At 52.6% G+C, this 57,671-nt stretch carries 51 protein-coding genes and 1 pseudogene (2 of these 52 only partly in view); 40 read left to right on the top strand and 12 right to left on the bottom strand.

Annotated features, from left to right (window positions below):
* Nucleotides 1-998, bottom strand: partial view of a zinc-binding dehydrogenase gene (locus KI215_RS14665; protein WP_212773428.1) — the 5' portion only. Its footprint begins 13 nt before the window's first position; only the first 998 of its 1,011 coding nucleotides appear in the window; it begins with the start codon at nucleotides 996-998; the stop codon falls past the left edge of the window.
* Between the two features lie 363 nt (nucleotides 999-1,361).
* The gene (locus KI215_RS14660) at nucleotides 1,362-1,808 is read right to left on the bottom strand and encodes an ATP-binding protein (protein ID WP_212773427.1); all 447 of its coding nucleotides are present in this window, start codon (nucleotides 1,806-1,808) and stop codon (nucleotides 1,362-1,364) included.
* Between the two features lie 364 nt (nucleotides 1,809-2,172).
* Between KI215_RS14660 and KI215_RS14655 the strand changes: the two genes are divergently transcribed.
* A complete protein-coding gene (locus KI215_RS14655; protein WP_212773426.1) occupies nucleotides 2,173-2,544 on the top strand; it encodes a PaaI family thioesterase in 372 nt (123 codons plus the stop codon).
* Nucleotides 2,545-2,583: 39 nt separating this feature from the next.
* Nucleotides 2,584-2,816 (top strand): annotated as a pseudogene (locus KI215_RS16400) (hypothetical protein); the annotation flags it as partial.
* Between the two features lie 32 nt (nucleotides 2,817-2,848).
* Here the strand turns inward: KI215_RS16400 and KI215_RS14650 are convergent.
* Both KI215_RS14650 and KI215_RS14645 read right to left on the bottom strand, forming a co-directional pair.
* Nucleotides 2,849-3,487 carry an SDR family oxidoreductase gene (locus tag KI215_RS14650; RefSeq protein WP_212773425.1) on the bottom strand — a complete coding sequence of 213 codons (639 nt, stop codon included), beginning with the start codon at nucleotides 3,485-3,487 and terminating at the stop codon, nucleotides 2,849-2,851.
* 283 nt (nucleotides 3,488-3,770) lie between these two features.
* Nucleotides 3,771-4,724 (bottom strand): LLM class oxidoreductase, encoded by a 954-nt coding sequence (locus KI215_RS14645; RefSeq protein WP_212773424.1) that lies wholly within the window; start codon nucleotides 4,722-4,724, stop codon nucleotides 3,771-3,773.
* 181 nt (nucleotides 4,725-4,905) lie between these two features.
* On the opposite strand from KI215_RS14645, the gene KI215_RS14640 reads away from it, so the two are divergent.
* From KI215_RS14640 to KI215_RS14560, 17 genes are all read left to right on the top strand, one after another.
* Nucleotides 4,906-5,187, top strand: coding sequence for a hypothetical protein (locus tag KI215_RS14640; RefSeq protein WP_212773423.1), 282 nt, complete (start codon nucleotides 4,906-4,908; stop codon nucleotides 5,185-5,187).
* Nucleotides 5,188-5,367: 180 nt separating this feature from the next.
* A complete protein-coding gene (locus KI215_RS14635; protein WP_212773422.1) occupies nucleotides 5,368-6,624 on the top strand; it encodes an argininosuccinate synthase in 1,257 nt (418 codons plus the stop codon).
* Nucleotides 6,575-7,978 carry an argininosuccinate lyase gene (gene argH, locus KI215_RS14630; protein WP_212773421.1) on the top strand — a complete coding sequence of 468 codons (1,404 nt, stop codon included), beginning with the start codon at nucleotides 6,575-6,577 and terminating at the stop codon, nucleotides 7,976-7,978. The genes KI215_RS14635 and argH overlap by 50 nt, the downstream gene beginning before the upstream one ends.
* Nucleotides 7,979-8,303: 325 nt before the next feature.
* Nucleotides 8,304-8,990, top strand: a complete 687-nt coding sequence (ftsE, locus tag KI215_RS14625; protein ID WP_212773420.1) for a cell division ATP-binding protein FtsE — start codon at nucleotides 8,304-8,306, stop codon at nucleotides 8,988-8,990.
* The gene (gene ftsX, locus KI215_RS14620; RefSeq protein ID WP_212773419.1) at nucleotides 8,980-9,876 is read left to right on the top strand and encodes a permease-like cell division protein FtsX; all 897 of its coding nucleotides are present in this window, start codon (nucleotides 8,980-8,982) and stop codon (nucleotides 9,874-9,876) included. The genes ftsE and ftsX overlap by 11 nt, the downstream gene beginning before the upstream one ends.
* A 31-nt stretch (nucleotides 9,877-9,907) precedes the next feature.
* Entirely contained in the window at nucleotides 9,908-11,068 is a 1,161-nt protein-coding gene (locus tag KI215_RS14615; protein WP_212773418.1) for a murein hydrolase activator EnvC family protein, read from the top strand.
* Between the two features lie 42 nt (nucleotides 11,069-11,110).
* A complete protein-coding gene (locus tag KI215_RS14610; protein ID WP_212773417.1) occupies nucleotides 11,111-12,172 on the top strand; it encodes a murein hydrolase activator EnvC family protein in 1,062 nt (353 codons plus the stop codon).
* 226 nt (nucleotides 12,173-12,398) lie between these two features.
* Entirely contained in the window at nucleotides 12,399-13,463 is a 1,065-nt protein-coding gene (locus tag KI215_RS14605) for a murein hydrolase activator EnvC family protein (protein ID WP_212773416.1), read from the top strand.
* Between the two features lie 480 nt (nucleotides 13,464-13,943).
* On the top strand, nucleotides 13,944-15,416 hold the full coding sequence (locus KI215_RS14600; RefSeq protein WP_212773415.1) for a S41 family peptidase: 1,473 nt from the start codon (nucleotides 13,944-13,946) through the stop codon (nucleotides 15,414-15,416).
* Nucleotides 15,417-15,511: 95 nt separating this feature from the next.
* The gene (locus tag KI215_RS14595) at nucleotides 15,512-16,672 is read left to right on the top strand and encodes a PDZ domain-containing protein (RefSeq protein ID WP_212773414.1); all 1,161 of its coding nucleotides are present in this window, start codon (nucleotides 15,512-15,514) and stop codon (nucleotides 16,670-16,672) included.
* 665 nt (nucleotides 16,673-17,337) lie between these two features.
* Nucleotides 17,338-19,320, top strand: coding sequence for an excinuclease ABC subunit UvrB (uvrB, locus tag KI215_RS14590; protein ID WP_212773413.1), 1,983 nt, complete (start codon nucleotides 17,338-17,340; stop codon nucleotides 19,318-19,320).
* Between the two features lie 4 nt (nucleotides 19,321-19,324).
* A complete protein-coding gene (uvrA, locus tag KI215_RS14585) occupies nucleotides 19,325-22,204 on the top strand; it encodes an excinuclease ABC subunit UvrA (RefSeq protein WP_212773412.1) in 2,880 nt (959 codons plus the stop codon).
* A gap of 87 nt (nucleotides 22,205-22,291) precedes the next feature.
* Entirely contained in the window at nucleotides 22,292-23,005 is a 714-nt protein-coding gene (treR, locus tag KI215_RS14580; protein WP_212773411.1) for a trehalose operon repressor, read from the top strand.
* Nucleotides 23,006-23,111: 106 nt separating this feature from the next.
* Nucleotides 23,112-24,524 carry a PTS system trehalose-specific EIIBC component gene (treP, locus tag KI215_RS14575; RefSeq protein WP_212773410.1) on the top strand — a complete coding sequence of 471 codons (1,413 nt, stop codon included), beginning with the start codon at nucleotides 23,112-23,114 and terminating at the stop codon, nucleotides 24,522-24,524.
* Nucleotides 24,525-24,547: 23 nt separating this feature from the next.
* Nucleotides 24,548-26,230 carry an alpha,alpha-phosphotrehalase gene (gene treC / locus KI215_RS14570; protein ID WP_212773409.1) on the top strand — a complete coding sequence of 561 codons (1,683 nt, stop codon included), beginning with the start codon at nucleotides 24,548-24,550 and terminating at the stop codon, nucleotides 26,228-26,230.
* A gap of 119 nt (nucleotides 26,231-26,349) precedes the next feature.
* The gene (locus KI215_RS14565) at nucleotides 26,350-26,622 is read left to right on the top strand and encodes a hypothetical protein (RefSeq protein ID WP_212773408.1); all 273 of its coding nucleotides are present in this window, start codon (nucleotides 26,350-26,352) and stop codon (nucleotides 26,620-26,622) included.
* An 81-nt stretch (nucleotides 26,623-26,703) separates the two neighbouring features.
* Nucleotides 26,704-27,096 carry a DUF302 domain-containing protein gene (locus tag KI215_RS14560; protein ID WP_212773407.1) on the top strand — a complete coding sequence of 131 codons (393 nt, stop codon included), beginning with the start codon at nucleotides 26,704-26,706 and terminating at the stop codon, nucleotides 27,094-27,096.
* A gap of 48 nt (nucleotides 27,097-27,144) precedes the next feature.
* Here KI215_RS14560 and gnd read toward each other — a convergent pair whose 3' ends face one another.
* Genes gnd through KI215_RS14545 form a run of 3 tightly spaced genes read right to left on the bottom strand, consistent with a single transcriptional unit; the run spans nucleotide 27,145 to nucleotide 30,933 of the window.
* On the bottom strand, nucleotides 27,145-28,044 hold the full coding sequence (gnd, locus tag KI215_RS14555) for a phosphogluconate dehydrogenase (NAD(+)-dependent, decarboxylating) (protein WP_212773406.1): 900 nt from the start codon (nucleotides 28,042-28,044) through the stop codon (nucleotides 27,145-27,147).
* 21 nt (nucleotides 28,045-28,065) lie between these two features.
* A complete protein-coding gene (locus tag KI215_RS14550) occupies nucleotides 28,066-29,397 on the bottom strand; it encodes a GntP family permease (RefSeq protein ID WP_212773405.1) in 1,332 nt (443 codons plus the stop codon).
* A gap of 12 nt (nucleotides 29,398-29,409) precedes the next feature.
* Nucleotides 29,410-30,933, bottom strand: coding sequence for a gluconokinase (locus KI215_RS14545; RefSeq protein WP_212773404.1), 1,524 nt, complete (start codon nucleotides 30,931-30,933; stop codon nucleotides 29,410-29,412).
* Between the two features lie 446 nt (nucleotides 30,934-31,379).
* On the opposite strand from KI215_RS14545, the gene KI215_RS14540 reads away from it, so the two are divergent.
* The 8 genes from KI215_RS14540 (at nucleotide 31,380) to KI215_RS14505 (ending at nucleotide 38,957) form a co-directional block, all read left to right on the top strand.
* Nucleotides 31,380-31,727 carry a phage holin family protein gene (locus KI215_RS14540; RefSeq protein WP_212773403.1) on the top strand — a complete coding sequence of 116 codons (348 nt, stop codon included), beginning with the start codon at nucleotides 31,380-31,382 and terminating at the stop codon, nucleotides 31,725-31,727.
* On the top strand, nucleotides 31,724-32,713 hold the full coding sequence (locus KI215_RS14535; RefSeq protein ID WP_212773402.1) for a PucR family transcriptional regulator: 990 nt from the start codon (nucleotides 31,724-31,726) through the stop codon (nucleotides 32,711-32,713). Before KI215_RS14540 ends, KI215_RS14535 begins: the two co-directional genes overlap by 4 nt.
* A 119-nt stretch (nucleotides 32,714-32,832) precedes the next feature.
* Complete coding sequence (locus KI215_RS14530; RefSeq protein WP_212773401.1) at nucleotides 32,833-33,942, top strand: ABC transporter ATP-binding protein; 1,110 nt, start codon at nucleotides 32,833-32,835, stop codon at nucleotides 33,940-33,942.
* Between the two features lie 247 nt (nucleotides 33,943-34,189).
* Nucleotides 34,190-35,125 carry an HPr(Ser) kinase/phosphatase gene (gene hprK, locus KI215_RS14525; RefSeq protein ID WP_212773400.1) on the top strand — a complete coding sequence of 312 codons (936 nt, stop codon included), beginning with the start codon at nucleotides 34,190-34,192 and terminating at the stop codon, nucleotides 35,123-35,125.
* Nucleotides 35,126-35,206: 81 nt separating this feature from the next.
* Nucleotides 35,207-36,238 carry an acyltransferase gene (locus KI215_RS14520; protein ID WP_212773399.1) on the top strand — a complete coding sequence of 344 codons (1,032 nt, stop codon included), beginning with the start codon at nucleotides 35,207-35,209 and terminating at the stop codon, nucleotides 36,236-36,238.
* A 225-nt stretch (nucleotides 36,239-36,463) separates the two neighbouring features.
* Nucleotides 36,464-37,489 (top strand): prolipoprotein diacylglyceryl transferase, encoded by a 1,026-nt coding sequence (lgt, locus tag KI215_RS14515; protein WP_246512134.1) that lies wholly within the window; start codon nucleotides 36,464-36,466, stop codon nucleotides 37,487-37,489.
* Between the two features lie 118 nt (nucleotides 37,490-37,607).
* Nucleotides 37,608-38,270, top strand: a complete 663-nt coding sequence (ppaX, locus tag KI215_RS14510; RefSeq protein WP_212773398.1) for a pyrophosphatase PpaX — start codon at nucleotides 37,608-37,610, stop codon at nucleotides 38,268-38,270.
* A 165-nt stretch (nucleotides 38,271-38,435) separates the two neighbouring features.
* A complete protein-coding gene (locus KI215_RS14505; protein ID WP_212773397.1) occupies nucleotides 38,436-38,957 on the top strand; it encodes an acyltransferase in 522 nt (173 codons plus the stop codon).
* Here KI215_RS14505 and KI215_RS14500 read toward each other — a convergent pair.
* A complete protein-coding gene (locus KI215_RS14500) occupies nucleotides 38,954-39,208 on the bottom strand; it encodes a macro domain-containing protein (RefSeq protein WP_212773396.1) in 255 nt (84 codons plus the stop codon). The two genes, KI215_RS14505 and KI215_RS14500, sit on opposite strands and share 4 nt — an antisense overlap.
* 239 nt (nucleotides 39,209-39,447) lie before the next feature.
* On the opposite strand from KI215_RS14500, the gene KI215_RS14495 reads away from it, so the two are divergent.
* Nucleotides 39,448-40,077: a TetR/AcrR family transcriptional regulator gene (locus tag KI215_RS14495; protein ID WP_212773395.1), complete on the top strand. Its 630-nt coding sequence runs from the start codon at nucleotides 39,448-39,450 to the stop codon at nucleotides 40,075-40,077.
* A gap of 249 nt (nucleotides 40,078-40,326) precedes the next feature.
* Nucleotides 40,327-43,845, top strand: coding sequence for an efflux RND transporter permease subunit (locus tag KI215_RS14490; RefSeq protein ID WP_212773394.1), 3,519 nt, complete (start codon nucleotides 40,327-40,329; stop codon nucleotides 43,843-43,845).
* A 522-nt stretch (nucleotides 43,846-44,367) separates the two neighbouring features.
* Here the strand turns inward: KI215_RS14490 and KI215_RS14485 are convergent.
* The 3 genes from KI215_RS14485 to KI215_RS14475 all read right to left on the bottom strand — a co-directional run bounded on the left by KI215_RS14485 (nucleotide 44,368) and on the right by KI215_RS14475 (nucleotide 46,927).
* Entirely contained in the window at nucleotides 44,368-44,712 is a 345-nt protein-coding gene (locus KI215_RS14485; RefSeq protein ID WP_212773393.1) for a hypothetical protein, read from the bottom strand.
* A 769-nt stretch (nucleotides 44,713-45,481) separates the two neighbouring features.
* Nucleotides 45,482-46,564 (bottom strand): quinone-dependent dihydroorotate dehydrogenase, encoded by a 1,083-nt coding sequence (locus KI215_RS14480; RefSeq protein ID WP_212773392.1) that lies wholly within the window; start codon nucleotides 46,562-46,564, stop codon nucleotides 45,482-45,484.
* 216 nt (nucleotides 46,565-46,780) lie between these two features.
* A complete protein-coding gene (locus tag KI215_RS14475) occupies nucleotides 46,781-46,927 on the bottom strand; it encodes a hypothetical protein (protein WP_212773391.1) in 147 nt (48 codons plus the stop codon).
* A gap of 180 nt (nucleotides 46,928-47,107) precedes the next feature.
* Here KI215_RS14475 and KI215_RS14470 point away from each other — a divergent pair, with 180 nt between their 5' ends.
* The 9 genes from KI215_RS14470 to hisIE all read left to right on the top strand — a co-directional run bounded on the left by KI215_RS14470 (nucleotide 47,108) and on the right by hisIE (nucleotide 54,305).
* Nucleotides 47,108-47,668, top strand: a complete 561-nt coding sequence (locus tag KI215_RS14470; RefSeq protein WP_212773390.1) for a non-canonical purine NTP pyrophosphatase — start codon at nucleotides 47,108-47,110, stop codon at nucleotides 47,666-47,668.
* Between the two features lie 183 nt (nucleotides 47,669-47,851).
* Nucleotides 47,852-49,030 carry an ATP phosphoribosyltransferase regulatory subunit gene (gene hisZ / locus KI215_RS14465; RefSeq protein WP_212773389.1) on the top strand — a complete coding sequence of 393 codons (1,179 nt, stop codon included), beginning with the start codon at nucleotides 47,852-47,854 and terminating at the stop codon, nucleotides 49,028-49,030.
* Complete coding sequence (gene hisG, locus KI215_RS14460) at nucleotides 49,027-49,671, top strand: ATP phosphoribosyltransferase (RefSeq protein WP_212773388.1); 645 nt, start codon at nucleotides 49,027-49,029, stop codon at nucleotides 49,669-49,671. The genes hisZ and hisG overlap by 4 nt, the downstream gene beginning before the upstream one ends.
* Nucleotides 49,668-50,960 carry a histidinol dehydrogenase gene (gene hisD / locus KI215_RS14455; protein ID WP_212773387.1) on the top strand — a complete coding sequence of 431 codons (1,293 nt, stop codon included), beginning with the start codon at nucleotides 49,668-49,670 and terminating at the stop codon, nucleotides 50,958-50,960. Before hisG ends, hisD begins: the two co-directional genes overlap by 4 nt.
* Entirely contained in the window at nucleotides 50,953-51,543 is a 591-nt protein-coding gene (gene hisB, locus KI215_RS14450; RefSeq protein WP_212773386.1) for an imidazoleglycerol-phosphate dehydratase HisB, read from the top strand. Before hisD ends, hisB begins: the two co-directional genes overlap by 8 nt.
* A 2-nt stretch (nucleotides 51,544-51,545) precedes the next feature.
* A complete protein-coding gene (gene hisH, locus KI215_RS14445; protein WP_212773385.1) occupies nucleotides 51,546-52,166 on the top strand; it encodes an imidazole glycerol phosphate synthase subunit HisH in 621 nt (206 codons plus the stop codon).
* Nucleotides 52,163-52,909 carry a 1-(5-phosphoribosyl)-5-[(5-phosphoribosylamino)methylideneamino]imidazole-4-carboxamide isomerase gene (hisA, locus tag KI215_RS14440; protein ID WP_212773384.1) on the top strand — a complete coding sequence of 249 codons (747 nt, stop codon included), beginning with the start codon at nucleotides 52,163-52,165 and terminating at the stop codon, nucleotides 52,907-52,909. Before hisH ends, hisA begins: the two co-directional genes overlap by 4 nt.
* Nucleotides 52,906-53,682, top strand: a complete 777-nt coding sequence (gene hisF / locus KI215_RS14435) for an imidazole glycerol phosphate synthase subunit HisF (protein WP_212773383.1) — start codon at nucleotides 52,906-52,908, stop codon at nucleotides 53,680-53,682. The genes hisA and hisF overlap by 4 nt, the downstream gene beginning before the upstream one ends.
* Nucleotides 53,661-54,305: a bifunctional phosphoribosyl-AMP cyclohydrolase/phosphoribosyl-ATP diphosphatase HisIE gene (hisIE, locus tag KI215_RS14430; RefSeq protein WP_212773382.1), complete on the top strand. Its 645-nt coding sequence runs from the start codon at nucleotides 53,661-53,663 to the stop codon at nucleotides 54,303-54,305. The genes hisF and hisIE overlap by 22 nt, the downstream gene beginning before the upstream one ends.
* Before the next feature lie 309 nt (nucleotides 54,306-54,614).
* Here the strand turns inward: hisIE and KI215_RS14425 are convergent, their stop codons facing one another.
* Nucleotides 54,615-55,340 (bottom strand): TrmH family RNA methyltransferase, encoded by a 726-nt coding sequence (locus KI215_RS14425; protein WP_212775222.1) that lies wholly within the window; start codon nucleotides 55,338-55,340, stop codon nucleotides 54,615-54,617.
* A gap of 360 nt (nucleotides 55,341-55,700) precedes the next feature.
* Here KI215_RS14425 and KI215_RS14420 point away from each other — a divergent pair, with 360 nt between their 5' ends.
* Together KI215_RS14420 and KI215_RS14415 are read left to right on the top strand one after the other, a co-directional pair.
* Nucleotides 55,701-56,651, top strand: coding sequence for a ribose-phosphate diphosphokinase (locus KI215_RS14420; protein WP_212773381.1), 951 nt, complete (start codon nucleotides 55,701-55,703; stop codon nucleotides 56,649-56,651).
* An 89-nt stretch (nucleotides 56,652-56,740) separates the two neighbouring features.
* A protein-coding gene (locus KI215_RS14415) for a tetratricopeptide repeat protein (protein ID WP_212773380.1) crosses the window boundary here: on the top strand, nucleotides 56,741-57,671 show its 5' portion. 803 nt of this gene lie beyond the right edge of the window; the window shows 931 of its 1,734 coding nt (coding positions 1-931); it begins with the start codon at nucleotides 56,741-56,743; the stop codon falls past the right edge of the window.

Below are 57,671 nucleotides of genomic sequence, written 5' to 3'. Positions count from 1 at the left end.
TCCAGCAGGATTTTCCCGAACTGATCTCCCGCTTGCATCCGCTTCACTGCTTCGCTCGCCTGCTCTAACGGGAACGACCGATCGATCACCGGCCGGATTTCGTGCTTTTGGAAGAATGATAGCATCTGTTCGAACTCCTCAGCGTTCCCCATGGTGCTGCCGAGGATATCCAGTTGCTTCAAGAAGATGAGCGGCATAACCAGATTGGGGACCGGTCCTCGGGTCGCTCCGAAGGTGACGATACGTCCTCCCGGCTTCGTAATCCGGATGAGTTGGGAAAAGGTATCCCCACCGACGCTGTCTACGCACAGATCGGCCTGTCCCTCCATGCGCGCTTGCAGTTCCTTCACCCACTTCTCCGAGTTGACATTCACCCCGCCGGTTGCTCCCAGTTGAAGAGCACGTTCGATTTTTTCGTCGCTACGCGAGGAAACAAACACCCGAGCTCCGGCAGCTACAGCGATTTGGAGCAAAAAGGTGGCGACGCCGCCGCCGATTCCCGGAATGAAAACCGTCTCCCCCGGCTGAAGCCGCCCGCGGGTGATGAGCGCCCGGTAAGCAGTAAGCGCTGCCAGCGGAAGAGCTGCAGCCTCTTCCCAAGTGAGGTATTCCGGTTTCGGATACACGTTCTCCGCAGGCACTTTTACCAGCTGTGCATAGGTTCCGTCAGTGGGAACGCCCAAAATTTGAAAATCCGGCCCCTGAACCCTCGGGTTGTCCCCCCAGTTCAAGGTGGGATTAATCACCACTTCGCTGCCGACGGCGACGTTGTCTACTCCTTCACCGACGGCAGCGACGATCCCCGCCCCATCGGAACCGGGGATTGCCGGGAGTCGAATTCCGGGATATTGGTTGATCGTAATGAAATAATCCCTGCGATTGAGTGCCGCGGCCTTCAGACGGACGACCACCTCGCCCCGACCGGGAGTCGGATCTGGTACCTCCTCGTATCGCAGCTGTTCCGGACCGCCGAATTCTCTAAGTACGATTGCTTTCATCTTTCCTCCCTCATTTCTCTATACGATTTTACGTGTAATTAGAGCGTGTATGGTGAATAGTGTCCAAATGCTTTCCCAGTTCGCTCCACCTGCGCCCTCAATGAAGTGGGTCATGGCCGCTCTGACCCGGAGCGCAGGACGCGGGCAAAGTACGCTTCGCTTACAGGGAGTTGCCCGCGATTTCATTCCTACCCTTTCCGGGTCTTGGCTCGGTTGGGCTTGGTCAGTCGCTCACCTGGGAAATCATTTGCTCCCACACGAGTTACACGCCCTAGGGAAACACTTGTCCCATCTCTGTATTATCCCATTGCTTTCGCTATTTCTCATCCAGGTTCCTCCCGCCGGTCATTTTTACTGGGTTTTTCAGTCTAATTGATGAGGATTCACCTCAACAATTTTCGACCATCCTTCATTGTAAGTGGGATATTCCATTTTTGCCGCCATTTGATCAATCACGTATTCCGGGACGACTCTTTCACGTTCCCGATTTCGTCTTTTGCACTGCTCAACAGGAGTATTGATGATATGTATTTCTTTTTCATAATCTCGAAACATATCGATCACCCGAAGTCTTCTGCGGGCTTCAAGATGGGTTGAATCAATCACAACATCATAACCACGCTCTAAATATTCCTTTGCTCTACTATAAAGGGTATCGAACACTAACTCATTATTTCCCTGATACTGCACATCATCGAATAACTCCTTTCTGATCGCATCACTGGACAATACCGCACAGTGATCGAATTGGTTGGCATAAGTACTTTTGCCGGAGCCGGGAAGGCCCATCAGTACGATTAATTTAGACATGTTATCCCTCCCGATCAGGATTCAGCGTTATCATTCCCACAATTATCACGGTTGAATACCTGACAAACCGCTTATAATGGCTCTCCTCGATCAGATCAGTTACATAACATCTGTGTACGCTTCCCGTCAGATGGTATTTTTTCTAAAGACCGGGGAGTCGGTGTTCAAGCTGATGGGCGGCATGGGGACATCATCGGTTTTGGCGTTGTTGGCAGCTTGTCTACTCTTCTCATACAGTATGACATATGTACTGTGGGGGAGAAGGGATTGGGTGTAAGAGTCAACACTGAGGCGCAGAAGTTACCACAATATTAATATTTTTGTATATAATAAGACGTAAAACAGGGTGAAAGAAGGCAAAGTCATGTTCATCAAACAACCATTTGATGAATTCTTAGGTTTACAGTACAAAAGAGTAAATGAGGATCAAATAAACGTTTATTTACCTTTACAACCTTTGTTTTTGAACAGTTTAGGTGTTGTTCATGGTGGGATTATCTCTTCACTTGCCGATGTTGCGATGTGTAATGTTCCAGAAGTGGATGATCGTGGTATTCAAACAGTAGTGACAGTCGATCTGAAAGTCTCTTTTTTGCGTCCTGCTAAAGGAGAATTTTTGCTGGCTGATGCGCGTGTGATCAAAAAAGGAAAGAGTCTGATCCATTCTGAGTGCCTGATATATGATGATCAAAATACATTAGTTGCAAAAGCTGACGGGATTTTATATGTGATATAAGAACACCTTCAAGCTATTGGTAGCGGTATCCGTTTCTAATGCAAACAGCGCGGATACACCATCCACGCTGATCTGCATGGTGCGATTAACATCGCCAAAGCAATTTCAGGGTTAGCATAATACCACGGGCACTTCCGTTGGTCGTAGGTGTGCTACCCATCTGGGTACGTGCTAACCGGGTGGGATGGGCTGATGACACAGCCCTAGCTTTGGGCCCGAAACAGAAATGGACTGAGGGCGTTAACCACTCAACAATCCAACGGCGACCATAGGAGTGCCTGTGGTACTTTAGCCATGTGGAGTGTCAAAGAGATCGTAATGCCTCTGCAATCGGCGTCTCCCCAGTTTGCAAATCAAACGACCGCCGGTAAGTATGTTCGTTCTCCAGCGCTTCCACAATCGTTCTAGCCACGTCGCCCCGGGGAATTTCTCCACTTTCTTCGATATGTTCGGCGATCCGGACCGTTCCTTTGGGCGGATCATTTGTCAAGTAACCCGGCCGGATGATGGTGTAGTTCAGCTTGCTGGCACGCAGGCGGTCGTCCGCTACACCTTTGGCAACGAAATAGTGCCGGATTCGCTCTGGGCCGGCATCAGGCCGGTCCGCATATATGCTGCTCACCATGATGAACCGTTCCACACCGAATGCTTCTGCTTTTTCAATCGTTTTGATCGCCCCCAGCTTGTCGACCAATTCCGTCTTGTCCGGGCCGGTATGCGAACCGGAACCTGCCGTGAACACGACGGCTGAGCACCCCTTTATTGCATGGTCAATCTCTTTCTCCAAGTCGGCCACCACGATTTCGTCAGCGCCCAATCGTTTCAACTCGGACGCTTGTTCTTCGTTTCGAATCATGGCCCGCACTTGGTGCTCGGTCCCGGCAAACAGTTGCACTAACTGCCTGCCGATTTTACCGTTGGCACCTACGATCACGATTTTCATATCCATCCCTCCCTTGGTATACCTGTGAGATTTCCGCTGCAGCGTCCACATTGGCTCCGATGAAGCCCAGAGGCCAGTTATCTTGACTCATCTCGCACATACCCAATGATAAATACTGTCCAATTGGAAACCCGGAGCGCAGGACGCGGGCAAAGTACGGTTGACTTAGAGGAAGTTGTCCGCGATATCATGCCTGCGCTTTCCGGGTCTTCGTTCAATCAGGGCTTGGTTAGTCGCTCACCTGTGAAAGCATTTCCTCCCCTGACGGATTACCAGACTCGCCCTAGTTGCCATTGGTTATAGCAGGAAATAACGGCAGAACCTCTTCGCCTAACTCCTCGATCACTTCGGATGCGGGACGTTGCCCGTACTTTAAATTGATCATCACATGGTTCACACCGGCATTTCTCAAGCTTTCGAGAAATTGGATAAGAAAATTTCTTCCTGTTCGAAATCCCAAATGGATCGGTGTCGGATCCTCATCCGGATCCTCGGTTAAATCAACATAAAGGGACTGGCTGAACGGTTTGAAACGATCAGTGTGCGAACGCCAATGTTGGATCAGTTCCGTTTGAAAAGTCAAGTTGCGGGGGTAGTACATCCAACCATCGGCGTTTTTTGCGATCCACTCAATAGACTGCCCGCTATGACCGGTCACTAACACCGGTATATCATATAAATCAGGTTTGGGTATTAGATCGCCATCTGACATATGAACCCTCAATGTATCGATGACAGGAAAATTCTCTTTCCAAACAGTTTTGATGACCGACAGCGCTTCCCGAAACAATTCCCCTCTTTGGTCAAAATCAACGGCAAAACTCGGGAATTCAATTGGCCGATCCCCCGTTGCTACACCAAGAACCAATCGACCCCCGGAGATTTTGTCGACGGAAGCCGCGGCTTTTGCCACATGCAAAGGATGACGCAAGGTTAAAATTATGCTTCCGGTGACAAGCGCAATCTTTTCCGTATTTGCCGCAATATATCCGAGAAAAACCCATGGGTCGTAAATTTGGCCTACATCCCCAAAGTTGGGATCATGAAGCGGAACATCTCGGACAACTAACGAAGCGAAATTCAATTGTTCCGCTCTCTTTGCAAGCTTGACTTGTTCTTCGATGTTCATCAAAGGAATACTTCCGGTATAGGCTTCTATTGGAAAAAACAAACCCAGCGTCAAATGATTTTCTTTAAACAATCGCTTGTAACCTAGGTGCTGACTGAATGGATCCATATCCTGATTCCTCTTTCATGTGTGATGGCGAATTACTTTATGGGGTCTTTAATAAGCTTATACCCCGTTTGGAACCATCTTAACACCCGCTGCTTTAGTGTTGTGAAAACCGGGCAACACGAGTTGTACATAATCCGAACATAGAATGCGCATTCTTGTTACCCAAAAGGAGGAATCAAAAGTGAAAGTCACGAGTTATCGCAGTCATAGCGGCAACCTGGGAGCAAACGAGGATGGTGGGTCCTACATCGAAGTGTATCCCGAAACGAAACAAGAAGCCCTGATATTAGGGATCCCGGTAGGAGAAAAGATAAGGATTTATGAAAGGATCAGCCAAGGCGTATCCTCGGAAGGTGGACTCAATCCTGAGTTTCTGCGTTTCAAAGAAATGGTGGAAGAGAATTTTGGAGAAGACGTTTGGAAATGGGCAAGAAGGGTTCATGTCAAAGGAACTCCAAAGTGAAAGAGGGAACAAAGTTGTCTTATCTATCCCATCAACGCGTGGGCAATTTCCAAGGAATATGAGATGGGCTAAAGACAACACATCTGACATTTGCTTGACACTCGAAAAAAACATGGACTTTTATCGGTATGTATGTATAATAATACACTAAGATGAATTTTTATAAGGGAGAGGTCAAACATGGCAAAGGAAAAGGTGATCCTGGCATATTCCGGGGGTTTAGATACATCGGTCGCCATCAAATGGTTGCAGGAGCATTACGGCTATGATGTCGTGGCCGTCGCCCTGGATGTGGGCGAGGGCAAGGATTTGGACTTTGTCAAAGCCAAAGCGTTAAAAGTGGGCGCAGTGAAATCGCTGGTCGTCGATGCACGGCAGTGGTTTGCTGAAAAATATCTGGCGCCGGCCCTAAAAGCCAATGCGATGTATGAAGGAAAATATCCGTTGGTGTCCGCGCTTTCCCGTCCGCTCATCTCGGAAGTGCTGGTGCAAGTGGCGGAAAAGGAAGGAGCTGTCGCCGTGGCCCATGGTTGCACCGGGAAAGGCAATGACCAGGTACGGTTCGAGGTGTCCGTCGCCGCACTGAATCCCGAGCTGAAAGTAATCGCACCGGTTCGGGAATGGGCGATGTCCCGGGATGAAGAGATCGCATACGCAAAAAAACACGGTATTCCGATTCCGGTCGATTTGGATAATCCCTACAGCATCGATCAGAATTTGTGGGGAAGAAGTTGTGAGTGTGGCATTTTGGAAAATCCGTGGGCAGAGCCGCCGGAGGAAGCGTATGAATGGACAGCATCTCTGGCCGATACCCCCGATCAGCCTGATGAAGTGGAGATCACTTTTGAAAAAGGGATTCCTGTTGCATTGAACGGGAAAGTGATGCCGCTTCATGAGTTGATTGCCGCTTTGAATCAGATTGCCGGCAAACATGGTGTCGGCCGGATCGATCATGTGGAAAACCGTTTGGTCGGCATCAAATCGCGTGAGGTGTACGAGTGTCCGGGAGCTCTTACGCTGATCACGGCCCACCGTGAGCTGGAGTTTCTGACGCAGCCCCGGGAGATTGCACAGTTCAAGCCGATCGTGGAACAACAATGGGGCAAATTGACCTATGAAGGTTTGTGGTTCTCCCCGCTCAAAAAAGCGCTGGACGCCTTTATCGACGTGACGCAGGAAACCGTCAGCGGCACGGTGCGCGTCAAGCTTTTTAAAGGGCATGCCGTAGTCACCGGCCGGAAGTCGGATCAGTCGCTGTACAATGAAAAGCTGGCCACCTACACGCCGGAGGACACCTTCGATCATCAGGCGGCCGTCGGTTTCATCCGTCTGTGGGGATTGCCGACGCAAGTATTCGCCACCGTCAACCCGAAGAAGGAGGATGACCATGAAGCTCTGGGGCGGGCGATTTACCAAGCCGACCAACCAGTTGGTTGAGGAATACACTGCATCCATCGGGTTTGATCAACGGCTGGCTGAAGAAGATATCCGGGGGAGCATGGCCCATGTGCGTATGTTGGGTGCATGCGGCATTTTGACGGAAGAGGAGACGAAGACCATCCTCTCCGGGCTGGAAACGATCCGTGAGCGAATCCGCCGTGGGGAAGTGTCGTTTTCAGTCGAGAATGAAGACATCCACATGAATATCGAGAAGCTACTGATCGAGGAAATCGGTCCTGTCGGCGGCAAACTGCATACAGGTCGCAGCCGCAATGATCAGGTAGCGTTGGATATGCACCTGTACGTTCGTCATCAAACAGTTGAACTGGTCCGATTGCTTGTCGGTGTACAGGAAGCGCTCATCGCTCAGGCGGAAGCGCACGTGGATACCATCTTGCCGGGCTACACCCACCTGCAGCGTGCCCAGCCGGTACGGCTGGCCCATCACCTTTTGGCCTACGTTTCCATGTTTCAGCGTGACATCGAGCGGTTAATAGACAGTTACAAGCGGGTCAACATATCACCGTTGGGTGCCGGTGCGATCGCGGGGACGACCTTTCCGATCGACCGACGTATGGTAGCCGAGGAGCTGGGCTTCGATGGGATCTACGACAACAGCATGGACGCCGTAAGCGATCGGGACTATCTGGTGGAGTTTCTCTCCATCGCTTCGCTGATCATGGTCCATTTGTCCCGTCTGTCCGAAGAGTTGATCCTGTGGTCCAGCGAAGAGTTCGGTTACATCGAGTTGGACGATGCCTTCTGTACGGGCAGCAGCATGATGCCGCAGAAAAAAAATCCGGATGTCCCCGAGCTGGTTCGGGGGAAAACAGGGCGCGTGATCGGTCATCTGGTGGCGCTCCTCACTGTATTGAAGGCTCTGCCGCTCACCTATAACAAGGATATGCAGGAGGACAAGGAAGGCGTGTTCGATACGGTGGACACGCTGACCGGGGCGCTCGCGCTGATGGCAACGATGCTTTCCAGCATGAAAGTGAATGTGGAGAAAATGCGGGAAAATGCACAAAGCGGGTTTGCCAACGCCACAGATCTGGCTGATTACCTGGTGAAGAAAGGCTTGCCGTTCCGCGAAGCGCATGAAGTAGTCGGGCGTTTGGTACTGTATTGTCTGGAACAAGGCAAGACGTTGACGGATTGTGAATTGGCGGAATTCCAGGCTGTCTCCCCGTTGATTGAGGCTGACGTCTATGAAGCACTTCAACTGGAACGGGTGGTGGACGCGCGAAATATTCCCGGCGGTACGGGGCGTCAAGCCGTTTTGGACGCAATTGGAAATAAAAAATCGAAAATCGATGAAACCCATACGTGGTTAAATCACGTTATTAAATAACGGGTTTTCTATCAATCCGAAATAGAAACCCCTGCCTGACGGCAGTCAGGTTGTTGACAAGATACGGACACATTTGTCCGCGCAAGAGGGAGCGAAGGTCGAAAATGGACCCGTTTCCCATAGTCAACAGTCCGCTGCGGGAAGGTAGTCGGGTTTCTTTCGTGTTTGCTTTTGTCGATTTAACGAACGACCAAGAAAGGCGGCTGGGATTGCGGGATAAAGATGCTATACTATAATAGATAAGAGATTGGATGCGAGTGAAAGACGGGATATTCGCTACATAGTTTGCATAGAAAACCAGGTACACGAGGCTTGAGGTGATATTGTGATCGAGATGCATGATGTTTGGAAAAGATACCCGAACGGTGTTGAGGCATTGCGGGGAATTGATGTCAAGATTGAGCAGGGAGAGTTCGTCTACGTCGTCGGACCGAGTGGTGCAGGTAAGAGTACCTTTATCAAGCTCATGTACCGGGAAGAGAAGCCGTCTAGCGGTGTCATCCTGATCAACGGCGTCAATGTCAAGCGCGTTCGCGATTGGAAAATTCCGTATTTGCGTCGCAATATCGGTGTGGTATTCCAAGACTACAAATTGTTGCCCAACATGACGGCGTATGAAAACGTCGCTTTCGCTATGGAGGCGATTGAAGCGCCGAGACGGCAGATTCGTCGGCGTGTGGAGGAAGTCTTGGAGCTGGTTGGTTTAGAGGATCGGATGCACGCCCTCCCGTCCCAGTTGTCTGGTGGAGAACAGCAACGTGTCTCCATCGCACGGGCGATCGTAAACAATCCCAGTTTCCTGATTGCGGACGAGCCTACGGGGAACCTGGATCCCGAAACCTCGTGGGACATTATGTATTTGCTGCAGGAGATCAACAATCGTGGAACGACCATCGTGATGGCGACGCACAACAAAGAGATTGTGAACACGATGCGCCAGCGCGTTATCGCCATCGAACAAGGCGTCATTGTAAGGGACGAGTTGCAGGGGGAATACGGTTATGAAGATTAGTACGATGTTCCGCCACGCTCGTGAGGCGGTCAAAAGTTTACGCAGGAACTCGTGGATGACGTTCGCCGCGGTCAGTGCGGTGGCGGTCACCTTGCTCATTTTTGGATTCTTTCTCGTGTTTGCCTTCAACGTTAGCTATTGGGCCAGCGAGCTGGACAAGCAGATGGGTGTAACAGCGTTCGTCTCGCAGACGGCCACTACGTATGACGTGGATGCGTTGAAAAAACAGATTTCGCAGATGCCGGAAGTGAAAAGCGTAGAATTCGTCCCTAAATCCGCGGGACTGGAACAGATGAAAAAGCAATGGGGGAAAGATTCCTCATTCCTGGAAGGATTGGAAGGAAACCAAAACCCGTTACCGGACATGTTCCGCATTGTGCCCAAAAACCCGCAAAAAATCGGGGAATTAGAGGCCAAGGTCAAACAGCTCAACCAAATCGATGATGCTGACTCCGGCGACGGGGTCTCCGACAGACTGCTCAATCTTTCCTATTACGTACGCATCGTCGTATTTGTCTTTGGGACCGGTTTGGCTGTTCTGGCTGCGTTCCTGATCTCCAATACCATCAAGCTGACCATCTTTGCCCGTCGTCGTGAAATTGAGATCATGCGGTTGGTGGGAGCGAGTAACTGGTTTATTCGATGGCCGTTTTTCATCGAAGGAGCCCTGATCGGGATTTTGGGATCGATTGTGCCGGTGGCGATCGTGTTGGTGGTGTATAACGCGTTCCTCCGCATTATGGATGCCGGTCAGGGGTACAACTTCTTCAAAGCATTGGACATGTGGCCTCTGTCCCTGTATGTTGCATTGTTGACCATGGTGTTGGGTGTAGTGATCGGGGTCTGGGGAAGTATCATGTCGATTCGTCGCTTCCTGAAAGTCTGATCATGTAAAAAACGAGTTGGAGGGGAATGGTGTGAAGCGCTTCTTTGTGTTGGCGGTAAGCCTTTGTCTGGCCTTGGGAGCCGTCTTGCCGCCTGCCGGCGCTTCGGCCCAATCGGGGCAGAGCGATATTGATCGGAAAAAGGAAGCCATCAAAGAACGGGACAAGCAGATTCAGCAAATCGAAAAAGAGAAAAAGGTAAAATCTCAGGATTTGCAGTCACTGATGAAGCAAATCGACGAGATGAAGCAACGGCTGGCAGCGTTGAATGATCAGGTATACCAAACCGAACAGCAGTTGCAACAGTCAAAGGCGCGTCTGTCGTTTTTGGAAAAGCAACTGGAGGAGCGGCAGGTCCTGTTTCGGAATCGCGTACGCCAGTTGTATATGCAGGGCAACATGTTTTACTTCGAAGCGCTGATCAAATCCGACTCGTTCGCACAATTCCTCTCCCGGCTTTATTGGGTACGCGAAGTAGTTAAGGCCGACCGGCAATTGATTACGGGTTTTCAGAAAGACCGGCAAGAAGTTGCACGTCAAAAATCCCTCATCGAGCAGCAGCTGCAACAGAAGAAACAGCAGATGGCCGAAGCAGAGGGTTTGCATAAACAACTGATCGCCGAATACCGTCGGAACGAAGCGCAATTGGCCAAGTTGGAGCAACAGCAATCTCAGTTGGAAGAACTGAACGAGCAGGACACCAAGCAGGTTCAGCAATGGATCGCGCAAAGGGAACGCGAGTTGGAAAAGCGCGCGTCCCGCGGTGAAAAAGGCGTTCAGACCCCACCCACCTATCAAGGCGGGAAATTTTACTGGCCTGTGGACGGTGGTCGCTTGACCTCCAAATTCGGCCTTCGTTACCATCCGATCAAGCATCGGTGGCGTCTTCATGCGGGCATCGACATTGCCGATCGTCTGGGATCACCGATTCACGCTGCCGCTGACGGCGTGGTGATGGAATCCCGTCCCGCTAGCGGTTATGGTTGGATCGTGGTCATCTATCACGGCAACAACTTGGCCACGTTGTATGCGCATGTGTATCCGCAGGATGTGCGGGTCAGCGTGGGACAGCACGTATCGCGGGGCCAGGTGATTGCAGCGGTTGGCAATAATGGGGTGTCAACTGGACCCCACCTGCACTTTGAAGTGCATAAAAACGGGGAACCGGTCGATCCCCTGCCTTATTTCCGATGATCCGTCGAAAACTGGAAGAACACGACATGGGGAGAGGGTTGGATGAAGCGCACGTTGCTTGTAATGGCACTGGCTGTCAGCTTGGTTTTCAGCGGACTGACGGTCAGTGGTGTGCACGCGGAGAGCAAATTGGACCAAACCAAAAAGGAATTACAGGATATCCGGAACCGGAAGTCGCAGAAAGAAGCTGATCTGGAAAAGGTGAAGAAACAGCTGGATGACAGCAAACAAAAAATGAATGAGCTGGAGAAAAAATTGGACGAACAAAACAAAAAAGTGGAGAAAGCGAAAAAAGATCTCCAGCAAGCGGAAAAAGACCTCAACATGCATGCGGCCATCTTCAAACAACGAGTCCGCGAGATTTACATCAAAGGCGACATGGGATACATGGAGGCACTGTTTTCAGCTGACTCGTTCAGCGAATTTCTGGCCCGTTTTGAGACGATCCGCCTCATCGTTAAACAGGATCGCACTCTGTTGAATCATTATTTCGAGGCCAGGGAGAAAAAAGAGAAAGATCAGCAAACGTTGTTGGCAGAGCAAAACAAATTGAAAGAGGAAAAAGCCAAGGCGGATGAAGAATATCAAAAAATTGCCGCCTTGGTGAAACAGCACGAAGATGCTTTGAGCAAGCTGGAGAACGATGAAGAAATCAAGCAGGAAGAGCTGGACAAGATCAGGGCGGAATTGGCCTACAGTCGCGGGGTGTATAGTGGTGGAAAATTGTTGAAACCGTGTAATGGGCCGATGACGTCCCCATACGGTTGGCGGATCAATCCGGTGACGGGAGAAGCCAAAATGCATGAAGGTGTGGACTTCGGCTGCCCGATGGGATCGCCCATCTATGCAGCGGCCAGTGGGAAAGTGATCGAAAACCGTCCATCCAACGGATACGGGTGGATTGTCGTGATCGACCACGGCGGTTTGGCCACCCTGTATGCTCACATGTACGGCAACACAGTCACTGTTAATGTGGGCGAACGCGTGGCTCGTGGTCAAAAAATCGCGGAAGTGGGCAACAACGGACGTTCCACCGGCCCGCACCTCCACTTCGAAGTACACAAAAACGGCCAGCCAGTAGATCCGGCGCCGTATTTAAGGTAATCATTCTCTTTTCTCAAATCCAGCAACAAGTCGACCCACCCAATTGGCCCAATCAAACGCGGGATGGATGCAGGGGATTACGAACGGGACATCCGTCCTGATTCGGGAACGGGTCGACTTTTTTTATATAGAAATTGGTGAAAACAGGTGATCAAACGAGATACTGGGTAAGGCAGCCACGGTTTCCGTTGACACCTGAAAGAAAACAATATGGAGAGAGGATTGGATGAAGCGTACGTTGCTTGTAATGGTACTGACGGTCAGCTTGGTTTTCAGCGGACTGATGATCAACGGGGTGCACGCGGAGAGCAAAGCGGACAAAACCAAGCAGGATTTGCAGAACATTCGCAACCAGAAGTCGCAAAAAGAAGCCGATCTGAAAAAGGTGAAGGAACAGCTGGATGACAGAAAACAAAAACTGAATGAGCTGGAGAAAAAATTAGATGAACAGAACAAAAAAGTGGAGAAAGCGAAAAAAGATCTCCAGCAAGCAGAAAAAGACCTCAACATGCATGCGGCTCTTTTCAAACAGCGAGTCCGCGAGATTTACGTCAAAGGCGACATGGGATATATGAAGGCGCTGTTTTCAGCTGGCTCATTCAGCGAATTCCTGATCCGTTTTGAGACGATTCGCCTGATCGTCAAACAGGATCGTGCCGTGTTGAATCATTATTTCGCGGCCAAGGAGAAAAAAGAGAAAGATCAGCAAACGTTGTTGGCAGAGCAAAACAAATTGAAAGAGGAAAAAGCCAAGGCAGACGAAGAATATCAAAAACTTGTCGCCTTGGTGAAACAGCACGAAGATGCTTTGAGCAAGCTGGAAAACGAAGAAGAGATCAAACAGGAAGAGTTGGACAAGATCAACGAAGAACTGGCTTACAGCAGTGGGGTATGGAGTGGCGGGAAATTGTCATTCCCGTGCAATGGGCCGATCACGTCTTCATTCGGTTATCGGCGCCACCCAGTGACGGGGGAACTAAGAATGCATGAAGGCGTGGACATTGGTTGCCCGATGGGGGCACCCATTCGTGCCGCGGCCAGCGGAATAGTGAGCAAAAGCGGTCCGTCCAACGGATACGGGTGGATTGTCGTCATTGACCACGGTGGATTAACCACCCTGTATGCTCATATGTACGGCAACACGGTCACGGTCAATGTGGGCGATCACGTGGCTCGCGGTCAAAAAATTGCGGAAGTGGGCAACAACGGTACTGGCACTGGCCCGCACTGTCACTTCGAAGTACGGAAAAACGGACGTTTGCAGGATCCGAAGTATTATTTATTGAGATAGCCCCTCTATTCGATTCCAGAACAAGTCGACCCATCCGATTGGTCCATCGCAAAATCGTGGATCATTCACCGATCCGGGAGCGGGTCGACTTTTTCATAATCCGATCCATCCTGCGATGATCCCGTGATCAGAGTGGCCTTTTTCCGGAACACGACTTTTGCAGGAGTGAGCGGGAAAAAGGCCGCTCGCGGACGAGGAAAACAGCACAACCGGGAGAGAGGGAGAATCGCAAAACCCGGTCCTATACTTTCAACATTAAGGATGCGCGGGGATGAATCCGGCGACACGTTGCGTTATAATAAATGGATGAACAAACCAATCTCGAAAAAAGCTGTACAGTCCCACGGACTGGTCAGCCTTTCTTTTTTCGATATGCCTGTTGGAATTCCAGACTATTCCCGGCCTGTCTATCATATATTATCTTCGACCTGCGATCGGGGATGAGTGGAGAATGAACAGGCTGACAAAGGTGGTGTCGACATGCAGTTTCGCGCACGGACGGTGGCGCTGATGGTGATCGTTTCCATCGTCCTCAGCAGTGTCACGACAGCCGCGGTGGTCAAAGACGGCGGCATTTTGGATCGGTTGGCAGGAACGCCGGCCTTGTGGTTGGACGGTGATTTGGCCGCGGCAGTACAAGGCGATGATGAGGGATTTGAAAAATTAAAAACGGCCTATGCCGTGATCAAGTCCCAATATGTAAGGGGAGCAAACGACAAAAAGCTGATTGACGGTGCCATCCAAGGGATGGTGGATTCGCTCGGAGACCCCTATTCCGTCTATATGGACCCGTCCACGGCCAAACAGTTTGAGTCCAATCTGGAATCGTCATTCCAGGGGATCGGTGCGGAAGTCACCATGAAAAACGGCAAGGTGACGATCGTCTCCCCGTTTAAGGATTCGCCGGCGGAAAAAGCGGGATTGCGACCCAATGACCAAGTGATCAAGGTGAATGGTGTCAGCTTGGAAGGAATGTCCCTGAATGAAGCGGTGATGAAAATTCGCGGCCCCAAGGGGACCATCGCCAAGCTGGAAGTGATTCGTCCCGGTTACAGCGGCGTATTGCACATCAACGTCAAGCGGGACAACATTCCCATCAAGACGGTTGAATCTAAAATGATGCCGGAACAGATTGGCTACATCCAGATAACGCAGTTTTCCAACGACACGGCGAAAGATTTCGGTAATCAGCTGAAACAGTTGGAAAGCAAGGGGATGAAAGGGCTGGTTATCGATGTGCGCGGCAATCCGGGCGGATTGTTGCCATCGGTACTCGATATAGCTGATCAGTTGGTACCTGGCGGGAAAAATGTGCTGATCACGCAGGATAAAGCCGGGAACAAAGTCGTTTATAAATCGAAGTTGCAAGGGAAAAAATCGTACCCGATCAGCGTCATGATCGATAAGGGCAGTGCCAGCGCGTCGGAGATTCTGGCTGCCGCATTGAAGGAATCCGCCGGAGCGCAAGTGGTGGGCGAGAAGTCGTTCGGCAAGGGAACGGTGCAGACAGTGAAGGACTTTGGCGATGGCAGCAACCTGAAGCTGACCGTAGCCAAATGGCTGACACCCAGCGGCACCTGGATCGACCAGCACGGCGGAACCGGGGGAATCCAACCGACGCTTCCGGTGAAGTCTCCGGAATATGAACAGGCAACTCCACCGTCGCCCGGACAGACGCTGAAGCGGGACATGAATTCTCCGGCGGTACGCAATCTGCAGATGGTGTTGGACGGTTTGGGATTCAATCCGGGTCGGAAAGACGGTTATTTTGATCAGAAAACGGAATTGGCCGTCAAATCCTTCCAAAAAATAAAAGGCTTGCCGATGACCGGAGTAGTCGATGACAAAACCGCTGCCAAAATACAAGATGCATTTATTGCGATGTTGCGCGATCCGGCCAATGACGTGCAATTGCAAGTGGCCATCGAAGCAATCAAGAAAAAGATCCGCTAAATAAAAAAAGGAAAATCAAACCGCTTGTCGAAGATCAACCCCACGACGAGGTTCGCCGTGGGGTTTTGATTGTAAATTGCCCAGGAGGGATCGGCTTGACTTCATGGTTGGCTTTTCCATTGTCGTCACCGAACACATGGAAAGCCTTGTTGGTTCATCCGTTGTGGTGGACGGCTTTGGTGTGCATGTTGATGCAATTTGTGTTTAAAGGCTTGCGGGAATGGCGAAAATACGGTCGGCGTCTGGATCCACCCACGCCATTGTTGTTACGCACGTTTTTTTGGGGAGCGGTGGGCGGAGGAGTGTGTTCGGTTTTCGCTTCATTTTGGCAGTGGGAAGTCCGTCCCATGGAGTTGTGGTGGATCTGGGGATGGACGGTGGTGCTAGGGTTGTTCCGGCTGCGTTGGGCATGTGCAGCTTATGGAGGCGGATTGTTGGCCTTATTCGCTCTTCTAGCGTCACATGTGTCGGCTGAGCAAGTGCCGCCGGAATGGCTGGACGCATGGCGAAGATTGTCCATGGTCTCCGTGACGGACTGGTTATACTTGATCGGTTTGCTGCATGTGCTGGAGTGGTTGTTAATCCGGTTGGACGGATTGACCGGATTTATTCCGGAAACGGTCCGGCACCGGGACGGGTACATCGTCGGTGGATTCCGACTGCAAAAACTGTGGGCGGTTCCGCTCGTAGTTCCGACTGCGGGCGGATGGTTGCCGTTGCCTTTGTTGCTGGGCTTCTCTCGTCTCAACCTGTCAATGATCCATCAGCAGCAAAAACGACGGGCATCCACCTTTGCTCTGCTGTATGCATTGATATTGGCAGGTTTGACCTGGGTGTCCACATGGTGGACCCCATTGATATGGGCGGCTGCCATTTTTGCCGTGGTCGGCCATGAGGCCGTCTATCTGGTTGGGAAATGGCGGGAAAAAAGGAGAGAACCAAGGTTTGCCTCCCATTTTCGCGGGCTGTCGGTGTTGGCCGTGTTGCCGGATACGCCGGCGTCTCAGATGGGCATTCGTCCCGGTGAACGGATTACCCGGATGAATGGCGTTCACATTCGGACGGTGGACGATATCCGTTTGGCGATGCAAAAGTCGCCCGCTTATTGCAAGCTGGAAGTGGTGGATGAATTGGGGGAAACGAGACTGGTGCAGCGAGCGATATACGAGGGGGACCCATCAGATCTCGGTGTGATCCCCTCCCCAGGCCCGATCAATCGGATCTCCTCACCCGTTTCGGAGGCGGTTTCTCCCTAGCGTGTGTTTGATGAATACAGTCCAGCCAGCAAAGTGGTAACCATCACGGGTGCGCCCGTTTTCCCTCGCTCGCAGCTCAAAGGTTGCTTGTGGGAAAACGGCCACCCTCTTTTTGGGTAGCGGGTCCGAATATCCTCTGGATGTGGCTAGAGAGCGAAGACGGGAAATCGGAGCCTGCGGACTTTGTCAACAACCTGTCGCTCCCGTTTTGGGAGCGTTCTTTTGTTGGCAGTGGTGAAGAGGCAGGGACATAGGGGGACATACATGCCATCGAAGGGCGAAAATGATTCTCTTGGACGGGCGAATCTGGGTGTGAGGTTACGGAGAGGAGAGCGAAAGACGGCTTGTTTGCACATCAGGCCTGACGTGATGGTTTGAAAATGGTGGGTTTGCGGCAACGATAAGGGAAGACGGGTTTGTATACAGATCTTTATCAATCGGATGAAAGTTTGTCTAGTTATTTCATCAGGGAACCATGTTCCCGGATGAGTGACGATCTAAGCTCAACCGAGCATCGATCCGGAAATCCGAGGATCAAATCGCTGACAATCTCCGCTAAAGATGTGTGAGATTTGCCAGACATGTCCTAGAACGGATGTTCCCTTATCTGTTTTTTATTATGATATAATAAAAAGGATGAAGAAGCGGAGCCGAGGTGATGGGCCTTGGAACGGTTGTTTCAATTGGTGTCCGAATACGAGCCGCGCGGCGATCAGCCGAAAGCGATCGAACAGCTGACACAAGGCGTTCTGTCAGGGAAAAAGTTTCAGACCTTGTTGGGAGCTACAGGAACGGGGAAAACGTTCACGATTGCACACACGATCGCCCGGGTGAACAAACCGACGCTGGTGATTGCACCCAACAAAACGCTGGCCGCCCAGCTGTGCGGGGAGCTGAAGGAGTTTTTCCCGCACAATGCGGTGGAGTATTTTGTCAGTTATTATGATTATTATCAGCCGGAAGCCTATGTGCCGCAAACGGACACATATATCGAGAAAGACGCGTCCATTAACGACGAGATCGACAAATTGCGCCACTCGGCCACGAGTGCATTGTTGGAGCGGCGGGACGTCATTATCGTGGCCAGTGTTTCCTGCATTTATGGCTTGGGTTCACCGGATGAGTACCGTGAACAGGTTCTGTCTCTGCGCGTCGGGATGGAGCGGGATCGGAATGAGGTCCTGCGAAAACTGGTGGATATCCAGTATCAGCGCAACGACATCAATTTCGTTCGCGGTACTTTCCGCGTACGGGGCGACGTGTTGGAGATCTTCCCCGTTTCACGGAGCGAGCAGGCAGTTCGGGTCGAATTTTTCGGTGACGAGATCGACCGAATTCGCGAGATCGACGTTGTCACGGGCGAAATTATCGGGGATCGCGAACATGTGGCCATCTTCCCCGCATCCCACTATGTAACGCGGGAAGAAGTCATGCGTCGTGCGCTCCGCGATATTGAACAGGAGCTGCAGGAGCGGTTGGCCGAATTGCGCGATCAGGGCAAATTGCTGGAAGCCCAGCGGCTCGAACAGCGTACCCGCTACGATATGGAGATGATGCGGGAGATGGGATTCTGTTCGGGCATCGAAAACTATTCCCGTCATCTGGTGGGCAAAAAAGCGGGTGAACCGCCGTATACGCTGTTGGACTATTTCCCCGATGATTATCTGATGGTCATCGACGAATCACACGTGACCGTGCCCCAGATCCGCGGGATGTACAATGGGGACATGTCGCGCAAAGAGGTATTGGTGGAGCACGGTTTTCGCCTTCCCTCGGCCAAGGATAACCGGCCCCTCAAATTTGAGGAGTTTGAGGAACGGATCAATCAAGTGATCTTCGTTTCGGCCACCCCGGGCCCATACGAGCTGGAAAAAGCACCAGACGTCGTGGAGCAGATTATTCGTCCCACCGGACTGGTCGACCCCAAAGTGCATGTGCGGCCGATTGAGGGGCAGATCGACGATCTGATCGGTGAAATCCACAAGCGGATCGAACGGGACGAGCGGGTGCTGGTCACCACACTGACCAAAAAGATGGCCGAAGATTTGACGGACTATCTGAAAGACGTCGGGATCAAGGTGCGCTATTTGCATTCGGACATCAAAACGATCGAGCGGATGCAGATTTTGCGCGACTTACGGTTGGGTGAATTCGACGTCTTGGTGGGGATCAACCTGCTCCGGGAAGGATTGGACCTGCCCGAGGTGTCTTTGGTGGCTATCCTGGATGCGGACAAGGAAGGTTTCCTGCGTGCAGAGCGCTCCCTGATCCAGACGATTGGCCGTGCAGCACGCAATGCCAACGGCGAAGTCATCATGTACGCAGACACGATCACCGAATCGATGCGTAAGGCGATCGACGAGACGGAGCGCCGTCGCCGTATTCAGATCGCATACAACGAGAAGCACGGCATTACACCGCAGACCGTGCGCAAAAAAGTGCGCGATGTGATTGAAGCCACCAAGGTGGCTGAAGATGGACCCACATACGAAACGCCCAACCGGGCTGGGAAAATGACCAAGAAAGAGCGTCAACGATTGATCGCCCAGCTGGAGAAAGAGATGAAAGCGGCAGCCAAGGAGTTGGAGTTTGAGCGGGCGGCGGAGCTTCGGGATATGATCATCGAACTGAAAGCGGAGGGAGCATAAACACATGGCACAGGATCACATCGTGGTTCGCGGCGCGCGTGTGCACAACCTGAAAAATATCGACGTCACCATTCCGCGGGACAAGTTCGTCGTGTTGACGGGATTGAGCGGATCGGGCAAATCTTCGCTCGCCTTCGACACCATCTATGCGGAGGGACAACGCCGTTACGTGGAATCCCTCTCCGCCTATGCCCGCCAGTTTCTCGGCCAGATGGATAAACCCGACGTCGACGCCATCGAAGGTTTGTCTCCTGCTATTTCCATCGACCAGAAAACGACCAGCCGCAACCCGCGTTCAACGGTGGGGACGGTGACGGAGATTTACGATTACCTTCGCCTGTTGTTTGCTCGTATCGGTCGGCCCACCTGTCCCGAACACGGAATCGAGATCTCTTCGCAGACGGTACAGCAAATGGTGGACCGGATTATGGAGCTGCCTGAGCGGACGCGGATTCAGGTTTTGGCCCCGATGGTGAAGGGACGTAAAGGGGAACATGTCAAACTGTTGCAGGACATCAGCAAACAGGGGTTTGTCCGGGTGCGGATCGACGGGGAGATCCGGGACTTGTCCGAAGAGATCAAACTGGAAAAGAACAAAAAACACTCCATCGAAGTCGTAGTAGACCGTCTCGTCGTCAAACCGGGTATCGAGACCCGGTTGACCGACTCGATCGAAACGGCGCTGGGTCTGACGGACGGCCAGGTATTGATCGATGTCGTGGATGGGGAGGAACTGTTGTTCAGCCAGAACCTGGCTTGTCCGGAGTGCGGATTCAGCATCGACGAACTTTCGCCCCGGATGTTCTCGTTCAACAGCCCGTTCGGTGCGTGTCCGACCTGCGACGGCTTGGGAAGCCGGATGGAAATTGATCCTGATCTGGTGGTGCCGGACCCGGAGAAAACGATTCGGGAAGGGGCGCTGGAGCCGTGGGCCCACTCGTCCAGCAATTATTACGAACAACTGTTGGAAGCGGTCTGTGACCATTTCGGAATCGACATGGATCGACCATTTGCCGAACTTTCGCAGGAAGAGCGGGATCTCTTGTTGTACGGCACGAAAGAGCGGATTCCGTTCCGTTACACCAATGATCTGGGGCATCGACGCGAAACTCAGGTGCGATTCGAAGGTGTGGTCAACAACCTGCAACGGCGTTACCACGAGACCAGTTCCGATTCGGTTCGCGAAATGATCGAAAACTATATGAGCACCAAGGCATGTCCCACTTGCAAAGGAGCCCGTTTGCGCAAAGAAAGCCTGCATGTCTTTGTCGGCGGGAAAAACATCGACTATGTGACGCGGTTATCCATACGCGACGCTCTTTCGTTCTTCGACAACCTGGAACTGGATAAAAAAGAGCAACAGATCGCCCGTCAAGTGTTGAAGGAAATCCGGGAACGGCTCGGCTTTCTGGTCAACGTGGGGCTGGATTACCTCACCTTGCACCGTTCGGCGGGCACGCTTTCCGGTGGGGAAGCCCAGCGCATCCGTTTGGCCACCCAGATCGGTTCTTCGTTGATGGGGGTCCTCTACATTTTGGACGAGCCGAGCATCGGACTGCACCAACGGGACAACAACCGTTTGATCGAGACGTTGGAGAGGATGCGCGATCTGGGCAATACGCTGATCGTCGTGGAGCACGATGAAGATACGATGCTGGCTGCCGATTACATTATTGACATCGGCCCGGGTGCCGGTGCACATGGGGGACGTGTCGTGGCAGCAGGCACACCGGAAGAGGTGATGCGCCATCCCGAGTCGCTCACAGGGCAATATTTGAGCGGGCGCAAATTCATCCCGCTGCCCGAAGAACGGCGCAAACCCAACGGCAAGTGGCTGGAGGTACGCGGTGCCAGAGAGAACAACCTGAAAAACATCGACGTCCGAATCCCGCTCGGGGTATTTACCTGTGTGACAGGCGTCTCCGGTTCCGGTAAAAGTACGCTGGTCAATGAAGTGCTGCACAAAGCGTTGGCCCGTCAATTGAACAAGGCCAAAGTGATTCCCGGCGCCCACGACGAAATCGTCGGGATGGAGCATTTGGACAAAGTGATCGATATCGACCAGTCTCCGATCGGGCGTACGCCGCGTTCCAATCCGGCCACCTACACCGGCGTGTTCGACGATATCCGTGAAGTGTTTGCGTCGACGCCGGAGGCCAAAGTACGCGGTTACAAGAAAGGGCGTTTCAGCTTCAACGTCAAGGGAGGACGTTGTGAAGCCTGCCGGGGGGACGGGATCATCAAGATCGAGATGCACTTTTTGCCGGACGTCTATGTACCGTGTGAGGAGTGCAAAGGCAAACGGTACAACCGCGATACGTTGGAGATCAAATACAAAGGAAAGAACGTCGCCGATGTGCTGGAGATGACCGTGGAGGAAGCGCTGGAGTTCTTCCAAAACATCCCGCGCATCAAGCGCAAGCTTCAAACCTTGTACGATGTCGGTTTGGGATATATGAAACTGGGTCAACCGGCAACAACGCTCTCCGGCGGAGAAGCCCAGCGCGTCAAGCTGGCTTCTGAGTTGTACAAACGGAGCAATGGCCGAACGCTGTATATCCTGGATGAACCGACCACCGGTTTGCATATCGATGATATCGCTCGTCTGCTCCAAGTATTGCAACGGTTGGTGGACAACGGGGACACAGTGCTGGTGATCGAACACAATCTGGACGTGATCAAGACAGCCGATTACATCATCGACCTCGGACCGGAAGGAGGATCCGGGGGAGGCACCATCGTCGCTGCGGGTACTCCCGAAGAAGTGGTGGAAGTCGAGGCTTCCCACACTGGACGTTACCTGAAGCCCATCTTGGAACGGGATCGTCAACGGATGGAACAGTGGATGAAGGAATTGGAGCGCAAGGTCTCCGCATCATCTTGAGATCTCAAAGGGAAGACTTTGTCAAAAATCTGAGCCGCCGGAAGGCGGCGCTTTTTGTACGGGCACACCCGGAAAAGGGGGGAGAAAATGAACAGGAGATATATCCAGATATACGAAGATATCAAGGGGAAAATATTAGAGCATCATTATCTTCCCGGCGATAAGCTGCCGTCTGAAAATGATTTGTGCCGCCATTATGGAGTCAGTAGAGGAACCATTCGAAGAGCGTTGGATTTATTGGCTGAAGAGGGAATGATTCACAGTCTGCACGGAAAAGGCGTATTTGTGTTAGAAAACAAACCGATCACCTTTTCGGTGGGCGGACTTGTCAGTTTCAAGGAAGCCAGTGAATACAGCGGGCAAACTTTTATCACCCATGTTCCCAAGTTGGAAAGCGTGATCATCAACCCTCCTCTACACAAAAAAACCCAGCTGCCGCTCGGGAAAGAGGCGTATCATCTGTATCGCGTTCGACAGTTGGATGGGGAAAACATCATTTTGGACATCAACTATTTTTTAAAGGATGTCGTGACCGATCTGACAAAGGAGATCGCGGAAAACTCCATCTACGAGTATATGGAACAAACGTTGCAACTCAAAATCGGTTTTGCCCGAAGAGTGATCCGAGTTGAGCCGGCTACTTCGAAAGACAAGGAATATCTGGACCTTCAGCCGAACAGTCCCTTTGTCGTGGTAGTGAAGAATTTTGTCCATTTATATGATGGAACCCAGTTTGAGTATACCGAATCCCGACACCGACCCGACCGATTTGTTTTTACGGATTTTGCTCGTCGCCGATAAGGCGACTTTTTTTTGAACTTGTATAGACAAGTATTGACGAAACTTGTATATACAAGTTATCATAATGTCGAAAAATGTAAGCGGTTACAGCTGAGGGGGGAACAACATGGATGCGATGAAGCATTCGGTGGAACGGATCGTCCAAGCTGTTGGGGGTAAGGACAATATCGTCACCGCTTCCCATTGTGTCACGCGGTTGAGACTGGTCTTGAAAGACGAAGGGAAAGTCGACAAAAATGCGCTGGAACGTGTGGATGTGGTCAAAGGTTCCTTTTCCGCCAACGGACAGTTTCAGATTGTCATCGGTTCTGGCGTTGAGAAAGCATACGGATATTTACTTGAAATCACGGGCTTGCAACATGCCACCAAGGAAGAGGTCAAAAGCGAAGCGGAGAAGAAACTGAATCCTCTTCAGCGACTCATCAAAATATTGGGAGATATCTTCATTCCGCTTCTGCCGGCGATTGTGAGTGCGGGTCTGTTGATGGGGATTAACAATATATTGACGGGAAAGGGCATTTTCTATCCCAATCAGGCCTTGATCGACGTCCATCCGGAATGGAAGGATTTAGCCGGCATCATCAATTTGATCGCCAACACCGCGTTTGTCTTTTTGCCGGGGCTGATCGGTTGGTCTGCCGTCAAACGTTTTGGGGGCAGTGAGCTACTGGGCATTGTACTGGGATTGATGTTGATCCACCCAGACTTGATGAATGCCTGGAGTTACGCCGAAGCTGTCTCAAAAGGAACCGTTCCATACTGGCACGTATTTGGTTTGAGCATCCAGAAAATAGGATACCAAGGTCAAGTCTTGCCGGTACTTGTATCCGCTTTCGTGTTGACCAAGATTGAATTGTATCTGAGAAAACGGGTACCGGAAGGTTTTCAACTGCTGTTGGTGGCACCTATCGCGCTTTTGGTCACCGGATTTCTGTCTTTCATTGTGATTGGGCCCGTCACATTTGCTATTGGGAAAGAGATTACATCTGCATTTGTTTGGGTCTTCCATCAATTGCCGTTGATCGGGGGGCTTATTTATGGTGCATTCTACGCACCTTTGGTCGTCACCGGCATGCACCATACATTCCTGGCCGTGGATTTGCAGCTGATCGCAAACACGGGCGGTACCTTCCTGTGGCCGATTCTGGCGCTGTCCAATATCTCACAAGGGTCGGCAGCGTTGGCCATGATGTTTGTGTCCAAAGATGAAAAGGTCAAGGGGATGTCTTTGGTCTCCACGATCTCCGCTTATCTCGGCATCACAGAGCCGGCGATGTTCGGGATCAACATCCGCTACCGTTATCCTTTTTATTGCGGCATGATCGGGTCCGCCATCGCAGCAGTGGTGATCACGTCTCAACATGTCAAAGCTTCTTCAATCGGCGTGGGAGGTCTTCCTGGGTTCCTGTCCATTTTCCCGCAGTATTGGGGCGTGTTCTTCGTCGGAATGGCCATTGCCTTGGTCGTGCCTTTCGTATTGACGACCGTATGGGGAAAATCGAAAAAGAAATCCGCATAACCACATCAAAAAGGTGATAGAAAATGACGCAACCTTGGTGGAAAAAAGCAGTCGTGTACCAAATCTACCCGAAGAGCTTCAAGGATACGACCGGGAACGGTGTGGGCGATCTGCAGGGGGTCATCGAAAAACTCGACTATCTGAAAACATTGGGAGTCGACGTGATCTGGTTGACGCCCATCTATGAATCCCCGCAAAGGGATAACGGTTATGACATCAGCGATTATTACCGGATCAATCCGGAATACGGCACGATGGAGACCTTCGAAAGACTCCTGGAACAGGCGCATGAAAAAGGGATCAAAGTGATTATGGACATCGTGGTGAACCATACCTCCACCGAACATCCATGGTTTCGGGAAGCGGCCAAGTCACGGGAAAATCCCTATCGAGACTTCTACATTTGGAAAGACGGGGTGAACGGAGGACCACCAAACAATTGGCAGTCCAAGTTTGGCGGGAGCGCATGGCAGTATGATGAACGAACGGGGCAGTATTATCTGCATCTGTTTGATGTGACGCAAGCTGACTTGAACTGGGAGAACCCGGAACTTCGCGAGCGCATCTACGAAATGATGCGATTCTGGCTTGACAAGGGCGTGGATGGATTTCGATTGGATGTGATCAACCTCATATCGAAGGACCAGCGTTTTCCCGATGATACGCTGGAAACCCCATTGCATGACGGGCGCCGGTTTTATACGGACGGCCCCCGTATACACGAGTTTTTGAAGGAAATGAACCGACGGGTGTTTGCCAGGAACCCGGACCTATTGACAGTGGGAGAGATGTCCTCGACGACAATTGAAAACTGTATTAAGTACACCCATCCGGATGAAAAGGAACTGAACATGGTTTTCAGTTTCCATCATCTCAAGGTAGACTATCCGAACGGGGAAAAATGGGTCGCCGCCGATTTTGACTTTCTCCGGTTAAAAAAGATTTTGAGCGATTGGCAATATGGAATGCAGCGGGGTGGGGGTTGGAATGCCCTGTTTTGGTGCAATCATGATCAACCGAGAGTGGTCTCCCGATTTGGAGATGACCGGAAGTACCATAAGGAATCGGCCAAAATGCTGGCGACCGCCATCCATCTGTTGCAGGGGACTCCGTTTATCTATCAGGGTGAAGAGATCGGCATGACCAATCCCTACTTTGAGAATATCGAGGATTATCGGGATGTCGAATCCATCAATGCTTATCATCTGCTGCGGGCGCAAGGAAAGGACGAGAAAACCGTGATGGCCGCCTTGAAGCAAAAATCACGGGACAATGCGCGTACGCCCATGCAATGGAGCAATGAAGAGAATGCAGGCTTTACGAGCGGCACTCCGTGGATTGGTCTTGCGCCCAACTATCAGGAAATCAATGTGGAACAAGCTTTAAAAGACCCGGATTCGATTTTTTATCACTATCAAAAACTGATCCGGTTACGCAAACAATACGATGTGATCGCCTATGGGGATTACGAATGGATTTTGGAGGACCATCCCCACATCTATGCATATCTTCGTCGCTATCGTCAGGAAACGCTGTTGGTGATCAACAACTTTTACGGGGTGGAAACGACTTTTCGTTTACCTGAGAACCTCAACCTTGGTGGGCGACATCGCATATTGATCTCCAATTATCCGGATGCGGCAAACCAGTTTCATCATCTGAGATTACGTCCATATGAATCCGTGGCTTTTTATATTGAAGGGTAATGTTTTCCATGCCCGTACCGTGATGACAAAGGTACGGGCGATTTTATGGGCGTATCTTCCCTAATTCCTATTAATGTGATAGGATTAATTGTATATAAAAGCGCAAGGAGGTCGAAAGCATGTACATCACCTTGCGGGAACGCCTGTTTCTGGGGAAATTCGTCGCATCACTACAACGGACGGCCATGAACGGAGAACAGCGACTCAATCTCTCCATTCTCAATAAATTGGTGAATCCCCATCTGTCTTTTGACCAAAAAGAATACGGGTATTTGATCAAAAAATTGTCGGACCGCTTTGAAGAGGCGTGCGATTGCAGAAACGAACATGAAATCAATCTTGTACAAAGTCTGATTGCGAAATTGGAAAACAGCATGAAAGCATACATTTGATCAAAACCGCAGTCGGCCAACCCTCCTTTTAGGTAAAATGGTGAGTGGAAGGTCAGTTGCTTGGAAGAGGAGGGGTTAGAAATGTTCCACTATACTGTAGAGACAGAAAAAACGGTGGATGAGGCTGTTCGTGCGGTGGAAGAAGCTTGTGCCAAGCGAAAATTCGGTGTGTTGTGGCAATTGGACATCCCGACTAAGCTGTTGGAAAAAGGAATTCGTTTTGATCAATCGTATCGCGTGTTGGAAGTGTACAACCCGGATATAGCCAAAAAAGTATTGACACGTAACCAGCAGGCTGGCCACTTTCTACCTTGCAAGATCGTGGTATATACGGATGGGGATACGGGCAAGACACAAATCGGCCTGAGTCGACCGACTGCATTGTTTGCATTGACGGAGGACGAACATTTGCTGAGCATCGCCAAAGAAGTGGAATCGGCACTGATCCGTGCGCTTGATGAGGCCAAGGCTTGATCACGGATAAAGTGACCCCCGCCAAGTGCGGGGGTCGGATGTTTCTCGTCACTTTTTCTCCACTGCGTGTCCGCCAAATTCGTTGCGCAAAGCGGCGACGACTTTTCCGTGGAAGGTGTCGTCTTCCAAAGACCGGTAGCGCATGAACAGCGACATCGCGATGACCGGGGCACTGGCTTGGACATCCAAAGCCGTCTGCACCGTCCACAATCCCTCGCCGGAAGAATGCATGACGCCGCGAATGCCTTCCAGTCGGGGATCCTTGGCGAAAGCGTTTCGGGTCAACTCCATCAACCAACCCCGGATGACGGAACCGTTCGACCATACGCGGGCCACTTCTTCATAATCAAAGTCGAACTCGGATTTGTCCAAAATCTCGAAGCCCTCGGCGATTGCCTGCATCATGCCGTACTCGATTCCGTTGTGCACCATTTTGAGAAAATGGCCACTGCCGGTACGTCCCGCGTACAGATAACCGTTTTCCACGGCGAGGTCACGGAACAATGGCTCCAAATGTTGCTCAAACGTCTCCTTGTCGCCGCCAATCATGAAACAGGCGCCATGACGTGCTCCTTCCATTCCGCCGGACGTGCCGACGTCGAAAAAGCGGAGTCCCCGGTCGCCGAGGCGCTCTGCCCGGGAGATGGAATCACGGTAGTGGGAGTTGCCGCCGTCAATGATGATGTCGCCTTCCTCCAGCACGGGAACCACAGATTCCAACACTTGATCCACGATGTCCCCTGCAGGAACCATCAACCACACGACACGTGGGCGCGACAGTTTCCGGGCCAATGCTTCCATACTTTCAGCGGGGATGGCGCCCTTTTCCGCCAGGGTTTGTACAGGTTCAGGGTTGACGTCGTGGACGACCACCTCGTGGCCATGGTCCAATGCGTTCAGGACGAGGTTCATCCCCATTTTGCCGAGACCGATCATGCCGAACTTCATTTTCTTCATCTCCTTCAACTGTTACACTAACCCATTTAACAACAAAATCAACGGCAAGGCAACGAGGGACAGCAGGGTTTCCGCCGCGGTCCAGGTCCAAAACGTCTCTTTGAGGCTCATGCCAAAATATTCCTTAATCATCCAGAACCCAGAGTCATTCACATGAGATAGAATGATCGAACCTGCCCCCGTGGCCAACACAAGCAATTCGGGGGATGTTCCCGGCACGGCTTGGGCAATGGGAGCGACAATCCCGGCTGCCGTCAGCATCGAAACGGTGGCCGAACCGGTTGCCACACGGATTGCCGCGGCGATGACCCAAGCGAGCAAAATGGTTGATAAATGGGATTTTGCCGCCAATTGGCCCACGGCTTCACCAACCCCGGAGTCGATCAGCACCTTGTTGAACGCACCACCTCCGCCGATCACCAACAGGATGGAGGCGGTGGGAGCCAAGCAATCGTTTGCCCAGCGCTGAATCGTCTCGCGGTTCGTTCCCTGCAGGGTTCCCAAGCTGAAGAAGGCGTACAGGGTGGCGATCAGCAAGGAAACGATGGGATCGCCGACAAACGACAACACGGAAGAGAGCACCCCGTTTTTCGGCAGGAAAATTTCTGCCAAAGTGGCGACCAACATCAGAATGACAGGCAATAAAATGGTAAACAGGGTATTGGCGAAACCAGGCAGATTTCTTTCCCTTCGGCGAACGGACAATGAAGCGGCCATTTTTTCGGGAACAGACTTATGAATGCGTTTTCCAATCCATTGTCCGTAAAGTGGACCGGCGACAGCAGCAGCGGGCAAGCCAACCAGGAGGGCATAGAGAATGGTTTTGCCCACATCGGCGTGATAGATGTCTACCGCTGCCATGGCGGCCGGGTGGGGCGGAACCAAACCGTGCACCACGGACAACCCCGCCACCAGCGGAATACCGATCATGACCAAGGAAATGCCCGTTTCAGCGGCAATGGTAAATACCAGCGGAATGAGCAGGACAAATCCCACCTGAAAAAAGACGGGGATTCCCACGAGAAATGCCACCGTCATCATCGCCCAATGTACGCGGCGGCGTCCGAACCGGCGAATCAGCGTATTGGCGATTTGCTCCGCTCCGCCCGATTCGGCCATCATTTTTCCCAACATGGTGCCCAGCGCCAGCACGGTGGCGATGAAGCCAAGGGTATTTCCCATTCCTTCTTTGAGAGATTTGATAATGTCTGGGAGCGGCATACCGGCGACAAGCCCGAGACCGATGGCGGTGATGATCAGGCTGACGAACGGGTGCCATTTTACCCAGGTGATGAGTATGAGCAATACAACGATGGACAGTGCGGCCATCAGCAACAAGCTCATCCGGATCTCCTCCTATCGTTGCCATTGAGATAATGTTTGAAAAGACGGTCGCAAACGACGGTAGGTTTCTTCAAACAACGGAAACCATTGGTGGTACAGTCGTACCCGTTCCGGATCCGGGTACATGCGCCGCGTGATGCTTATCCACTCATTTACACGGGACAAATCGTCCATCTCCCGGATGGCCAATAAAGCCAATACGGCTGCTCCCATAGCCGAAGCTTCCTTGTTTTCCGGCACTTCGACAGTGGCATTCAATATATCTGCTGTCAGTTGCAACCAAAAAGGGGATCGGACGAACCCGCCTGAAGCCCGGATCGTCTCCGCTTGTGTGCCGCTCACGTCACGCACGGCATCAGTGATGGCCCGCAAGGTGAACGTCACACCTTCCAATGCCGCCCGTGCCAGATGGGCGGTTTGGTGATGCAAACGCAAGCCCACCCAAGCTCCGCGGGCATCAGGGTCCCAATAGGGAGCGCGTTCGCCGGTCAGAAAAGGGAGAAAGAGCAATCCGTCTGCGCCGGGTGGAGCCGATTCGGCAAGGGACATCAGGCGGTCGACAGAGAGTGGAGCCGAGTCGGACGCACCCTTGAAAGCGGATTCAGACAACCAGCGCAATATGTCTCCACCGCTGTTGGTGGCTCCGCCGATCACCCACCGGTCGTTAGTCAAGGCATAACAAAACGTGCGAGCGTTTTCATCGGTCGCTGGAGAGAAAGCCGCCGTTCGAACCGCACCGCTCGTTCCCACAGTGACAGCCAATTGTCCAGGTTGAATCGCTCCGACACCGACATTGGCCAAAACGCCGTCACTGGCACCGATGACGAACGGGGTGTCGGGGGAGAGACCCATCCGTTGCGCGCAATCTCGTTGCAATCCCGTAAAGACCTCCGTCGGAGGAACGACGGGTGACAGGCGCTCCGGTGTGATGCCGATGAAGTGCAGGATGTCCGGATCCCAGTCACGGGCGGACAGATTGTACAGCCCCGTAGCGGAAGCGAGAGAGGCATCTACGGTCCACCGTCCGAACATCCGATACCATATGTACTCCTTGATCGAGACGAATTTGGAAGCACGTTGAAATAAGTCAGGATCTCGTTCCTTCATCCACAACAACTTGACCAGTGGGGACATCGGATGAACGGGCGTGCCTGACCGGCGGTAACATTCTCGACCAAACGACAGGGTTCGCAACTGCTCCGCTTGCTCCGCCCCGCGGTTGTCTGCCCAGATCCATGCACGGGTGAGTGGGTTTCCGTCCGCATCCACGGCGATTAAAGCGTGCATCGCCGCGCTGAATCCGACGGCGGTCACATCTGACGGGGAGATACCGGCCGTATCGACAGCCGTTCTCACACTGTTCACGACGGCTTGCACGATCTCATCGGGGTCTTGTTCCACCCAACCTGGTTGTGGTTGAATCAGTGGATAGCCCGTGGTACCTAGTCCCAAAACGTTTCCGTAAAAGTCGAAAACAACAGCCTTGGTGCTGGTTGTACCAATGTCTACACCGATGACGACGGGTGGAGAAGTCATAACAAACCTCCTGTGGGTAGTTTGAGTCTGGTATGAATGAGTAGATTGGCCTGGTTAAATTCAATGTTAAAATTGTTACCGTTATCAAAAGGATAATGGAAACGCTATCATATTGGCAATACCCTTTCTTTCGAATCTTAGGTAAAGACAGTTATAATTTTAATATTATGAAATTATGCATAAATCTATCGGGTCACTCGTGTTCCGATATCAGATTCCCACTCCCCTTCAGGATTTGCAAGGAAGCAAAAACGTCCGTTTCGAAACGGGCCACGGGCGTGGGCAAAAATCACTATCGACCAAACTTCCAGTCCACGTTTTCCCTTATGGTCTTTCCTCAAGGGATTCAACAATGGATTGTGCCGGGAATAAGATAAAAAGACGTGTCCCGTTGATCCGCGGAAGGGTAGAATATATACGGATTGAAATCAAAAGGAGGATTGCGCGTGGGCTGGATTGTCAAATGGTTGATCAACGGTTTGGCCGTTTTTTTGGCTGCGATGTGGGTACCCGGAATTGAGGTGAAAGGATATGGTACGGCATTGCTCGTCGCACTGGTGCTGGGTATTGTGAACGCGTTGATCCGTCCGATTCTGGTGATCTTAACGTTGCCGCTCAATATCATGACTTTGGGATTGTTTACGTTCATCATCAACGGATTTCTGTTTTGGTTGGTGGGGCATTTCATCCAAGGGTTTTACGTGACAAGCTTTCTCGGTGCAATTTTGGGCGCGATCTTCGTCAGCTTGGTCTCTTGGGTGTTGAACATCATCTGGAAAGGGATCGCTCGATGAACCAAAAGTGGGCGTCATGGGCACTTCGCCTCCGGCAGATGCTGGGGGCGGAGGTTCACATCGTGCGCACGGGGAAAGACCGAAACTCCCAATATGTATACATCCCCATTCCCGGCCACGAAAGGTGGTCGCTGGAGGTCGCCGCTCCGTTAACAGAACGTGAGCGTTTACTGATCGCCGCGTTGTTGACGGAATGGGCTCACGAAAATGCACCGTCCGCCAAAAGGGAAGGATTTGCGGAACGAGTCGCACAGTGGTTGCACGACGCACAACGTGACCCGGATACGCCCGTGCCGACTGAGCTGTTGGAGCGGGACTGGGAGGGACGAGTTCCCTTGTTGGTCGTGCATACGAAGGCGGCTTTCTCCCTGACGGAGCTGGCTGTTCTCGAATCCTATTTTGAACAGCAGGCTTGGCTGGTACCGATACGGGAGGGAGAGTTACTGGTACTGATACCGGTTTCTCTCATCCAGTCGGAAGAGGAAAACACATTGACCGAGGAGTTGTACCGGGCCGGAGAAGGATTGGTTGAGGTGGCTGCAGCCGAGATCGGAGAGACGGTGACGGTTGTGATCCATCCGCCGTTATTCCATCCCGATCAATTGCCGGTTGCGGTGAAGGAGCTCCGAACGGCTTGGCGGCTGGGGCGGCGATTCCACCCCCAACGGACGGTGATTGCCACCTGGAATGCTCGGATGGAGCGGTTATTGATGGAAATCCCGGATGATGTCGTCCGACAGTGGCTGATGCAATCTCCAACACCGTTTTGGGAGGACGGGGAGCTCAGGGAGACATTGACGGCATTGTTTCGTCACAACTTGAATCTGAGCGAGACAGCCCGAGCACTGTATGTACACCGGAACACGCTGCTCTACCGGTTGGAGAGATTGAAGCAGGAAACTGGGTTGGATGCCCGACGTTTCGAAGATGCGGTATATATGTATACAGTCTTGTTGTTGACGGCGACAGAAGCGCATGAGGAGTAATCCTTTCGGCGGATTGTTCAAACAATAGCGACGAATTTTGTGCGGTTTGACCATGGCCTGTGATCGGTTCCTTTCATTACAATCTAATTAAGACAGCGCTTTCAACGGAGGGGACGAACATGGCACAGGTCCGGTTGAATCATGTGTATAAACGGTTTGGCGATGTGACGGTCGTAAAGGATTTCCATCTGGACATTCAGGACAAAGAATTTTTGGTATTGGTCGGTCCATCCGGTTGCGGAAAATCGACTACATTGCGGATGATCGCCGGCTTGGAGGAAATTTCTGAAGGAGAGCTGTACATAGGGGATCGTTTGGTCAACGATGTGCCACCCAAGGATCGGGATATTGCGATGGTTTTCCAAAGCTACGCCTTGTATCCGCACATGAACGTCTATCAAAACATGGCGTTCGGATTGAAACTGCGCAAGTTCAAAAAAGAAGAGATCGACAAGCGGGTACGAGAGGCGGCACGGATTCTGGACATCGAACATTTGCTTGACCGAAAGCCCAAGGCACTCTCCGGCGGTCAGCGCCAGCGGGTGGCGTTGGGACGGGCCATCGTTCGGGAACCGCAGGTATTCCTGATGGATGAGCCGTTATCCAACCTGGATGCCAAATTGCGTGTGCAGATGCGCACGGAAATCAGCAAACTGCATCAGCGTTTGGAAACCACCGTCATTTATGTCACCCACGATCAAACAGAGGCGATGACGATGGGCGACCGGATCGTTGTCATGAAGGACGGTGTGATCCAGCAAGCGGCTACGCCCTCGGAAATCTACAGCAACCCCGCCAACATGTTTGTCGCGGGATTCATCGGATCGCCGGCGATGAACTTCATTGATGGGGCGTTGTTCGAAGAAGCCGGAGACGTTTATTTCCGCAGTCAAGGATTGCAGGTGAAAGTACCACAGGGCAAAGCCAAGCTGTTGCGTGAAAAGGGATATGTCGGCAAAGAAGTGGTGTTCGGCATCCGTCCGGAAAACATTCATGATGAGCCGCTGTTTGTGGAGTCTTCCCCGGACAGTACCTTCCGGGCCAAAGTGGAAGTGGCCGAGAACATGGGGGCGGAAATGTACCTCTATCTGAGCGGCATCGCTGACAAGTGGGTCACCGCCCGCGTCAACCCGCGAACGAACTTTACACCGGGAGCCGAAGTGGAACTGGCCTTTGACATGAACAAAATGCACATCTTTGACAAAGACACAGAGCAGACAGTGTTGTAATCTGACGGCGTAAAGTGTTCCAAAAAACGAACAATGCACCCGCCTGTTCTAAAAGAAGTTTTTCTCGAAGCGATTTTCCACAAGTGTATAAGCCGTTTCCCAATCAAAATGGGAAGCGGCTTGTTGTTTCGTCCGGTGGCATCCACATCGGGAACGTGCTACACTGTTGACAAAACGTACGTGTCGGGAAATGGATAAATCATCCCGGCCGCTTTTGTTCGTGGAATGTGGAAAAGAGGGGAAAGTCATGGGCAAAACGATTACGGTGAAAGAGTTGGTCCAGCAATTCAATTTGGAGGTCATCTGCGGTTGGGAGGGGTTGGAGCGCACGCTGACGGTGAGCGATTTATACCGACCCGGAATGGAATTGGCCGGTTTTTTCACGTATTATCCCGCTGAGCGGTTGATGCTGTTGGGGAAGACCGAATTGACGTTCATCAACGGCCTCACCGAGGAAGAACGGAAGGATCGGTTGTGGCGCTTGTGCCACGAATCGACTCCATGCTTTTGTATCACCCGGGATATGAGTGCCCCCAAAGAATTAGTGGAGGCGGCTAAAGAGAAAAGAATCCCGGTGTTGCGCACATCCATGGCTACCACCAAATTTGGAAGCAAAGTGACCAACTATCTGGAGAAGCGTCTGGCACCCACCACCACCGTCCACGGCGTATTGGTCGACGTGTATGGGGTGGGTGTCCTGATCATGGGCAACAGTGGGATCGGTAAAAGCGAAACCGCATTGGAGCTGGTCAAACGGGGGCACCGGCTGGTGGCCGACGATGCGGTGGAAATCATGCAGACTGAAGAGGATGAGTTGGTCGGTCATGCGCCGGAACTGATTCGCCACCTGCTGGAAATCCGCGGGTTGGGCATCATCAACGTGATGACGTTGTTCGGAGCGGGGGCGGTCAGGGAATACAAGAAGATCTCCCTCGCGATAAAGCTGGAAAACTGGCAGGAAAACCGGCAATATGACCGTCTCGGGCTGGATGAAGAGCGAATCCGCATCATCGACACCGAGCTTCCGCAGCTGACCGTACCGGTCCGACCAGGGCGTAACTTGGCGGTGATCGTCGAAGTGGCCGCAATGAATTTTCGGTTGAAACGGATGGGATACAACGCCGCCCAACAATTTGCGCAAAAATTGGGTCAAGCGATTGAAGACGCCGATGAATTGGATTAGACGTTTCATCATCCCTGTATAGGGTAAAAAGACCCTGAGAGACAGGCGCCCGGAATTTCGGTGGATGGGGGTTTTCACACCATGGAAACACGAATCCGGGAAGCGGATTTCATCAAAGGGGTTGCCATCCTCGGGGTCATTTTGATTCATGTGACTGCATTCAGTTTGCGGGATACGGTGCCGACTACCGACGGCGGTATCTACCTGGCGATCAACCAGATCAGCAGGTTTAGCGTACCCGTTTTCTTCATCCTGTCGGGATTGTTTTTGTTTCACCGGTATTATGGCTCCGGATTTTCGATGGCACGATTTATGAAAAAGCGCGCCCGTTTCATTCTGGTTCCCTATCTAATCTGGTCCGTATTTTATGTTGCGTACGCATGGACATTCCATCCGGAGACGGCGCCGCATACAGTGGAGGATTTCGTGATGGCGCTGTTGACGGGACGCGCTTACTACCACCTCTATTTCGTGTTTGTGATGGTGCAGTTTTACCTGATTCTGCCCGTCCTGTTCTGGGGCTTTCGCCGGTTCGGCGGTCTCACCATGGTGGCTTTGGCATTGATGGTGTATGCACTGTCGGAGGCGATGACATGGTGGGACGGCGCCGGTCGTCCAGAGTGGAGCGAGGAGTACACGGAAAACGCGATTTCGTTGTTTCCGACGTGGCTCTTTTACTTTTGTCTGGGCGGGTGGTTGGGCCAAAGGGTGGATCGGCTGAAGCGGATGATCGATCGATTGTCGACGACGGGCGTCTCTCTCATCTTTGGATCAATGGTCATCCTGACGTTGGCCGAGAGCTTTTTTCGCGGGCGATTCGGCTTTTACAACTTCACCGTCTCGATTTATTCCATCGCTTCATTAATCTTGTGGTTTCAGTTGGGGGAACGGTGGAAACGGTCTTGGATCGCACTACTGGGCCGGTACTCCTACGGGTTGTATCTCGTCCACCCATTTTTGCTCAACCTGTTGAGCCGCTTGACGCCGCATTTGTTTCCGGAAGCTTCCTGGCAGGAGTTTACGTTTATGCTGGTGGCGGTGACGGGACTGTCTTGGACGATGGTGTGGGTGATCAGCCGGATGCCGTACGGCGAGTTGCTGAAAGGGAAGTGAAAGTGTAAGCCTGTTCGGAATGCATGCCCACTCGACTCCGTTTTCCTGTCGCGCAACATTTCCCGGAGGAGCGACTGATCAAGCCTTGCCGAGCTCCGATTCGGAAAGAGTAGGAATTCATTCGAAGCCGACTCATCAGATACAGTTGTCAGCATTCTCAGCCCACTCGGTGGGCGCTTTTTTTTACCACCCTTTCATTTTCATTTGTCGTAGAAGTACGATAAAATGGTAAAAGCAAACATGACGGATGACGAGACGATCATTGTATCGTCAACGAGATCCAACCGAAAAACAGATACGTTACTGAGAAGGGAGCGCGACACACACATGCACTTGGCCATGGTCATCGATCCGGTCGCCTTTTCCCTCGGCCCTTTGCAAGTCCACTGGTACGGTATCATTATGGGCACAGCTGCCCTGATCGGACTGTGGTTGGCCATTCGGGAGGGGAGACGGCACGGATTGGACAGCGAACTGTTCCTGGATATGATGATCTGGGTGATACCTTCCGCGATCGTCGGTGCGCGTCTGTATTACGTGCTGTTTGAATGGGAGTATTACTCCCTGCACCCCGCTGACATCATCGCCGTGTGGAAAGGCGGGTTGGCCATTCATGGCGGATTGATCGGTGCATTGATCGCCGGTTATTTCTTCGTGAAAAAAAAGGCGGTTCGCTATCTCCATCTTGCCGATATCGTGGCACCCAGCATCATTTTGGGACAAGCGATCGGCAGGTGGGGCAATTTCATCAACCAGGAGGCGCACGGCTCGCCGGTCAGTCTCGCATTTTTGCAGAGCCTGCACTTGCCTGACTGGATCATCCAGCAGATGAACATTCAAGGCGTCTATTATCATCCGACATTTTTATATGAATCGATCTGGGATTTCGTCGGTTTTCTTCTGCTATTCTTGCTTCAGAGATGGAATCCGCGGCGCGGCGAAGTCTTTTTCAGCTATCTGATTTGGTATTCGATGGGCCGTTTCTTCATCGAGGGACTGCGTACGGACAGCCTGACGTTCAATGGACCGGACTGGCTGGCTCACCTGCTCAATGTGCTTTGGTCCCCGATGACGGTGAAGTTCACACCGGGAATGATGATGGACGGCAACATCCGCATCGCTCAGTTGGTCAGCGTTACGTTGATGGTGGTCGGTGTCCTGCTGATCGTCGTTCGGCGGATGCGGGGGAATACGGAACAGTATCTTTCGAAGACGGAGATCAGCGACGCATCCGTCAGCCGGGCAGAGTGATTTGCGATTCATGCCACGGAGAAATCGATCAGGTATACGGCTGATCCGCAATGTTTTTGATTACAGTCTCACTCGCTCCAGGCGGAGCGAGTCTTTTTTACAAAGGGGGATGAACCGGGTGTCCAAACAGTATACCGTCATGTTGTTCGACCTGGATGGCACGTTGATCGACACACACGAGCTGATTCTCGCTTCGTTTATGCACACGTTGGAACGGCATTGCCCGGGGAAATACACCCGTGAAGACGTAATCCGGTACATGGGGGAGCCGCTTCTCGATCAGATGCGTCGATTTGACCCGGATCAAGCCGAGGTGATGGTACAGACCTATCGAGAACACAATATCCAACACCACGACGAGTATGCGAGTGCATTTCCCGGTGTGGTGGAGGTACTGCATCGTCTGGCTGAAGCAGGTGTGAAAATGGGAGTCGTCACCAACAAACAGCGCAAGACGGCAGAGATGGGATTGCGGTTGCTGGGTGTGGAAAAACTGATGCAAACCATGATTTGTTTTGGTGAGACAGAGAAGGCAAAGCCGCACCCCGACCCTGTACTGACGGCGATGAAACGACTTCACGGAAAGCCGGATCAAACATTGATGGTCGGAGACAGTAAATACGACCTGATGGCGGGTAAACGAGCCGGAGTGGCTTCTGCACTGGTGGGTTGGAGTAAGCATGATCCGGTGGAATTGAAGGCATTGGAACCGGATTACGTGCTGGATTCGCCGGAGGATTTGTTGGATTTGGCCGGGCTTGGTTCGAAGGGTACATCCTGATCTTGATTTCTTTGAGGGCGCAGGTGGAGCGAACCGGAAAAGCAATTGAACAGTAGTCACACCAGACACACCCTGCGGGTGCTGGTGGAAATGGCACACTCTCTGATCGAAGCGAAAGCGGGAGAGAGTGGCTTTATATAGGACTTGGGCAAAAGGGGGGCGAATATGCGGCGTACGGAACGTTTCCCCGTCGAGGGTAGCAATGCTTTGTGGCAGCTATACCGGACGGTTTCCTTTTGGAAGGTATTGCGCAATGTGGTCATCGGGGAATTGAACCGATACAATCCGCACCTGGGTTTCAAAAACTGGGTATACCGAACGTTCTTGGGGATACGAATCGGTGACAAAACCGCCTTGGCACTCAAAGTGGTGGTGGATGTCCTGTTTCCTGAGCGGATTCGTATCGGCAACAACACGATCATCGGCTACAACACGACCCTGTTGACACATGAATATCTGGTAGAGGAGTATCGGATCGGCGATGTAGAGATCGGTAATCATGTGATGATCGGCGCCAACACCACCATCCTGCCGGGGGTGCGGATCGGAGATCGGGCGGTGGTCGGTGCCGGCTCGGTCGTAACGAAGGATGTGCCGGCGGGAGCGTTTGTCGCGGGCAATCCAGCGCGTTTCATCCGCTGGCGGGAGGAGGAGCCTTCCCTGAGCAATCCGCCCGGCACCTGTTAAACATGGGGTTCGTATACATCAACATCGACATCGAAGTTCATGATCCATTTTCCTCGTTCAAAAACCGGGTACACCGAACCCGGTTTTATTTTGCCGGCTTGACAAGCCAAAACATACACAGCGAAATTGGCCGGATACGACTCTTTGAATGCGAAGGCCAATCCTTTTCCCATCGTGCCGACACAGTTGACGGGATTCACCAATGCTTCCACATCCGCTTCCAATATATTTCCTCTTACATATCGAATCATACTATTCTCATCTCCATCGGGTACACCTGCCAATATCGAGAATCATATTCCATACAACGTCGTCTTATGCGCATGTGTTTCGCATTTCCGGGGTTGCTGAGTGGATCAGCAACCTCTCTTTTCGTTTATCGTCCTAAGGTGACACAAAATACTCATAGTTGTTTTAATTGACTCACTGGTATAAACGGAAATAAAATGAAATTGACATAAGTGTCAGTCTAAAAGAAAGAGGTGAAGCCATGTCGCCGCGAAGACCCGAGCAAAACGCGGCCATACGGGAAAGACGTATTCAGCAGATACTGGAGGCCGCGTTGAAAGTATATCGCGCACGGGGATACCACGGAGCCGAGATTGGGGAGATTGCCCGCGTGGCAGGCCTGGGACGCGGACTGATCTATTATTACTTCCGTAACAAGAGGGATTTGTTTTTGACACTCATCCGTCGTACGTTGGAGGCATGGCAGGAGCGTGCGAAGGATATTTTGGACGCCGATTTGTCTGTTGTCGAACGTCTGGCGCGATATTTGAAGGAGATGTGTGTACTGGCGCTGCAACATCCGGAAATCACCTATTTCCATACCACCATCTCTCGCAATCTGCGTGTCATCTTTCCAAATGAAGCAGAAGAAGTGATGTCTCTTTACGAGCAATACATGTTTGTTTCCTTTCGCCACTTGATCGAAGAGGGGGTTCGCAGGGGGGAACTGCGCGATGTGGACCCTCGGGTGGCGGAGCGGATGTTTTTCAGTGTATTGTTCGGCGCACTTGATAACGAAAACATGATTACACCGGAGCATATTGATCCGTTAATGGAAATTACGTTGTTTGGTCTGGTGAAAACTGATGGGAGAACAACCGTATTTGGATGACATAAGAGGGAGTGTCCGGTAAATCCGTGAGGGAGAGGTGAGTGAAGACCTAAGCCCGGCCGACCGAAGACCCGGAAAGCGCAGGATTGGAACGCGGGAAACTTCCTCTAGTGCAGTGTACTTTGCCGGCGTCTGCGCTCCGGATCGGAGCGGCCATGACCAGCTTCCCTGCAGGACGCAGGTGGAGCGATCCGGGAAAGCAATTGGGCAGTATTCACCAGACACGCTTTAGTTAAAGGAGGAGCATGTGTGGGCGTATTGACGCGGTTCTCCCTGCGAAACACGGCTGCCGTGCTGATCCTGGTCCTGCTGGTCACCTTCGGCGGACTGTATACGGCAACCCAGCTGAAAATGGAAGCGATGCCCGACATCACGTTCCCGGTCATTGTGGTGATCACGCCGTATCCGGGAGCATCGCCACAGGATGTGGACCAAAAGGTGACACAGCCGATCGAGCAATCGTTGCAGGGAATTGCCGGAGCCAAGAAGATCAGTTCGGTGTCGGCTGACAGCACGTCGGTTGTGGTCGTGGAGTATGATTTCGACACGGATCTGGACAAGGCCAAGCAGGAGATACAGGAAGCGGTTGACCGTGTCTCCCTGCCGGACGGCGCGATGAAACCGTCGTTCAGCCGGTTCGGATTCAATACATTTCCGTTCATGATCCTAGGGGTGACAAGCCAAACCAAAGACCCGGAAGAACTGGAAAAATGGGTGAAGGAAACGGCTGAGCCCATCCTGAAAACAGCTGATGGCGTGGGTCAGGTGCAGATCAAGGGACAGGGCCCCAAAGCCGTGTATGTTCGCTTGAAACAGGATCGGCTGAAAAAGTACAATCTGACGGCGCAACAGGTTCAGCAAGCGCTCCAGGCGAGCAACGTTTCCATCCCGGTGGGCGAATTGCCGTCCGGGCGGTTGGATTTGCCAATACGGGTGGATCAGAAGATCACGTCCGTTGATCAATTGAAAAATTTACGCCTCACCATCCAACCCAATCCACAGGAAGGAATGGAGGATGCCTTCAACCAGATCGGCCAAAGCATGCAGGGATTGGGTCAGGCTGTCGGCGGCCTGGGCCAGTCAGTTGGTCAACTGGGCCAGGGATTGGGTGAAGTGGGCCAAGGTGTGGGGCTGTTGCAGGCTCAAGTGCGTATCTTACAATCAGCACAACAATTGCAGGCCCAGCTGTTGGGGGATCAAATCGCACTCAACGCCGCGGAAATGCGGCTTAAGCAAAACCCGCAGGATCAGGAAGCAGCTGCACAGGTGGCGCAGTTGAAACCGAAAGTGGCTGCCGAGATACAAGCGTTGAAACAGCTCAATGCACAGCTGAGCCAACTACAAAAGCAGATGCCGCAACCCAAGGGGGCACCCGCAGGCGGAGCCCCGCGCGAAATGGGTGAACAACCGAAGACAGGCGGTAAACCGAAGATCAAGGAAACACAAATTCAGACGGTGAAACTGTCCGAAATCGCTGATATCAGCGAATCGCAACAGGACAGCACCATGATTACGCGCATGAATGGGAAGCCGTCGGTCAATATCGAGTTGATCAAGGACCCCGACGGCAACATCGTGGAAGCGGCTGAAGCGGTCTCGGCTAAACTGGCAACGCTGAAAAAGCAGGATCCCAATGTACAGTTCACATTGTTGTTTGACCAATCGCGAGCGGTAAAATCGTCGATTCGAAGCATGGTGCGGGAAGGCTTGTTGGGAGCACTGTTTGCAGCCGTTGTGATTCTGTTGTTCCTGCGCAATTTCCGTACGACATTGATCGCCGTAGTTTCGATTCCGCTGTCGGTGTTGGCCACACTGATTCTTCTCAAACAAGCGGACATCACGTTGAATGTGATGACTCTCGGTGGTTTGGCTGTCGCCATCGGGCGGGTGGTGGATGACAGCATCGTCGTAATTGAAAACATTTATCGTCACCTGATGAAAAACCGCGATCGGACCGTCGATCTGATCACCTATGCCACCAAGGAAGTGGGGGCTGCCATTACATCTTCCACCCTGACGACGGTGGCGGTATTCGTACCATTGGGCTTGGTCAGTGGGATTGTCGGCAAAGTGTTTCTGCCGTTTGCGCTGACGGTGGTATTTGCCCTTCTTTGTTCACTGATTGTCGCCGTTACGGTGGTTCCGCTGATGGCGAAATTGATGCTGTTGAACAAAAGGAAACAGCCACGCTTCAATAAGAAGGAAAGCGGAATGGCGGCCAGTTACCGACGGGCATTGGCATGGGCTTTGGATCACAAAGGAGTCGTTCTGTCTGTATCCACTTTGGCACTTGTCGCCAGTCTGTTCCTCATCCCGTTGGTAGGAACCAGTTTTCTCCCGTCCAATAAGGACAAAGCTGTGCAAGTGAAACTGGAATTGCCGCCCGGTACCGCTTTGAGTACCACTGATGCCCAGGCTCGGAAATTGGAAGCAAAGCTGCGGAACTATCCCCAAGTAAAGCAAGTGTCCACGACCGTGGGTAATTTGCGCGGACAGTTGGCAGGGGACGGGACGATCGGCAGCACCAACAAGGTGTCCCTGTTTGCCAACCTCGATCCGGACACGGACATGGACCGTTTCTTGTCCCAAGTACGGAACGACTTGGGCAACATCAAAGGAAATGGTGAACTGCAGGTATTGGAAGTGAAAAGCATCGGACCGCCTTCCAGCCAGATTGTTGCGATCATCAAAGGGGAGCGAATGGCGGACATCCGAAAAACGGCTGACATCTTGACGAACAAAATGAAGAAAGTGAGCGGCCTTACCAATGTGACCAACAACCTGAGCGAACAAAAAGGACTGGTTTCCGTCCATGTCGATCAGGCCAAAGCTGCCCAACACGGTTTGGTGCCGATGCAGGTGGCAATGTCGATTCGCGGGTTGTTGCAGGCGGAAAAAGTGAGTGAGCTAGAGAAAGGGAGCCAGACCGAGGAGATTAAACTGGGGTTGGCAAACAAGGACCTGCATTCCGTCGAGCGATTGAAAGCCATTCAATTATTGACCCCGACAGGCAAGATGATCAAATTGGGTGACATCGCTTCCGTCAGGGTTGAGCAGGGGCCCGTCACCATTCAAAAAGAGAACGGATCCCAGTATGCTCAGGTATCTGGCGACGTAATCGGCAAGGACACGGGGGCGCTGTCACGGCAAGTCCAGCAGATCATCAACGGGATGAAACTTCCGTCCGGCGTGAAGGTAACGCTGAGGGGCGACACGGAGGAGATGCAAAAAAGCTTTGCCCAGCTGGGTATTGCCATGGTAGTGGCTGTAGCCGCCGTCTACTTGGTGATGATCGTCACCTTTGGTGAAGCGACTGCTCCGTTCACGATCCTGTTTTCCCTGCCGTTTGCTGTGATCGGCGGATTGGTCGGTTTGTGGCTGTCTGACCAACCGATCAGCGTATCCGCTATGATCGGGGCACTGATGCTGATCGGAATCGTCGTCACCAATGCGATCGTGTTGATCGACCGGGTTCAGCAACAACGGGCACGCGGGCTGGACATCCGTTCGGCGCTCCTGGAAGCGGCCGGTACCCGGTTACGGCCGATTCTGATGACGGCGCTGGCCACCGTGTTCGCCCTGTTGCCGTTGGGGCTGGGTTACGGTGAAGGGTCACTCATTTCACAGGGATTGGCCGTTGTGGTGATCGGAGGGTTGACTTCCTCCACACTGCTGACCCTCTTTATCGTTCCGATTATGTACAGCATTCTCACACGGGGGAAAGACCGGTTGACGCGAAATCGGCGTACCGAAGTGACGACGGGTTAGGGCTACACCAAACGACGGACTTTCCCCAGCCTGTTTCCTATCACAAATCAGTTTGATTTTTTTGCCAACATATGCGTATAATATAAATAAGTGAGAAGGAGCCCTCGGTAGGGCCGCGTTCTTACAACCCATTGATCACGAAAAAGTGACCCTCAGGTTGGCAGGCCCACGGGTCACTTTTTTCGTGATGTCACGACGTGAACGACAACTTGTATCACCAACGCAGTAGTTGCAACAACTTGCAACACCAGCGATAGCAAATCAATCGTTTCCGTCACAAGCATCACCTCCTTTCTTCGCCGTGTGACGAAGAAAGGAACGCGACCCGTCCTCGGACTCCTCCTCTACAACCATTTCCACGCAAAGAGCGGGAAATCCTTCCTTACTCTTTTTTGGTCAGTGGCGATACGACACAAGGCAGTCGATGCAATAAGAGAGATTACCCGTTTCCACGGAACATTGTGAGCAAGCAACCGGGGTGCGGCAACCGTCGCCGCTCCCGCTATCCTAACGGCCACAGCTTCATCGTATGGATGTCCTGTTGGTTTGATCGACGGCATAATATCCCCCGGTCATGATCAAAAAGCTGGGAATGAACCAGTGGTAAGGATCGACACAAAGAGCGAAAATGCCGGTGGCGAATGCCCCGCTGAGCGCCAATGATTGGATCGATGGGCGTCGGACGAGTAGTGGCGGAAGCGTTAAAACTACTTGCAACAGCGCGCATTCCGTGAGGAAGATGGGAAGGAATCGGGGGGTACGCGGATCCAGGTCACTCCATGTTCCCCACAATCCCAAGGCGACCCCCGTAACGGTCACGAAACAAGCGTAACCGAAACGAGCGGATCGGTTCCTGTCCTCCATCATGGGTTCGCCTCACTTTAGTAAAGTGTCATGATACCGGATTTCGACAGAATGATGGGATATTCCCTCTTTTATATTTAAAATTTGGTTGGCTGTCGATTTGGCGGGTTGGCAGACTACATTATAAATAATACCAACATCAGCGCCAAAATGACCACGATACTGATAATGAGGCTGATCGTGACGAAGTCCTAAAGGACATGTTTTCCCATCCTAGATACACCCAGACTCATCGATATCGCTCCATGTAACGGGTAAACCGATGAGAACCGCATTCCCCAAGTGAGTCATATGCCATTAGATGTGAAAACAGCATTAAGAATCCCTTATGAAACAGGTCAGCAAGTGAATATAGGTTTGAAGTTTTAAGTGGGGTAATATTGCTAATTACCTTGGAATTAGAAGAGCATTAAGACTCGCTCTACTAACAAGTCAGTCTGTTAATGTAGGTCTGAATATAAGAGGAAAAGGACGTTTCTGTTCGGGAACAGGAAAAATTCCCGTCAACATAGGCGTGGGAAAGCGATTCTGATCTTTGTTTAAGCATGATACGAGAGTTTAAAGGGGAATCGGATAGTTTTGTCACAACCTGCCCATCATTAAGAGGGTTATTTTTTTGTTCTCAAAACGATTGACTGGTGTTTCACATCCTCTGACGGTGTTTTCACAATAACGTGGTTTGGGAGGGACGGTCCTTCTGTTCCGGACCGTCATTCCCACTTAACACCAGGTGGAGAACCAGTGACGATCTTCTACAGCTCGAGTTAGATCGTCACACGTCAGCTCCGACGGCTGCTTCAATCGAATTCAAGCCGTCACGTTCCAAAACACGGATCAACGTTTGATTGATCTCCCGCGCGATGCCGGGGCCGCGGTAGATCATGCCGGTATACACCTGCACCAGCCGGGCGCCCGCCCGTATTTTTTCATAAGCGTCCTCACCGGTAAAGATGCCACCTACCCCGATGATGGGGACGCTACCCTCGGTTTCCCGGTAGATGTGCCGGATAAATTCAGTGGATTTGCGACGGAGTGGTTTTCCGCTTAAGCCGCCTGTTTCCCCGGCATGTGCGTTTTTCAATCCTTCCCGGGTCAACGTGGTGTTGGTGGCAATGAATCCGTTGATGCGGTGTTGCAATCCGATTCGTACCATATCGGACAGCATTTCCAACGGCATGTCGGGGGCCACCTTGAGCAGAATGGGTCGCTCTTCGCCCGTTTCTTTTTGCAGTTGCCGTTTTTCCGCCATCACCTCGGCCAACAATCGGTCTAGGGCGTTCACTTGCTGAAGATCACGCAATCCTTGGGTATTGGGAGAACTGATGTTGATGACGAAATAATCGCCGTATCTGTACAGCGTTCGCAAGCCAATTCGGTAGTCATTGGCCGCCTTTTCATTGGGGATTTCCTTGTTTTTGCCCAAATTGATGCCGATGGGAATGGCGGGACGGGGAAGACTGACAAATGATCGGGCTGCATGTTCGATGCCGCTGTTATTGAAGCCCATTCGGTTGATGATAGCCTCGTCTTCCGGCAGACGGAACAGGCGCGGCTTCGGATTGCCCGGTTGAGGTCGCGGGGTGAGTGTCCCCACCTCGATCGATCCAAATCCGAAAGCGGCCAGCGCCGGGTATACACCTGCGTGTTTGTCGAACCCGGCCGCCAAACCGACGGGATTAGGGAAAATGCGATTCCAGCAACGGACGGCGAGCCGATCATCCATTACGCACATGCGGCGTTCGACAGCGGCAAGAAATGCAGGGACAGACTGCATGGCCTGCAAACTGCGTATCGTCCACTCATGTGCAGTTTCCGGGTCCAATCGAAACAGCCATTTTCTCCATATTGCATACAAGGGTACTCGCGTCCTTTCCGGTCAGGGTTTCGTATGGTAGGATACCACATTTTCAGGAGGAGAAGCACTCAAACGGAAGCGAAAAGGCTTAAACAAAGCGGTTTTTTCCGAGCGATCGGCGAACCGAATCGTAGCGGGCTGATGGTTCTCTTACATACCCTCATCCAAAGGGGTGAGTGGGATAAGGGCCAACTGTTGACTTTGGCAACCGATTTGTCAACGGGCCAGAAAGCCAACCAGCAGGCAGAGCAGACCCAGAACTACCGCTTCCCAACCGGCGCTGTTTCTTCGGAGCAGGAAAAACGCACCGGCCAGTTCCAGGATGATGCCGATCATGATGAAGAGATGGGCCAATGAGCTCATGTTCTCCCTCCTCCGTTTCAGGTTTCAAGTGATGGGCATGAGATATGCGGAGCCGGGCATGGTAACCGTGATTTTTTCCCTCTTCAGTATAAAAAAAGTATCGTCCTCTGAGTATGACGGTTTTTTGCCCATACACCGACTGCCATCCCTTATAATGGTACGGGAACGGGGGAATGGGAAGTGAAGTTGCAATTCGCCACTCAAAATGAAGGAAAATTGGCAGAAGCGAAACGGGTACTATCCCGGTTCGGGATTGAAGTGATCGGATTATCCGTCGATTTGTGGGAGCCTACCAGTGGGGAAATTCAAACGGTAACCATGGAAAAACTGCGGCAAATTCGTCGGATGGGATATGACCGTGTCATGGTGGATGACGCCGGCATCTTTTTCGCCGCGTACAACCATTTTCCCGGTGTGTTGACCAAAAGGGTGTTTGACCGGATTGGTTACCGCGGAGTGAGAAAACTATTGGAAGGGGAAGATCGGACGGCTTGGTTTGAAGGTTGCATCGCCGTTTCTTGGGATGGGGAAACCCGTCTGTTTGCTGCAAGGACACCCGGGCGCATCCTCGATCCGATTCCTGATGGCATCCGACCGGAACCGGGCTTGCCTTTCAATCCCATCTTTATTCCCGACGGTGAAACGCGGGTATTGGGAGCGATGACGCCTGAAGAACAAATGAAGTATTCGTATCGCAGTCGCGCACTGGAGCAAATGGCGGAATGGTTGTTGAGCCGGTGATGGAGTGAAGGGAAAGAGGCATTCTAAAGGATGTTGGTAAAAATTATTGTCCATTATGGATCGAAAGAGATCGCCAAACAACCTACTAGGGGATTGACGCTGATGGAAGTCGGTGTTACACTACCAGAAAAATGACCGCTTTAATTTATTAGCAAACTAAAGTATCGCTGGGAGTGGAATGGGATGGCAAAACCGCGGGAATTTGAAAAACCGACCGGATTTCGTGATTTTCCGCCGTCGTTGGCGGCGAAGAAACGCGCGGTGGAAGAGCGGATTCACCGGTGTTTCGAGCGTTGGGGATATCAGGAAGTGATTACGCCGACGCTGGAGTACCATGACACCGTGGGTCGCGCCAGTGCCATTCCCGAAGAGAAATTGTTTAAGCTGATCGACCGGGAAGGAAAAACGCTCGTGCTGCGTCCCGACCAAACCGCACCGATCGCACGCGTGGTGGGGTCCGTATTGCGTGAGGTGCCCGTGCCGCTTCGCCTGTTGTACCATGGCAGCGTGTTTCGGGCGCAAGAACGTTCCGCGGGTCGCAACGCCGAGTTTTTCCAATCCGGTGTGGAGCTCGTCGGGGAGGCTTCGCCCGAAGCAGAAGCGGAAGTGATCGCGCTTGCGGTGGAAACGATTCGGGCATGTGGTTTGGACGCGTTTCAATTGGCGGTGGGTCATGTGGGCCTGCTGGATGGTGTGCTGCGGCAAGCAGTGGCGGATGAAGGGGCGGTCCAAGAACTGAAGGAATCGTTGGGAGCCCGCAATGTAGTCGGGTTTTTCGGTTTGTTGGAGCGATTTTCCTTGCCTGATTCGGTAAAACGGGAACTGACCTCGTTGCTCCAGGTGAGGAGAAATCCGTCGGAGTTGATGTGTCTCAACTTGGTGACATCGTCGCCGGAGACACAAGCGGCGGTGGAGCGGCTTTCAGCCATGTGGTCGTCGCTCGCCGATTTCGGCGTGACGCCGCACGTGGTGCTGGATTTGGGGTTGGTCGGCAGTTTGGGCTATTATACGGGCATTTATTTTGAAGGCTATACGGCTTCCCTGGGGTTCCCTGTCTTGAGCGGGGGCAGTTACGACCAATTGTTGGAGCGGTTTGACCGTCCGCTTCCGGCGACAGGGTTTGCGGTGAAGCTGGATCGCGTGATGGAGGCAGGCGGCGTGCCGGATATGCAGAAGCGGCGAGTGGCCGTTCTGTATGACCGGTCACAACGGCCGGAAGCGATTCTTGTCGCCGAGCGGATGCGCGAACAGGGACACCATGTCGTGTTGCAGTGGCGGGATGATCAAGGCGGACATCCGTCGGACGAATGGTTGGCGTTATTTGACGAAGTGATCCGGATCGGGGAGGAGGAAGGGCGATGAACAACATGTTGACGATCGCGATGCCAAAAGGGAGGATCTTTGAGGAAGCCGTCCACCTGATGCGAGAAGCCGGTTTTCCCATTCCGGACGAGCTGAGCGAGGATTCACGGAAATTGATCGTCACTGTGCCGGAAGCCGGCCTTTCCTTTTTCCTCGCCAAACCGATGGATGTGCCGACATATGTGGAGTATGGTACGGCCGATCTGGGCGTGGTGGGCAAGGACGTGTTGTTGGAAGAGGAACGGGACGTGTACGAACTGCTCGATCTGCGCATCAGCCCCTGCCGGATCTCCGTCGCCGGTTTGCCGGATTGGCAACCGACGCTGCATCCGCGGGTGGCGACGAAATATCCCCGCATTGCCGACCGGTATTTCCGTGAACGGGGGCAGCAGGTGGAAGTGATACGGCTGAATGGTTCGATCGAGCTGGCTCCTTTGATCGGTTTGGCCGATCGGATCGTGGATATCGTATCCACCGGGCGCACCCTGAAAGAAAACGGACTGGTGGAACTGGAAACCATCACGACGGTCACCTCGCGTCTGATCGCGAACCGGTCCAGCTACCGCATGAAAAGTGAACAAATTGATGCCTTGACCTGCTCGTTGGCCGATACGGTTCGTCAAGGAGGGAGCGTGCGATGATCGCAATCGTGAAGCCGGGGGAGCTGAACACCCGCCGGTCGGTGGACAAGGGAACGGAGCAACAGCGGCAGACGGTGCGCACCATACTGAATGAAGTGCGTAATGGAGGCGACGGGGCTTTGCTCGCCTACACGCGTCGGTTTGATGGAGCCGATCTGACGCGGCTGGATGTAACGGAGGAGGAAATTGCGGCGGCTTATCGGGAAGTGACGCAAGAGTGGCTGGCATCCCTCCGGCAGGCGGCCGATCGGATCCGTCGCTACCACGAACGTCAACGACAGACATCTTGGTTTCATCCGGAAGTGGACGGCACCATACTGGGTCAATTGATCCGACCGCTCGCACGGGTCGGTATTTATGTACCGGGAGGGCGAGCAGCTTATCCATCCTCCGTGTTAATGAACGCCATTCCCGCGCAGGTGGCGGGGGTGGAGGAAATCGCGATGGTAACGCCGCCCGACCGGGATGGACGTATCCCTGCCACCACGCTGGTTGCAGCCAAGGAAGCCGGTGTGACGGAAATTTGGAAAGTAGGCGGTGCACAAGCCGTTGCCGCATTGGCGTACGGAACCGAATCGATTCGTCCTGTCGACAAAATCGTCGGGCCGGGAAACATTTACGTTGCCCTTGCCAAACAGATGGTGTTCGGCGATGTGGCCATAGACATGATCGCCGGACCAAGCGAAATTGTGGTCGTGGCTGATGAAACTGCCGATCCGGAATGGGTGGCGGCGGATCTGTTGTCCCAAGCCGAACACGACCCGTTGGCTTCGGCGGTGTTGATCACACCGTCCCCCACATTGGCCAAGCATGTGGCTGAGGCATTGGTGCAACAGTGCGAACGGTTGGAACGCAGGGAGATCGCCGCGCAGTCGTTGCGGGAGCAAGGAGCCATCTGTGTGACGAGTGACATGGAAGAGGCGATCGTCACCGCCAACCGTTTGGCTCCGGAACATCTGGAACTGATGGTGAAACAGCCTTGGGACTGGATCGGGAAAATAAAAAACGCCGGGGCGATCTTCCTCGGACCGTACAGCCCCGAGCCCGTTGGCGATTATTTCGCCGGACCCAACCATGTACTGCCGACCAACGGGACGGCGCGTTTCTCTTCGCCGCTCAGTGTGGACGATTTCGTGAAAAAATCGAGCGTGATTGCGTACAGCCGTGAAGCTCTGTTCCGGGACGGACTGCATGTGGTGCGTCTGGCCGAGGGCGAGGGATTGGGAGCCCATGCGGCTTCAATCCGCGTGCGGCTGGAACGGAAGGAAAAGGGTGAAAACAATGCGTGAGCGAACGGCGGAAATCAAGCGAAAAACCAACGAAACGGACATTGTGGTCCGGCTCAATCTGGACGGGACGGGTCGGACGCAATTGGATACCGGCGTCCCATTTTTGGAGCACATGTTGGATCTGTTCGCCAAACACGGTCTGTTTGATCTGGAAGTAACCGCACGCGGGGATATCCACATTGACGATCACCACACCGTGGAGGACATCGGCATTTGTTTGGGCATGGCACTGGCGGAAGCACTGGGGGACAAAAAAGGGATTCGGCGTTACGGCAACGCGTTTGTTCCGATGGATGAGACGTTGGGTCAGGTGGTCGTCGATTTGTCCAACCGACCGCATCTGGAGTTCCGTGCCGAATTCCCTGATCGGCGGGTCGGTACGTTTACCGTTGAATTGGTCCATGAGTTTTTCTGGAAGTTGGCGCTGTCGGCGCGGATGAACCTGCATATTATTCTGCATTATGGACGCAACACACACCATATGATCGAATCGCTGTTCAAGGCGGCGGGACGGGCACTGGACGAGGCGACTCAGATCGACCCGCGTGTCAAAGGCGTACCTTCATCCAAAGGAGTGCTGTGACGATGATTGCCATCGTGGATTACGGGATGGGCAATTTGCACAGCGTCAGCAAGGCGCTGGAACGCATGGGATTTGAATACAGGGTGACGGAAGATCCCGAAGAACTCCGAAAAGCCGACGCGCTGATTCTCCCCGGAGTGGGTGCGTTCGGCGATGCCATGCGGGAACTGGGAGAGCGCGGTTTGGACAACGTCATCCGCGAAGAGGTATTGGCAGGCAAACCGCTGTTGGGCATTTGTCTCGGAATGCAACTGCTGTTTACCAGCAGTGAGGAACACGGATACCATCAAGGATTGAACCTGTTGCCGGGCCATGTGGTGCCGTTTACTGGTGAGATGAAAGTGCCGCACATGGGCTGGAACTGGTTGTCGTTTGATCGGCCGCATCCGTTTTTCAGCGGCATCGAGGAAGGTCACGTCTATTTCGTCCACTCCTATCACGTTCAGGCGGACAATCCGGAGGACGTATGGGCGGTGACGGATTATCACGGACCGGTCACGGCGATTGTGGGTCGCGGCCATATTGTGGGCATGCAGTTTCATCCGGAGAAAAGCGGGAAACTGGGTATGGCTCTGCTGAAACGATTTGCCGAGCGTTGTCAGGAAAAGGTGGGAATGGTATGAGCTTCGTCGTATATCCGGCGATCGATTTGCGCGGCGGACGATGCGTCCGCTTATACCAAGGTGATTACGATGCAGAAACAGTGTACGCCCAAGATCCTGTCGCAGTAGCGCGGCAATTTGCGCGTGAGGGGGCGCGCTGGCTTCACGTGGTGGATCTGGATGCGGCTCGCTCCGGTGAAGCGGTCAACGAGGACGTGATCCGTTCCATTGTGGCTGCGGTGGACATTCCGGTGCAGGTGGGGGGTGGCGTGCGCACACGTGAGCGGCTGGAGCGTTTGTGGTCGATCGGTGTGCAGCGGGCGGTGATCGGCTCTGCCGCCATTGACGATCCGGAGTTTGTCCGTACGGCGTTGGCCGACTACGGTGACCGGATCGCACTGGGTGTAGATGCGCGTGAGGGACGCGTCGCCACCCACGGATGGTTGAAAACGGCCGAAGTGAGCGCTGAGGAATTGGCAGTGGAGATGGCCAGACACGGAGCGGAAACGTTCATTTTCACGGATATTTCCCGGGACGGCACCCTGCAAGGTCCCAACGTCGAAGCGGTGCGCTCGCTTGCCCGCGCCTGCGGCAAGCAGGTAATCGCTTCCGGTGGCGTGCGGGACGTGTCCGATCTGGCGGAACTGGCCCGTTATCAACAGGAAGGCGTGGCCGGGGCCATCGTGGGCCGGGCGCTGTACACCGGCGACATCCGATTGAGTGAGGCAGTTCGTGCCGTTGAAGGTGAGGAGGCAACCCCATGATTACCAAACGGATCATTCCCTGCTTGGATGTAAAAGACGGACGCGTGGTCAAAGGGGTTTCCTTCCAACAGCTGCGAGATGCCGGCGATCCCGTGGAGCTGGCCCGTCTGTATGACCGGGAAGGCGCGGATGAACTGGTCTTTCTGGACATTTCCGCTTCCCACGAAGGGCGCAAAACGATGATCGATGTGGTGCAAAATGCCGCGGCGCAACTGACGATCCCCTTTACGGTCGGAGGCGGCATCGGTTCGGTGGAGGATATGTTCCGGCTCCTTCGTGCCGGTGCGGACAAGGTGTCGATCAACACTTCCGCCATTTTGAATCCCCAGCTGATCGAAGATGGCGCTCGCCGGTTCGGCAGCCAGTGCATCGTCGTTGCGATCGACGCCAAATACGATTCCGAACAGGACGATTGGTTCGTCTACACGCACGGCGGCAGGCGGGAAACAGGTAAACGTGCTGTCGAATGGGCCAAGGAAGCCGTTGATCGTGGGGCTGGAGAGATTCTGCTCACCAGCATGGACCAGGACGGACAAAAGGACGGCTACGATTTGGCACTCACCCGCGCAGTGGCGGATGCGGTACGCGTGCCGGTCATTGCTTCCGGAGGGGCCGGGGAGGCACGTCACTTTTATGAGGCTTTTGAAGAAGCGGGAGCGGATGCGGCACTGGCGGCGTCCATTTTCCACTATCAGGAGCTTTCCATCGAAGAAGTGAAACGGTATTTGGCGGACAAAGGAGTGAACGTGCGGTGGACGGTCAAATCGACATAAGCGCGATCCGGTGGGACGAACGCGGCCTTGTTCCCGTCATCGTTCAGGATGCGGTGAGCAAGGAAGTGTTGACGCTGGCCTATATGAATGAAACCGCGTTGAAAAAAACGATCGAGACGGGGGAAACCTGGTTTTGGAGCCGTTCGCGCCAATCTCTCTGGCACAAAGGGGAAACGTCGGGTCATACGCAGCGCGTCGTTTCCCTTCAGTGGGATTGTGACCGGGATGCCCTGTTGGTCAAGGTGATCCCCAACGGACCGGCCTGCCACACCGGTGCCGTCAGTTGTTTTCGTCCCGTCGATCCATCCGGGGATCAACCGACAACCGACAGATTTGACATCCTCAACCGGTTGGAATCCCTCATCACCCGGCGTGAGGCGGAACGCCCGGAAGGCTCCTACACCACCTATCTGTTTGAAAAAGGACTGGACAAAATCCTGAAAAAAGTGGGCGAAGAGGCAGCCGAAGTGATCATCGCTGCCAAAAACGAATCGCATGAGGAATTGCGGTATGAGACGGCCGATCTGCTGTTCCATCTGTTGGTGTTGCTCAGGCACGCCAAACTGCCGTTGGACGACGTATTGGCCGAATTGCGCGGACGTTATGCCGATCAGAAGGAATAATGGATAAAAGCCACCCACCATCTGCACGATGGTGGGCTTTGTTTTTCCCTTTGCACGGCCTGACAGGAGTCAGCTCTGTTTCAGTGATGTATCAGTAAAGGGGAAATGTTTCCCAAGTGAGATTGGCCGAGGTCCAGCCGAGTGAAGCCCCGGAAAGCGCAGGAATGAAATCACGGGCAATTTCCTCAAGAAGAAGACGTACTTGCCCGCTTTCTGCGCTCCGGGTCGGAACGGTCATGGTCTGCTTCCTTGCAGGGCGCAGGTGGAGCGAGCCGGGAAAGCAATTGGACAGTATTCACCAGACACATCCTAGCCAGTTAGCCTGTGGATGCTGCTTTCATGGTTGGCAAGCGATTGCCCTGACATCTCCAATCTCTTTTGCACCTTTTTCCGGGTTTGTGGTCGAAGCGTTTTTAAGATCCATTCCAGGTATAACTCCCGCTTCTCCTTGTCAGTCAGATAATAGCGCTCTTTGGCCGTTTCACGGGCCCGTTTCGTTACTTCCTGCAGGGCAAGCGCCGCTGCTACGGAGATATTGAAACTTTGCACAAAGCCATACATGGGAATGTAGAATTTCCCATCTGCCAGATTGGCCGCTTCTTCCGAGATTCCCTTGTGCTCATTGCCGAAAATGAGCACGGTGGGTTTGGAAAGGTCGATTTCTTCGACCGGTACCGCACCATCCCCAAGATATGTGGCGTAGATTTGATAACCCTCCGACTTCAGATCTTTCACCGCCGTTTGCAGGTCTGGTTTCTTCTTGATCGTCAGCCATTTATGGGCACCTTGGGTAATCTTCTTGCTTGGTTCAAACGGTTGATTCCCGGTGACAACGGAAATATCCTGGATACCAAAGGCATCCGCCGTTCTAAGAACCGCTGCCTGGTTGTGTCCGTCATCAACAGCTTCAAGCAACACGGAGATATATCTGGTACGTTGATTCAGCACCTGATACAACCGCATCAATCGCTCAGGCCGAATCATCTCCAATATCCAGCGCTCTTTTTCCTGGAATAAACCTGCTTCCAGCAGCATCTGTATAACATCAATTTCTTTCTTGAACTCTTGCAACCTTACTGTAGACACTCGCAACTTCTACCCCCCTCTCCCATATTGTGGATACACTTTGTTGCTTTGGATCGGGTTGAATAGAAGCTTTATTCACTGAAACTTTACTACAACTCCTTGATTCGCGCAAATAATCCATTTATTTCCTGTTCTTACCGCAGTATGTTGATGCTTGGGCTGATGTTGTTCAAAAGCGGAACGTTTACGGTTCATCCTGTCGGTCTTTTTTCTTTTTTTGGGAGGAAACGGGACGGAAATGAGGAAATGTTCATACGATGATGCGTGGCAAGCTGTCGCGGGAAACCAAACGGAGGGATTGTACCACTTATGCAATCCAAGGGATACATGTTGTTTTCCGGTACGTCCAACCCGAAACTGGCCGAGAAAATCGCATCCCATTTAAAGAAGCAATTGGGCAGTGTGCGGATCAGCCGCTTCAAAAGCGGAGAAATCTACGTTCACTATGAAGAAAGCGTGCGCAATGCCGATTTATATATCGTGCAAACCTTTTCCCATCCGATCAACGACCATCTGATGGAACTCCTGATCATGGCAGATGCCGCCAGACGGGCTTCCGCCTGCAGCGTCAATGCAGTGATTCCCTATTTCGGTTATGCCCGCCAGGAGAAGAAAGATGCACCGCGGGAGCCGATCACGGCCAAAGTGGTGGTTGATTTGCTGACGGTGGTCGGTATTGATCGCGTCATCACCATCGATTTGCACGCACCCGCCATCCAGGGATTTTTTCACACACCCGTCGATCATCTAACCGCACTAGACCATATGACGGAATATCTCAAATCAAAGAACATCATGAACCCGGTGGTAGTCTCTCCTGACGCAGGAAGAGCCAAAATGGCAGAAAAACTGGCCACGTATCTGGATGCCCCGTTCGCGATCATGATGAAAAAGCGGCCGGCCCATCATAAGGCGGACATTACGCATATCATCGGCGAAGTGGAGGGGAGAACCCCCATAGTCATCGAGGATATGATCGATACCGGCGGCACGATTGTGAGTGTTGTGGAGGGATTGCTGGCCAAAGGTGCCGAACCGGCGTACGTGTGTGCCACCCATCCCGTGTTTTCCGATCGTGCGTGGGAACGATTGGTTCATCCCGGCATCCGTGAAGTGGTCGTCACGGACACCCTGCCATTGCCGGAAGTGGTGTCCTCGCCCAAACTGAAAGTGTTGTCGATGGCGCCCTTGTTGGCGAAAGCAATCGATCTGATCGAACGGGGAGGGTCGATCAGCACATTGTTCCGCGGGGGAATGTAAACCTGTGTGAAATTGTGGTATAATCTTTCCAAAGTCGATCACCAAATACCGACCACCAGCTTGTAACAGGTGCTGGGTGGGGGGAAAACATGAAAAAACAAGAAGCAAAATGGCGAAATCAATCGAGAAAAGTCGTTCGGCTTCGTATGGATGCCGGTTTTTTCTTTGAGCGGGCGGTTCGCTCGCTGGACAAGCAAAACTACCCCAAAGCATTGAAATATTTCCGTCTGGCAGTGGAGAAGGAACCGGACAACCCCATCAATCACTGCAATTTGGCGGGGATTTTATCCGAGATGGGGCGGTTTGATGAATCCAATGAAGTGTTGGAAACCGTGTTGAACGAAATCGATCCGGAATTGCACGAGTGTTATTTCTACATGGCGAATAATGCGGCCAACATGGACGATTTCGAGTTGGCCGAAGAATATTTGGTCACCTATTTGGAGAAAGACCCGGACGGCGAGTTTGCCGAAGAAGCGGAAGAAATGCTCCAGATGCTGGCCTACGAACTGGGGCGGCCTCCGCGGCGTCCGGAGCGCGTGGATCGTCCGGAATGGTTTGTCAAGCACGATACAGCCCGCAAACATTTGGAAGAAGGGCGCTTCGTTCTGGCCACACAACTGCTGGAGGAACTGGTGGAAGCGTATCCCGACTTTTTGGCCGCACGTAACAATCTGGCATTGGCGTATTATTACACGGGCCAGTTTCAGCGGGCGGTGGACACGATCCATCAGGTGCTGGAGACAGACCGGGGAAATTTGCATGCGTTGTGCAACTTGGCCGTGCTGTATCAGCACCTGGGACGTGAATCAGAGCGGGACCGGTTGGTTGGCATGTTGAAAAAGCTCGTTCCCACTCATGTGGAGCATCTGTACAAACTGGCCACCACATTGGGCATTCTGGGGGAACACGAAGCTGCTTACAAAGCATTTCACCGTCTGCTTCTGATGGAGAGTCAGCCGGAACCCAGCTTGTATCATTATCTTGCAGCCGCATCGATGAATACAGGTCGCTGGCGCA

The sequence above is a fragment of the Polycladomyces abyssicola genome, from assembly GCF_018326425.1.
Taxonomy (GTDB): Bacteria; Bacillota; Bacilli; order Thermoactinomycetales; family JIR-001; genus Polycladomyces; species Polycladomyces abyssicola.
Note: the sequence above shows the minus strand (reverse complement) of the source record. Positions and strands in the feature narration are given on the sequence as shown.

What these genes read in the sequence shown, in the direction of transcription:
- KI215_RS14660 (WP_212773427.1), bottom strand. Translation starts at nt 1,808, where the DNA reads ATGTCTAAATTAATCGTACTGATGGGCCTTCCCGGCTCCGGCAAAAGT.
- KI215_RS14655 (WP_212773426.1), top strand. Translation starts at nt 2,173, where the DNA reads ATGTTCATCAAACAACCATTTGATGAATTCTTAGGTTTACAGTACAAA.
- KI215_RS14650 (WP_212773425.1), bottom strand. Translation starts at nt 3,487, where the DNA reads ATGAAAATCGTGATCGTAGGTGCCAACGGTAAAATCGGCAGGCAGTTA.
- KI215_RS14645 (WP_212773424.1), bottom strand. Translation starts at nt 4,724, where the DNA reads ATGGATCCATTCAGTCAGCACCTAGGTTACAAGCGATTGTTTAAAGAA.
- KI215_RS14635 (WP_212773422.1), top strand. Translation starts at nt 5,368, where the DNA reads ATGGCAAAGGAAAAGGTGATCCTGGCATATTCCGGGGGTTTAGATACA.
- argH (WP_212773421.1), top strand. Translation starts at nt 6,575, where the DNA reads ATGAAGCTCTGGGGCGGGCGATTTACCAAGCCGACCAACCAGTTGGTT.
- ftsX (WP_212773419.1), top strand. Translation starts at nt 8,980, where the DNA reads ATGAAGATTAGTACGATGTTCCGCCACGCTCGTGAGGCGGTCAAAAGT.
- KI215_RS14610 (WP_212773417.1), top strand. Translation starts at nt 11,111, where the DNA reads ATGAAGCGCACGTTGCTTGTAATGGCACTGGCTGTCAGCTTGGTTTTC.
- KI215_RS14605 (WP_212773416.1), top strand. Translation starts at nt 12,399, where the DNA reads ATGAAGCGTACGTTGCTTGTAATGGTACTGACGGTCAGCTTGGTTTTC.
- KI215_RS14600 (WP_212773415.1), top strand. Translation starts at nt 13,944, where the DNA reads ATGCAGTTTCGCGCACGGACGGTGGCGCTGATGGTGATCGTTTCCATC.
- uvrA (WP_212773412.1), top strand. Translation starts at nt 19,325, where the DNA reads ATGGCACAGGATCACATCGTGGTTCGCGGCGCGCGTGTGCACAACCTG.
- treR (WP_212773411.1), top strand. Translation starts at nt 22,292, where the DNA reads ATGAACAGGAGATATATCCAGATATACGAAGATATCAAGGGGAAAATA.
- treP (WP_212773410.1), top strand. Translation starts at nt 23,112, where the DNA reads ATGGATGCGATGAAGCATTCGGTGGAACGGATCGTCCAAGCTGTTGGG.
- treC (WP_212773409.1), top strand. Translation starts at nt 24,548, where the DNA reads ATGACGCAACCTTGGTGGAAAAAAGCAGTCGTGTACCAAATCTACCCG.
- KI215_RS14565 (WP_212773408.1), top strand. Translation starts at nt 26,350, where the DNA reads ATGTACATCACCTTGCGGGAACGCCTGTTTCTGGGGAAATTCGTCGCA.
- KI215_RS14560 (WP_212773407.1), top strand. Translation starts at nt 26,704, where the DNA reads ATGTTCCACTATACTGTAGAGACAGAAAAAACGGTGGATGAGGCTGTT.
- gnd (WP_212773406.1), bottom strand. Translation starts at nt 28,044, where the DNA reads ATGAAGTTCGGCATGATCGGTCTCGGCAAAATGGGGATGAACCTCGTC.
- KI215_RS14550 (WP_212773405.1), bottom strand. Translation starts at nt 29,397, where the DNA reads ATGAGCTTGTTGCTGATGGCCGCACTGTCCATCGTTGTATTGCTCATA.
- KI215_RS14545 (WP_212773404.1), bottom strand. Translation starts at nt 30,933, where the DNA reads ATGACTTCTCCACCCGTCGTCATCGGTGTAGACATTGGTACAACCAGC.
- KI215_RS14535 (WP_212773402.1), top strand. Translation starts at nt 31,724, where the DNA reads ATGAACCAAAAGTGGGCGTCATGGGCACTTCGCCTCCGGCAGATGCTG.
- KI215_RS14530 (WP_212773401.1), top strand. Translation starts at nt 32,833, where the DNA reads ATGGCACAGGTCCGGTTGAATCATGTGTATAAACGGTTTGGCGATGTG.
- hprK (WP_212773400.1), top strand. Translation starts at nt 34,190, where the DNA reads ATGGGCAAAACGATTACGGTGAAAGAGTTGGTCCAGCAATTCAATTTG.
- KI215_RS14520 (WP_212773399.1), top strand. Translation starts at nt 35,207, where the DNA reads ATGGAAACACGAATCCGGGAAGCGGATTTCATCAAAGGGGTTGCCATC.
- lgt (WP_246512134.1), top strand. Translation starts at nt 36,464, where the DNA reads ATGGTAAAAGCAAACATGACGGATGACGAGACGATCATTGTATCGTCA.
- KI215_RS14505 (WP_212773397.1), top strand. Translation starts at nt 38,436, where the DNA reads ATGCGGCGTACGGAACGTTTCCCCGTCGAGGGTAGCAATGCTTTGTGG.
- KI215_RS14500 (WP_212773396.1), bottom strand. Translation starts at nt 39,208, where the DNA reads ATGATTCGATATGTAAGAGGAAATATATTGGAAGCGGATGTGGAAGCA.
- KI215_RS14495 (WP_212773395.1), top strand. Translation starts at nt 39,448, where the DNA reads ATGTCGCCGCGAAGACCCGAGCAAAACGCGGCCATACGGGAAAGACGT.
- KI215_RS14485 (WP_212773393.1), bottom strand. Translation starts at nt 44,712, where the DNA reads ATGATGGAGGACAGGAACCGATCCGCTCGTTTCGGTTACGCTTGTTTC.
- KI215_RS14475 (WP_212773391.1), bottom strand. Translation starts at nt 46,927, where the DNA reads ATGAGCTCATTGGCCCATCTCTTCATCATGATCGGCATCATCCTGGAA.
- hisZ (WP_212773389.1), top strand. Translation starts at nt 47,852, where the DNA reads ATGGCAAAACCGCGGGAATTTGAAAAACCGACCGGATTTCGTGATTTT.
- hisG (WP_212773388.1), top strand. Translation starts at nt 49,027, where the DNA reads ATGAACAACATGTTGACGATCGCGATGCCAAAAGGGAGGATCTTTGAG.
- hisD (WP_212773387.1), top strand. Translation starts at nt 49,668, where the DNA reads ATGATCGCAATCGTGAAGCCGGGGGAGCTGAACACCCGCCGGTCGGTG.
- hisB (WP_212773386.1), top strand. Translation starts at nt 50,953, where the DNA reads ATGCGTGAGCGAACGGCGGAAATCAAGCGAAAAACCAACGAAACGGAC.
- hisH (WP_212773385.1), top strand. Translation starts at nt 51,546, where the DNA reads ATGATTGCCATCGTGGATTACGGGATGGGCAATTTGCACAGCGTCAGC.
- hisA (WP_212773384.1), top strand. Translation starts at nt 52,163, where the DNA reads ATGAGCTTCGTCGTATATCCGGCGATCGATTTGCGCGGCGGACGATGC.
- hisF (WP_212773383.1), top strand. Translation starts at nt 52,906, where the DNA reads ATGATTACCAAACGGATCATTCCCTGCTTGGATGTAAAAGACGGACGC.
- KI215_RS14425 (WP_212775222.1), bottom strand. Translation starts at nt 55,340, where the DNA reads ATGCTGCTGGAAGCAGGTTTATTCCAGGAAAAAGAGCGCTGGATATTG.
- KI215_RS14420 (WP_212773381.1), top strand. Translation starts at nt 55,701, where the DNA reads ATGCAATCCAAGGGATACATGTTGTTTTCCGGTACGTCCAACCCGAAA.